This window comes from Cellulophaga sp. 20_2_10, from assembly GCF_023476645.1.
Taxonomy (GTDB): domain Bacteria; phylum Bacteroidota; class Bacteroidia; order Flavobacteriales; family Flavobacteriaceae; genus Cellulophaga.
In genome coordinates this window covers 57,672-98,081 of the sequence record NZ_JAMCOJ010000012.1, presented here as the reverse complement: position 1 = coordinate 98,081, position 40,410 = coordinate 57,672, and the positions used below count along the sequence as shown (strand labels likewise).

Annotated in this window: 37 protein-coding genes (1 of these 37 cut by a window edge); 18 read left to right on the top strand and 19 right to left on the bottom strand. The window is 32.6% G+C overall.

What is annotated here, in order from left to right:
- Nucleotides 1-502: 502 nt before the first annotated feature.
- The 3 genes from M4I21_RS16620 to thrA all read right to left on the bottom strand — a co-directional run bounded on the left by M4I21_RS16620 (nt 503) and on the right by thrA (nt 5,995).
- A complete protein-coding gene (locus M4I21_RS16620; protein WP_249560348.1) occupies nt 503-2,497 on the bottom strand; it encodes a DUF349 domain-containing protein in 1,995 nt (664 codons plus the stop codon).
- 124 nt (nt 2,498-2,621) lie between these two features.
- A complete protein-coding gene (locus tag M4I21_RS16615) occupies nt 2,622-3,548 on the bottom strand; it encodes a homoserine kinase (RefSeq protein WP_249560347.1) in 927 nt (308 codons plus the stop codon).
- 2 nt (nt 3,549-3,550) lie between these two features.
- Nucleotides 3,551-5,995 carry a bifunctional aspartate kinase/homoserine dehydrogenase I gene (gene thrA, locus M4I21_RS16610; RefSeq protein ID WP_249560346.1) on the bottom strand — a complete coding sequence of 815 codons (2,445 nt, stop codon included), beginning with the start codon at nt 5,993-5,995 and terminating at the stop codon, nt 3,551-3,553.
- 270 nt (nt 5,996-6,265) lie between these two features.
- Between thrA and M4I21_RS16605 the strand changes: the two genes are divergently transcribed.
- Complete coding sequence (locus M4I21_RS16605) at nt 6,266-7,810, top strand: NAD(P)H-hydrate dehydratase (RefSeq protein WP_249560345.1); 1,545 nt, start codon at nt 6,266-6,268, stop codon at nt 7,808-7,810.
- Nucleotides 7,811-7,839: 29 nt separating this feature from the next.
- Here M4I21_RS16605 and M4I21_RS16600 read toward each other — a convergent pair whose 3' ends face one another.
- Complete coding sequence (locus M4I21_RS16600) at nt 7,840-8,262, bottom strand: STAS/SEC14 domain-containing protein (protein ID WP_249560344.1); 423 nt, start codon at nt 8,260-8,262, stop codon at nt 7,840-7,842.
- A 206-nt stretch (nt 8,263-8,468) separates the two neighbouring features.
- Nucleotides 8,469-11,021: an ATP-dependent Clp protease ATP-binding subunit gene (locus M4I21_RS16595; protein ID WP_249560343.1), complete on the bottom strand. Its 2,553-nt coding sequence runs from the start codon at nt 11,019-11,021 to the stop codon at nt 8,469-8,471.
- 257 nt (nt 11,022-11,278) lie between these two features.
- Here M4I21_RS16595 and gyrA point away from each other — a divergent pair, with 257 nt between their 5' ends.
- Both gyrA and M4I21_RS16585 read left to right on the top strand, forming a co-directional pair.
- Complete coding sequence (gyrA, locus tag M4I21_RS16590; protein WP_249560342.1) at nt 11,279-13,852, top strand: DNA gyrase subunit A; 2,574 nt, start codon at nt 11,279-11,281, stop codon at nt 13,850-13,852.
- 33 nt (nt 13,853-13,885) lie between these two features.
- Nucleotides 13,886-15,151: a tetratricopeptide repeat protein gene (locus tag M4I21_RS16585; RefSeq protein WP_249560341.1), complete on the top strand. Its 1,266-nt coding sequence runs from the start codon at nt 13,886-13,888 to the stop codon at nt 15,149-15,151.
- 456 nt (nt 15,152-15,607) lie between these two features.
- On the opposite strand, the gene M4I21_RS16580 is transcribed toward M4I21_RS16585, so the two are convergent.
- The 3 genes from M4I21_RS16580 to M4I21_RS16570 form a co-directional block, all read right to left on the bottom strand.
- On the bottom strand, nt 15,608-16,252 hold the full coding sequence (locus M4I21_RS16580) for a DUF8845 family protein (RefSeq protein ID WP_249560340.1): 645 nt from the start codon (nt 16,250-16,252) through the stop codon (nt 15,608-15,610).
- Between the two features lie 5 nt (nt 16,253-16,257).
- A complete protein-coding gene (locus M4I21_RS16575; RefSeq protein WP_072301726.1) occupies nt 16,258-16,752 on the bottom strand; it encodes an RNA polymerase sigma factor in 495 nt (164 codons plus the stop codon).
- Nucleotides 16,753-16,818: 66 nt separating this feature from the next.
- Nucleotides 16,819-17,715 (bottom strand): site-specific tyrosine recombinase, encoded by an 897-nt coding sequence (locus M4I21_RS16570; protein WP_249560339.1) that lies wholly within the window; start codon nt 17,713-17,715, stop codon nt 16,819-16,821.
- A gap of 182 nt (nt 17,716-17,897) precedes the next feature.
- Between M4I21_RS16570 and M4I21_RS16565 the strand changes: the two genes are divergently transcribed.
- From M4I21_RS16565 to M4I21_RS16545, 5 genes are all read left to right on the top strand, one after another.
- Nucleotides 17,898-18,437, top strand: coding sequence for a hypothetical protein (locus M4I21_RS16565; protein ID WP_249560338.1), 540 nt, complete (start codon nt 17,898-17,900; stop codon nt 18,435-18,437).
- 182 nt (nt 18,438-18,619) lie between these two features.
- The gene (locus tag M4I21_RS16560) at nt 18,620-19,240 is read left to right on the top strand and encodes an outer membrane beta-barrel protein (protein ID WP_249560337.1); all 621 of its coding nucleotides are present in this window, start codon (nt 18,620-18,622) and stop codon (nt 19,238-19,240) included.
- A 190-nt stretch (nt 19,241-19,430) separates the two neighbouring features.
- Nucleotides 19,431-19,919 carry an outer membrane beta-barrel protein gene (locus M4I21_RS16555; protein ID WP_249560336.1) on the top strand — a complete coding sequence of 163 codons (489 nt, stop codon included), beginning with the start codon at nt 19,431-19,433 and terminating at the stop codon, nt 19,917-19,919.
- A 77-nt stretch (nt 19,920-19,996) separates the two neighbouring features.
- On the top strand, nt 19,997-20,419 hold the full coding sequence (gene aroQ, locus M4I21_RS16550; protein ID WP_249560335.1) for a type II 3-dehydroquinate dehydratase: 423 nt from the start codon (nt 19,997-19,999) through the stop codon (nt 20,417-20,419).
- 10 nt (nt 20,420-20,429) lie between these two features.
- Nucleotides 20,430-21,158, top strand: coding sequence for a Dph6-related ATP pyrophosphatase (locus tag M4I21_RS16545; RefSeq protein ID WP_249560334.1), 729 nt, complete (start codon nt 20,430-20,432; stop codon nt 21,156-21,158).
- Nucleotides 21,159-21,167: 9 nt separating this feature from the next.
- Here M4I21_RS16545 and M4I21_RS16540 read toward each other — a convergent pair whose 3' ends face one another.
- Nucleotides 21,168-21,458 (bottom strand): DUF3817 domain-containing protein, encoded by a 291-nt coding sequence (locus tag M4I21_RS16540; RefSeq protein ID WP_249560333.1) that lies wholly within the window; start codon nt 21,456-21,458, stop codon nt 21,168-21,170.
- Nucleotides 21,459-21,542: 84 nt separating this feature from the next.
- A complete protein-coding gene (gene lpdA, locus M4I21_RS16535; protein WP_249560332.1) occupies nt 21,543-22,934 on the bottom strand; it encodes a dihydrolipoyl dehydrogenase in 1,392 nt (463 codons plus the stop codon).
- 159 nt (nt 22,935-23,093) lie between these two features.
- On the opposite strand from lpdA, the gene M4I21_RS16530 reads away from it, so the two are divergent.
- Complete coding sequence (locus M4I21_RS16530) at nt 23,094-23,996, top strand: MBL fold metallo-hydrolase (RefSeq protein ID WP_249560331.1); 903 nt, start codon at nt 23,094-23,096, stop codon at nt 23,994-23,996.
- Here M4I21_RS16530 and M4I21_RS16525 read toward each other — a convergent pair whose 3' ends face one another.
- The 4 genes from M4I21_RS16525 to M4I21_RS16510 all read right to left on the bottom strand — a co-directional run bounded on the left by M4I21_RS16525 (nt 23,997) and on the right by M4I21_RS16510 (nt 26,086).
- The gene (locus M4I21_RS16525; RefSeq protein ID WP_249560330.1) at nt 23,997-24,524 is read right to left on the bottom strand and encodes a DUF1572 family protein; all 528 of its coding nucleotides are present in this window, start codon (nt 24,522-24,524) and stop codon (nt 23,997-23,999) included.
- Between the two features lie 10 nt (nt 24,525-24,534).
- The gene (msrB, locus tag M4I21_RS16520; protein ID WP_249560329.1) at nt 24,535-24,936 is read right to left on the bottom strand and encodes a peptide-methionine (R)-S-oxide reductase MsrB; all 402 of its coding nucleotides are present in this window, start codon (nt 24,934-24,936) and stop codon (nt 24,535-24,537) included.
- Nucleotides 24,936-25,427, bottom strand: a complete 492-nt coding sequence (gene msrB / locus M4I21_RS16515; RefSeq protein WP_249560328.1) for a peptide-methionine (R)-S-oxide reductase MsrB — start codon at nt 25,425-25,427, stop codon at nt 24,936-24,938. The genes msrB (M4I21_RS16520) and msrB (M4I21_RS16515) overlap by 1 nt, the downstream gene beginning before the upstream one ends.
- Before the next feature lie 122 nt (nt 25,428-25,549).
- Nucleotides 25,550-26,086 (bottom strand): collagen-like protein, encoded by a 537-nt coding sequence (locus tag M4I21_RS16510; protein WP_249560327.1) that lies wholly within the window; start codon nt 26,084-26,086, stop codon nt 25,550-25,552.
- Nucleotides 26,087-26,256: 170 nt separating this feature from the next.
- On the opposite strand from M4I21_RS16510, the gene M4I21_RS16505 reads away from it, so the two are divergent.
- Both M4I21_RS16505 and M4I21_RS16500 read left to right on the top strand, forming a co-directional pair.
- A complete protein-coding gene (locus tag M4I21_RS16505; protein ID WP_249560326.1) occupies nt 26,257-27,066 on the top strand; it encodes a M48 family metallopeptidase in 810 nt (269 codons plus the stop codon).
- Between the two features lie 82 nt (nt 27,067-27,148).
- Nucleotides 27,149-28,483, top strand: coding sequence for an MFS transporter (locus M4I21_RS16500; protein ID WP_249560325.1), 1,335 nt, complete (start codon nt 27,149-27,151; stop codon nt 28,481-28,483).
- 59 nt (nt 28,484-28,542) lie between these two features.
- Here M4I21_RS16500 and M4I21_RS16495 read toward each other — a convergent pair whose 3' ends face one another.
- From M4I21_RS16495 to M4I21_RS16480, 4 genes are read right to left on the bottom strand one after another with little or no spacing between them, the layout of a single operon-like run.
- Complete coding sequence (locus M4I21_RS16495) at nt 28,543-29,265, bottom strand: head GIN domain-containing protein (protein ID WP_249560324.1); 723 nt, start codon at nt 29,263-29,265, stop codon at nt 28,543-28,545.
- 11 nt (nt 29,266-29,276) lie between these two features.
- Entirely contained in the window at nt 29,277-30,356 is a 1,080-nt protein-coding gene (locus tag M4I21_RS16490) for a DUF4097 family beta strand repeat-containing protein (protein WP_349628899.1), read from the bottom strand.
- The gene (locus M4I21_RS16485) at nt 30,334-30,894 is read right to left on the bottom strand and encodes a hypothetical protein (protein ID WP_249560323.1); all 561 of its coding nucleotides are present in this window, start codon (nt 30,892-30,894) and stop codon (nt 30,334-30,336) included. Before M4I21_RS16485 ends, M4I21_RS16490 begins: the two co-directional genes overlap by 23 nt.
- Nucleotides 30,891-31,448, bottom strand: coding sequence for an RNA polymerase sigma factor (locus M4I21_RS16480; RefSeq protein WP_249560322.1), 558 nt, complete (start codon nt 31,446-31,448; stop codon nt 30,891-30,893). The genes M4I21_RS16485 and M4I21_RS16480 overlap by 4 nt, the downstream gene beginning before the upstream one ends.
- Before the next feature lie 218 nt (nt 31,449-31,666).
- Between M4I21_RS16480 and lon the strand changes: the two genes are divergently transcribed.
- Both lon and cmk read left to right on the top strand, forming a co-directional pair.
- On the top strand, nt 31,667-34,111 hold the full coding sequence (gene lon / locus M4I21_RS16475) for an endopeptidase La (protein WP_249560321.1): 2,445 nt from the start codon (nt 31,667-31,669) through the stop codon (nt 34,109-34,111).
- Nucleotides 34,112-34,166: 55 nt separating this feature from the next.
- On the top strand, nt 34,167-34,859 hold the full coding sequence (gene cmk / locus M4I21_RS16470; RefSeq protein WP_249560320.1) for a (d)CMP kinase: 693 nt from the start codon (nt 34,167-34,169) through the stop codon (nt 34,857-34,859).
- A 56-nt stretch (nt 34,860-34,915) separates the two neighbouring features.
- On the opposite strand, the gene M4I21_RS16465 is transcribed toward cmk, so the two are convergent.
- The gene (locus M4I21_RS16465) at nt 34,916-35,296 is read right to left on the bottom strand and encodes a LysM peptidoglycan-binding domain-containing protein (protein ID WP_249560319.1); all 381 of its coding nucleotides are present in this window, start codon (nt 35,294-35,296) and stop codon (nt 34,916-34,918) included.
- 269 nt (nt 35,297-35,565) lie between these two features.
- Here M4I21_RS16465 and rpsA point away from each other — a divergent pair, with 269 nt between their 5' ends.
- The 5 genes from rpsA to M4I21_RS16440 all read left to right on the top strand — a co-directional run.
- A complete protein-coding gene (gene rpsA, locus M4I21_RS16460; protein WP_249560352.1) occupies nt 35,566-37,398 on the top strand; it encodes a 30S ribosomal protein S1 in 1,833 nt (610 codons plus the stop codon).
- 221 nt (nt 37,399-37,619) lie between these two features.
- Complete coding sequence (pyrR, locus tag M4I21_RS16455) at nt 37,620-38,159, top strand: bifunctional pyr operon transcriptional regulator/uracil phosphoribosyltransferase PyrR (RefSeq protein ID WP_249560318.1); 540 nt, start codon at nt 37,620-37,622, stop codon at nt 38,157-38,159.
- A 10-nt stretch (nt 38,160-38,169) separates the two neighbouring features.
- Nucleotides 38,170-39,096 carry an aspartate carbamoyltransferase catalytic subunit gene (locus M4I21_RS16450; RefSeq protein WP_249560317.1) on the top strand — a complete coding sequence of 309 codons (927 nt, stop codon included), beginning with the start codon at nt 38,170-38,172 and terminating at the stop codon, nt 39,094-39,096.
- A 6-nt stretch (nt 39,097-39,102) separates the two neighbouring features.
- Nucleotides 39,103-39,435 (top strand): ribonuclease Z, encoded by a 333-nt coding sequence (locus tag M4I21_RS16445; protein WP_072301750.1) that lies wholly within the window; start codon nt 39,103-39,105, stop codon nt 39,433-39,435.
- A gap of 84 nt (nt 39,436-39,519) precedes the next feature.
- Nucleotides 39,520-40,410: the 5' portion of a ribonuclease Z gene (locus M4I21_RS16440; RefSeq protein WP_249560316.1), read on the top strand. 15 nt of this gene lie beyond the right edge of the window; 891 of the gene's 906 nt are visible here — the first part of the coding sequence; the start codon lies at nt 39,520-39,522; its stop codon lies beyond the right edge, outside the window.

The following is a 40,410-nucleotide window of genomic DNA, read 5'->3' as shown; positions in this document are numbered from 1 at the left end:
TACTGCCACTAGGTGGGAGAGTAGGCCGTCGCCTTTTTTCAAAAGCCCTTATCTAACGATAAGGGCTTTTTTTATACCCTAAATTTAAAGATTAGTGTAGATTTATAGGTGGTAATCTATAGAAACACTAACAGAAACACTAACAGAAACACACACACACACACACAGAAACAAAAAAAAGGCCTAGATATACTCTAGGCCTTTTTTTATTTAGAAAGGAGTATACCCGTGTATATCCAAAATTGGGCTGGTTATATTTATATAAGCAAGTATACAGCATTAGAATACCTATTTTGTAGTGGTATTAGAGGTGCTAACTTGCTTCAAAAGTAGAGTTTACTCTAAATAGAATATGGATTATCTAGTAATTAAGGTACTATTTGTTGTTATTGGTGATGTATTCATAGGGACTAGTATGTGAATATCATAGAGTTTACTACAAAGAAAAAGGGCTAGAAACATATGTTTCTAGCCCTTTTTGATATACTTTATCTAATAGAAATTACTCTTCTTCACTACTACTTAAATCATCTTCCTCCTTGTTTTTAGTATTCTCGAGTATGTTAAGCTTTTTTAATTTTGCTTTCCATGTGTTTAAAGATTCTTTTTGATTATTAATATTCTTTAAAACATTTTTAACTAAAGGATTATCTTCAGAGGCATTAGAGAAAAACTGTAAATTGTTTTCCAATTGGCGAATTTCGTTTTTAGATTCATCAATTTTTCTTCGAATAAACAACCTTTCCTTGTAAATTGCATTTTCATTATCGCTAGAAGATAATTTTTGAATCTTATCACCATACTTAAGTAATTCTGATTCTTGCTTGCTAATATCTAGTTTTCTAAATATGGCATCCAAAATAGTATTAAACTTATTATTTATGTTTTTCTTTTTAAATGGTACGTGTCCGTAACTTTTCCACTCGTTTATAAACTCTTTAATACTTGTTAAATCTTTAGATCTATCACCAGAAAGTTGAAATTCTTTTAATTTGTCTAAGCAAGCTGTTTTATGTTCTAAATTCTCTAGTTCATCTTTACTAGATTGATTTTTTAAAGCGTGAAGTCTATCAAAATAATGATTACAAGCAGCCTTGAATTCGTTCCATATCTTGTCAGAATATTTTCTAGGAACGTGGCCAATTGTTTTCCACTCTCCTTGTACGCGTTTCATTTCTTTAGTTGCAACGTCCCAATCTTCGCTATCTTTTATTTCGATAGCAGTTTCTAGTAGAGCTCTCTTTTTATCTAAATTATCTTGTTGTTCCTTTTTTAAGTTTTTATAGAAAGCATTTTTAGACTTATTAAATGTTTTTACAGCTTCTTTAAAGGTTGCCCAAGTCTGTTCGTTAGACTTTTGAGGTACTTTACCAGCATTAAAGAACTCTTCTCTTAGAGCTTCTATTTCTTTTATTTGTTTTTGTAACTCTTTGTGGTTACTAGATGTATTTTCTGAAATAGCTATTATTTTTTCTATAATAGAATTCTTTTTTTCTAAGTTAACCTCGTAAACTTTATCAAGGTCTTTGTAGTAATCTTGTCTTCTTTGGTGCAGTACTTTTGTAGCGTTACTAAATTCGTCCCAAATTAGTTCTCTATGATCTTTACCTACCGGGCCAATATCTTCTTTCCAAATTTTGTGTAAAGTTTGTAATTCTCTAAAGGCTTTGCTAAGGTCTGGTTCGTGTGTTAAGGCGTTAGCTCTAACTATTAACTTAAGCTTTTCTTCTAGGTTGTGTTTAAAATCTAAATCTCTTAACTCTCTGTTTAAATGAAGAAAGTCATAAAATATTTCTATGTGGTGGTGGTATGTTTTCCAAACATTGTTATAATCTGTTCTAGGAATTGGACCAGCATTTCTCCAATTTTCTTGAAGGTCTTTAAAATTTTTGTATGTAGTATTTATATCTTCTTCTACGTTTACAAGACCTTTTAAATCTTCAATTATTTGAAGTCGTTTTTCTAGATTTTTTTGAAGATTTTGTTCTAGATTCTTGTAGTACTCATCTCTTTTCTCTCTGTAATCAGAAAAGACTTCGTTAAACTGTCTTTTAGATACAGAGTTGTATTTAAAATCAATTTCGTTGCCACCATTAGCTATAAACTCTTCCTTTTTATGTTCAAGAAATTCTTGAAACTTTAAATCGAATTCATATTTAATACCATCAACATGTTTTTTAATGGCTTGTACTTTTTCATTTTTAACCAAACGCTGTAACTCTCCTACTAAATTTTCCATACTCATTGCATGGTAATCTAGTAACGGTATTTCGTGTCTTTTTTGATTGTCTTGATCCTCTGCATCTTCTGCATTAGTCTCTTCAATCTCATCTATAATTTCTTTGTCATCTTCAGTTTCTTCTGTAGATGATGAGTCGTCAAGATCTTCATTTTTTATTTCAGCGATTTTCTCTGATGCAATTGTTGCTTCAGTAGTTTCTGAATTTTCTTCACCCTCTACATTGTTTTGTAGTTCTTCTTTGCTGTCTTCCAACATAATCTTTAGTATTTGGATTTCTATATACTGGTAATATACTAACAACCAAACAAACGGCAAAACTTAATGCGTTTTTAGTAGCCTTAAATTGCACATTTGTTAGTGCTAATTTTCTTATTATTTGTTATTCTATTATTTTAACCCCTTCCAAATTTACGCTAGACACATGGATATCATAAGGTATGCCCACTTTGTTGTAAACATCTTGCATAGCACTGGCTACTTGCGTAGCCTTTTCTTTTCCTTTGCTTAGGGCAAATATAGAAGGCCCAGAACCTGAAATTCCGCAACCTAACGCACCAGCCTCTAAAGAAGCACTTTTTACATTGTCAAAAGCAGGTATAAGTATAGAGCGTATAGGTTCTATGATGTAATCTTGTAGTGACCTGCCAATTAAATCATAGTCTTCTGTATATAACCCAGCGATAAGTCCGCCAACATTACCCCATTGCTTAATACCGTCTGCTAAAGAAATTGTTGTTTTAAGTATTTTTCTAGAATCAGATGTTTTTATCTCTATTTGCGGATGTATAACCGTTGCGTAAAGTTCTTTAGGGGTATTTATTTTAATTATATCTAACGGATTATAGCTTCGAACTAAAGTAAAACCCCCAAATATTGCTGGAGCTACATTATCTGCATGTTGCACACCACTTGCTAATTCTTCTCCTTTCATAGAAAATTGTACAAGTTCTAGATTAGAAAAAGGCTTACCTAGTAATTGGTTCATTGCCCAAACAGCTCCAGTAGAGCTTGCAGCGCTACTTCCTATACCGCTACCAGCTTTAATTTTCTTATATATTTCTATTTCAAAACCACCAGTGTAATCTGTAGCAGCTAATAAAGCCAAGCCTGCAACACCAGCAACGTTTTTATGCGTTTCTAATGGTAGATCTTGACCTTCTAATTTTGTAATTGTTATGCCCTTCGCAGTAGTTTTTCTGACAACCATTTCGTCACCAACATTGTCTAATGCAACACCAAGAACATCAAAACCACAAGATACATTTGCTATAGTGGCTGGACAAAATACTCTAATTTCGTTTTTCATAATTAAAAGTTTCCAATTCTTATTATATCAGCAAATATGCCAGAGGCAGTAACATCTGCTCCGGCGCCAGCACCTTTTATGATCATAGGTTGATTGGGATATCTTTCTGTAAAAAATAAAACAATATTATCACTACCTTCTAAATTGTAAAAATCGTGTCCTTTTGGTATATGCTGTAAGCCAACGCTTGCTTTTCCATTTTCAAACTGAGCAACATATTTTAGTTTGCAATCTTTTTTGTCAGCTTCATTAAACATTTCCTGGAAAGAATCTTCATTCTTAATAAGAGAGGCAAAGAAGTCTTCGTTATTTGTTGTTGATAAGCTTTCCTCTGGTAAAAATGGTTTGTTCGTTATTTCATCAATATCTAATTTGTAACCACTTTCTCTTGCTAAAATTAAAATTTTACGTGCAACATCTATCCCACTCAAATCTATTTTAGGATCTGGCTCTGTGTAACCTTCTTCTTGCGCTTCTTTTACGATGTCATGAAAAGTAGTAGAACTATTAAAGTTGTTAAATACAAAGTTTAAACTACCAGATAATACGGCTTGTATTTTTAATATTTTATCTCCAGATGCAATTAAATGTTTTAACGTGTCTATAATTGGCAAACCTGCGCCTACATTGGTTTCAAACAAAAACGGAGCATTGTATTTTTGAGCTAAATATTTTAATTTACTATAGTTATCATATTCCGATGAACAAGCAATTTTATTGCACGTCACAACAGAGATACTATTGCTTAAGTAGTCAGCATAGGTTCTAGATACTACATCACTGGCTGTATTATCTATAAAAATGCTATTTCTGTAGTTTAGTTTATTTACTTTAGAAAAGAACTTTTCTTTATCAGCTTTGTCTCCGCTAGCTAATTGGGTTTCCCAATTCTTTAAAGAGATGCCGTCTTCATCAAAAAACATAGTTCTAGAATTAGATATCCCAATTACTCTAATGTTTAATTTTAAATTGTCTTTAAGGTATTTTTTTTGTTGCTTAATTTGATGTAATAATTTAGAACCAACATTACCAACACCCATAATAAACAGGTTAAGTTGCTTGGTATTCTCTTCAAAGAATTTTTCATGAAGAGCATTTAAAGCTTTTTTAACATCGCACTTATCTATTACGGCTGATATATTACGCTCAGATGATCCTTGTGCTATAACTCTAATGTTTACGTTGTTTTTTCCAAGTGTACTAAACATTTTACCACTTAACCCTTGGTGGTTTTTCATATGGTCACCGACAAGAGCAATAATAGCAAGGTCATTTTCAACCAAGACGGGTTTAATTTTTCGTAATGAAATTTCGTACTCAAATTCGGAATTAATAGCATCTTCTGCTGTAGTTACATCATCGGCAGAAATACCAACACAAATTGAATGTTCTGAAGAGGCTTGAGTAATAAGTACAATACTAATTTGCGCTAATGAAAGCACTTCAAAAAAGCGTTTAGATATACCAGGTATGCCTACCATTCCTGGGCCTTCTAAAGATAGGAGACTGATGTTTTCTATATGACTAATTCCGCGAACAGTTCTTCCGTTTTTATCTGGGTTTTTAGTTATAATTGTTCCCTGAGATTCAGGGTCAAACGTGTTTTTTATTACAATTGAGATACCTTTTGCAAGTACCGGTTGTATTGTTGGTGGATATAAAACTTTGGCTCCAAAATGAGAAAGTTCCATTGCTTCTTCATATGATATATTAGAAATTGCTTTTGCCTGTTTTACTATTCTAGGATTTGCAGTATACATACCGCTTACATCTGTCCATATTTCTAAGTTTTCTGCAGTAACTGCGGCTGCAATAATGGCTGCTGTATAATCAGACCCACCACGACCTAAGGTTGTTGAATCTCCTTTTGTTGAAGAAGCAATAAAACCGCCTAAAACAGTAATTTTGCTTTTTGTAGTGTTAAAGAAACCTTCAATTAAGTGGTTTGTTTCTATAAAATTTTGAATTGCAGCTTTACCATAATTGGCATTAGTTTTTATAAGTTCTCTGCTGTCTTTGTATGCTGCATTTAGACCTTGTGCTATAAAGTATTCACTAATAATGTAAGAAGATAATAGTTCTCCATAGCTTACTATTTTATCTGATAATTTAGGAGTTATTTCGCCAATAAAAAATGCGCCCTCTAATAATGTTTCTAATATGTTTAGTTCGGTTTTTACTTTGCTTAAAACTTTGCTTTGGTTGGTTATAGGAATTAGTTCTTTTATAGTATTTATATGTCTTTCTTCAATCTTTAAAAAAACATTTTTGTAGTTTTCTTGGTGTGTAGATGCTAATAGAGCAGCTTCTAATAGTAAATCTGTAACGCCACCAAAAGCAGAAACAACCACGGCTGTTTTAGATGTGGATTTTGAAACTATGTCTTTAACTAATTCTATATTTTTGGCATTGGCAACCGAAGTTCCGCCGAACTTTAATACTTTCATTGTAAAATAATTATAGATTTTTTATTTGTATTGAAAAAAAATCAATACGTAAAATGGACGTGTATTATATAGCAAATAACCCCATAGGGGTAATTGTTGTGTTTGTAATAACACAAGTAAAAATGGTTGTAGAAAATGTAGTTACGTTGTCCAAAATGTTTATTTAAGCTTTGCTTATTAACGAATCAAATGTAGTACTTTTGTCTTTTTAAACAAATGATTTCTAAAACTTTTACCAATTTAATAGTAAAAGGCTAATATTTTTATTGAATGAAGATTTTTACAGGTGCACAAATATACGAAGCTGATAAGTTTACAATTGAAAAGCAGCAAATTACAAGCGATGAGTTAATGGAGCGTGTTTCAACGCAAATTTTTAATTGGTTGCATTTAAGGTTACAAGGGGCACAGCCAAAAATACATTTGTTTTGTGGTATTGGTAATAATGGAGGAGATGGTTTAGCTGTGGCAAGGCATTTACAAGAACACGGTTATAATATTGAAGTGTATATTGTAAATTATAATGAAAAAAGAACAGATGAATTTTTAACAAATCTAAAGCGTCTTAAGGATAGAAATATATGGCCTAATTTTCTAACAGAAGAGAGTGAGTTGCCTGTAATAGCAAAAGAAGACATAATTTTAGATGCTATTTTTGGAATTGGTTTAAACAGAGCGCCTGTTAGTTGGGTAGCAAAATTAATGGACCATATTAATAATTCACAAGCATTTATATTAGCGGTAGATGTGCCTTCTGGCTTGTTTTTGGATAAAGTTGTAAAAGATCCAAAAGCAATAATACACGCAAACCATATCCTAACGTTTCAATCTCCTAAATTGGCTTTCTTTTTACCGGAAACAGGCATTTATTTTAATCAGTGGGAAATTTTAGATATAGGTATAGATGCGGAATATATAGCTAAGACAGAAACTGAGTTTGATTTAGTAAGTAAAAATGAAGTTTTGCAGTTGTATTTACCAAGAGAAAAATTTGCTCACAAAGGTACTTATGGTCATTCGTTAATAATTGGCGGTAGTTACGGTAAAGTAGGTGCTACAATATTGGCAGCAAAAGGAGCTTTAAATTCGGGTAGTGGTTTAGTTTCTGCCTATTTGCCTAAGTGTGGTTACATACCAATGCAAACAGCGATGCCAGAAGTTATGGTGCAAACCTCTAAATCTGATGATCATATAACTGATTTTAATTTTGATCTAAAAGCAACAGTGATAGGTGTAGGACCAGGCCTTGGTCAGGATAAAAGAACAGTTGAAGCTTTTTCTAAATTTTTAGAAACAAATACAACACCTTTGGTTGTAGATGCAGATGCATTAAACATCTTGTCCACTAATAAAAAATTATTAGAATTATTACCAGAAGATAGCGTGTTAACGCCACACCCTAAAGAGTTAGAACGTTTAGTAGGTGCGTGGAGTAATGATTTTGAAAAATTAGAAAAAGCAAAGGTTTTTTCTGAACAATACAAGTGTGTGTTAGTTTTAAAAGGGGCACATACCATAACGCTATACAAAGGAAAAGGATTTATAAATACTTCTGGGAACCCAGGAATGGCTACAGCTGGTAGTGGTGATGTTTTAACAGGGGTTATTACAGGTTTTATAGCACAAGGCTACTCGCCAGTTATTGCTGCCGTATTTAGTGTTTACTTGCACGGTAGTGCTGGTGACTTGGCAGTAGAGAGTTTAGGATATCAATCCTTAACAGCGTCTAATATTGCTAATACTCTAGGTGGGGCGTTTATAGAGTTATTTAGAAGACCTGAAGCTCCACAAGCACAAGAGCAGCAACAAGCATAATATATTAGTTATAGTAAGGCTTACAGAAACTATTCTTTAGTTTTTGTAGCCGATGCTGTAGCTAATCTTTTTTTTACCCAAGTCAATGCATTAGAATATTCTATAAAAAACTTCATTGGTTTTTTGTAGAACATTTTCTCAATTTTAAAGTTGTGCATATCTATCTCTTTTACAGAAACAATAGCAAGTGCTTTTAGGTTCTCTAATCCTCTAACAAAATTATAGACTGTTGGATCTATAGCGTACGAGTTTTTACGTAGACTTATATACCCAAAATCTCTATCCCTAAAATGTATTTCTGAAATGCCAATTATTTGAAAAGTTTTTTCTAATGTGATCGTAGTTCCTTCGTCAAAAGAAGCCACCATATAATTGTCATATATGTATATTCTTCCAGACTCTAATTGATATTCTTTAACAATTACAGCCTTTTTGGTTTGCCCCATTTTCATATTCTGTATGTAATAAATAGTGTTCGGGCGCTAAATTAAAATTATGTTAAGATAATTAGAAAAAAACTAGATAAAAGGTTAATATATCCTTTAACAGTTGGTAAAAACAGAATATTGTTTTGTTTTTCTTGCGTATAACACTATTTAATAGAAAAAGGAGCCAATGAAAATTGACTCCTTTTTGGTTTATGAACTCGTAATTAAGTTTATGCTTCAGAAGCTTTACCTTCTTTTTCAATTTTAATAGTAAGCTCGTTCTTTTCATCATTTAAATCCATAAAGATGCTATCTCCTTCTACTAGCTTAGAATTTACTATTTCTTCTGCTAACGCATCTTCTATGTATTTTTGAATAGCTCTTTTTAATGGTCTTGCTCCATATTGTTTGTCAAAACCTTTATCTGCTATATAGTCTTTAGCTTTTTCTGATAAGTTAAGGTTGTATCCTAAATCGCTAATTCTACTATATAATTTTTTAAGTTCTATATCTATGATTTTGTGAATATCTGCTCTTTCTAAAGGGTTAAAGACAATAACATCATCAATCCTATTTAAAAACTCTGGAGCAAATGCTTTTTTAAGAGCATTTTCTATAACACTTTTTTGATGAGAATCTGCTTGTGCTTTTTTAGCAGATGTACCAAAACCAACACCTTGTCCGAAGTCTTTTAATTGACGTGCACCAATGTTAGAAGTCATAATGATGATTGTATTTCTAAAATCTATTTTACGACCTAAGCTATCTGTTAAAAAGCCATCATCTAAAACCTGAAGCATCATATTAAACACATCTGGATGCGCTTTTTCTACTTCATCTAATAATACTACAGAATATGGTTTTCTACGTACTTTTTCAGTTAATTGACCGCCTTCTTCGTAACCAACGTATCCTGGAGGTGCACCAACTAATCTAGAAATTGCAAATTTTTCCATATACTCACTCATATCAATACGAATAAGAGCATCTTCAGAATCAAACAATTCTTTAGCTAGTACTTTAGCTAATTGCGTTTTACCTACACCAGTCTGACCTAAAAAGATAAACGAACCAATTGGCTTGTTAGGATCTTTAAGTCCGGCTCTGTTACGCTGTATGGCTTTAGAAACTTTAGCAACAGCATCATCTTGACCAATAACATTACTTTTAATAAGGTTAGGTAATTCTGCTAATTTGTTAATTTCTGTTTGTGCAATTCTATTTACAGGTATGCCACTCATCATAGAAACAACATCTGCAACATTGTCTTCAGATACGGTTTCTCTATGTAGCTTGCTTTCTTCTTCCCACTTTTCTTGGGCAATAGCTAAGTCCTTTTCAATTCTTTTTTCGTCGTCTCTAAGCTTTGCAGCCTCTTCATATCGTTGTTTTTTTACAACGGTATTTTTTAGTACTCTAACATCTTCTAGTTGTTTTTCTAACTCTAAAATTTGTTTAGGCACGTCCATATTAATTATATGCACTCTAGAGCCAGCTTCATCTAAGGCATCAATAGCTTTGTCTGGTAAAAAACGATCTGTCATATAACGGTTCGTTAATTTAGCACAGGCAATAATAGCCTCGTCTGTATAATTTACATTGTGGTGTTCCTCATACTTACCTTTAATATTCTGTAAAATTTCTATTGTTTCGTCTACAGTAGTTGGTTCTACAATAACCTTTTGAAAACGACGCTCTAAGGCACCATCTTTTTCTATGTATTGTCTATACTCATCTAAAGTAGTTGCTCCAATACATTGTATTTCTCCACGAGCTAAGGCTGGTTTAAACATATTAGAAGCATCTAAACTTCCTGTTGCACCACCTGCGCCAACAATAGTGTGTATTTCATCAATAAAAAGAATAATATCATCATTCTTTTCTAGTTCGTTCATAACAGCTTTCATACGCTCTTCAAACTGACCACGGTATTTTGTACCGGCAACTAAAGAAGCTAAATCTAGGGTTACAACACGTTTATTGTATAAAATTCTTGATACCTTTTTGTTTATAATACGCAAGGCTAAACCTTCTGCGATGGCACTTTTACCAACACCAGGTTCACCTATTAAAAGAGGGTTGTTCTTTTTTCTTCTACTTAAGATTTGTGAAACTCTCTCTATTTCTTTTTCTCTACCAACAACAGGATCTAATTTGTCTTCCTCTGCCATTTTAGTTAGGTCTCTACCAAAGTTGTCTAAAACTGGAGTTTTAGATTTTTTGTTAGATTTAGGACCTCCGGTCGTAGCGCCAAAGTTTTCTTTTTCGTCATTATCACTACTATCAGAATCACCAGGAAAAGACTCTGCTCTTGGTGTATCTATAAAGTCTTCATCTTTAGTGATAATAGATTTAAATTCGCTTTTAACGTTATCGTAATCTACTTTTAGCTTGTGTAAAAGTTTTGTAGTTGGGTCGTTTTCGTTTCTCAAAATACATAATAATAAGTGCGCCGTATTAATAGAAGAACTTTGAAAAAGTTTCGCTTCTAAAAAAGTTGTTTTTAACGCGCGTTCTGCTTGCCTAGTCAAGTGCAAGTTTTTTTTATCTTTTTGCAGATTATCAGAATTAGGATTTGCAGGGCTCAGTATTTCCACCTTGCGTCGCAAATGATCTAAATCTATTTCTAATGCATCTAATATGTTAATTGCTTTTCCGTTTCCGTCTCGCAACAAGCCAAGCATTAAGTGCTCGGTACCAATAAAATCGTGCCCAAGTCTTAAAGCCTCCTCTTTGCTATACGCAATTACATCCTTTACTCTAGGTGAAAAATTGTCATCCATAAATTAATCCTTAATCAATTATAAAAGTAATAAATCTATTTCTATCTAAGGCAAATACTGTTCCTATATTCGTTAAAGTTGAAATATTTGTCGAATAAAGTGGGTTGGACTATCATATTTTAAATAATTATTAACTATTTGTCTACTAAAAAGTGTTAATAAAAAATGTATTAAAGTGATGTAATTGTGCTTTTCTCGTAATGATTTTATGTATATTGGCATCAAATTTTTAATCAAATAGTATATAAGATTTTAATATGGCAGAAGGGGAAAAAATTATTCCAATAAACATAGAAGACGAAATGAAATCTGCCTACATTGATTATTCAATGTCGGTTATTGTATCACGTGCTTTACCAGATGTAAGAGATGGTTTAAAGCCTGTACACAGGAGGGTTTTATATGGTATGCATGAATTGGGTGTTCGTTCCAATAGTGCGCATAAGAAATCTGCCCGTATTGTGGGTGAGGTTTTAGGTAAGTATCACCCACACGGAGATACTTCTGTATATGACTCTATGGTGCGTATGGCTCAAGAATGGAGCTTGCGTTATATGCTTGTAGATGGTCAAGGTAACTTTGGATCTATTGATGGTGATAGTCCGGCAGCAATGCGTTATACGGAAGCACGTATGCGTAAAATTGCCGATGACATGTTGGCAGATATAGAAAAAGATACGGTAGATCATCAACTAAACTTTGATGACTCTTTAAAAGAGCCAACGGTTTTACCAGCAAGAATTCCAAATTTACTAGTAAACGGTGCCTCTGGTATTGCAGTAGGTATGGCTACAAATATGCCTCCACACAACTTAACAGAGGTTGTAGATGGTACTATTGCATATATAGAGAATAATGATATTGAAATAGATGAGTTAATAACACATATAAAAGCCCCAGATTTTCCAACAGGTGGTATTATATATGGTTATGATGGCGTTAGAGAGGCTTTTAAAACAGGTCGTGGCCGTGTAATGATGCGTGCAAAAGCTACTTTTGAGGAAGTTCAAGGTAGAGAATGTATTGTTGTTACAGAGATACCATACCAGGTGAATAAGGCTGATATGATTAAGAAAACAGCCGATCTTGTTAATGATAAAAAAATAGAAGGTATTTCTACTATTAGAGATGAATCTGATAGAAACGGTATGCGTATTGTATACATCTTAAAAAGAGATGCAATACCTAATATTGTATTGAATACCTTATTTAAATATACTGCGTTACAAACCTCTTTTAGTGTAAATAATATTGCACTTGTAAAAGGTAGACCACAATTACTTAATGTTAAAGAGATGATTCACTATTTTGTGGAGCATAGACATGAGGTTGTTGTTCGTAGAACTGAGTTTGAGCTTAAAAAAGCAGAGGATAGAGCACACATCTTAGAAGGTTTAATTATAGCATCTGATAATATAGATGAAGTAATTGCAATAATTAGAGGTTCTTCTAATGCTGATGAAGCTAGAGAAAACTTAATTGAAAGGTTTAAACTTTCTGAAATACAAGCTAAAGCAATTGTAGAAATGCGCTTGCGTCAATTAACAGGTCTGGAACAAGACAAGTTAAGAGCAGAGTATGATGAGATAGTAAAAACTATAGCAGACTTAAAAGATATTCTTGCTAATGAAGAGCGTAGAATGCAAATTATTAAGGATGAGCTTTTAGAAGTTAAAGAAAAGTACGGAGACGAAAGAAGATCTGAAATTAATTTTGCCGGTGGCGATTTAAGTATCGAAGATATGATACCAGATGAGCAAGTGGTAATTACCATTTCTCATGCAGGTTATATTAAACGTACGCCTTTAACAGAATACAAAACACAAAATAGAGGTGGTGTTGGGCAAAAAGCATCATCAACTAGAACAGAAGACTTTTTAGAGCACTTATTTGTTGGTACAAACCACCAGTATATGTTGTTCTTTACGCAAAAAGGAAAATGTTTCTGGATGCGTGTATACGAAATACCAGAAGGTAGTAAAACTTCTAAAGGTAGAGCCATACAAAACCTTATAAATATTGAGCAAGATGATGCCGTTAAAGCATTTATTTGTACACAGGATTTAAAAGATGAAGCGTATGTAAATAGTCACTATGTAATTATGGCGACTAAAAAAGGTACCGTTAAAAAGACATCTCTAGAACAATATTCTAGACCTCGTTTAAATGGTATTAATGCCATAGGTATTAAAGATGATGATGAGCTTTTAGAAGCTAAATTAACAACAGGTACGAGTCAAATATTCTTAGGTTTAAAATCTGGTAAAGCTATTAGGTTCGAAGAAGGTAAAACAAGACCAATGGGTAGAAATGCTTCAGGTGTTAGAGGTATTACACTTGCAGATGATACAGACGAAGTTGTAGGTATGGTATCTGTAAATAACTTTGAAGATGACATTTTAGTAGTATCAGAAAAAGGTTATGGTAAGCGTTCTAGTTTAGAAGACTACAGAATAACAAACAGAGGAGGTAAAGGAGTTAAAACTATTAGTGTTACCGAGAAAACAGGTGGACTAGTAGCTATTAAAAATGTTACGGATTCTGATGACTTAATGATTATTAATAAATCTGGTATTGCAATACGTATGGGTGTAGAAGATCTACGTGTTATGGGTAGAGCAACACAAGGTGTTAGATTGATAAACATAAAAGGAAAAGATTCTATCGCAGCTGTAGCTAAAGTTATGAAAGACGAAGAAGCAGCTATAGAAGAAGAACTTTTAGAAGGAGAAGAAACTGTTGAAGGTGAAGCTCTAGATGCTACAGAAGCAGAGGATGCTCCTGAAGATGGCACGGCTCTTGATAATGATACTACCGAATCGGAAGAATAAATTTTTTACACTAATTATTTAATAGAAATTGAAATGAGAACTAAATTTTTAATATTAACAGCAGCAATGTCGTTTTCGGCGATGACTTTTGCACAAAAAAACGAAGTAAAGGCTGCTGATAAAGCATTAAAATCTGATAATGCAGCTGAAGCTAAATCTGCTTTGGCAAAAGCAGAACCATTATTAGGATCTGCAGACGAGAAAACAAAAGCATTATATTACTTAGTAAAAGGTAAAACATTTTCAAAACTAGCTAAAGCTGGTGAAGAAGGTGCTTTTAAAGAATCTATAGCAGCTTTTAATGACTTAATTGCTTACGAAGAAGAAGTAGGTAAAAAGAAATATACTGTAGAGGCTAAACAGGCTATGTCTGGTATGACTGGTGATATTGTTAACGCAGCAATAAAAGACAATAATGAGAAAAAGTTTGATGCTGGTGCAGATAAATTATATTTAGCTTATAACTTAAGTAAACAAGATACTGTATACTTATTTTATGCAGCTAACAGTGCTGTAAATGGTCAGAATATGGAAAAAGCTCTTAAGTATTACAACGAGCTTAAAGACATAAACTACGATGGTAGTGAAGTAAAATATTCTGCTGTAAACATTGCAACTGGTGAAAGAGAAGAAATGGCTAAAGCTCAAAGAGATTTAATGGTTAAATCTAAACAATACAAAGAACCAAAAGAAGAAAAGATGCCTTCTAGAAAAGCTGAAATTGTTAAGAACATAGCACTTATCTACACGCAATTAGGGCAAGATGAAAAAGCATTAGAAGCTTACCAAGATGCAAGAGCAAATAATCCTGGTGATGTTAATTTAATTTTAAACGAAGCTAACCTACAATATAAATTAGGACACAAAGACAAGTTTAAAGAGTTAATGGCAGAAGCAACTAGAGTAGATCCTAATAATCCAGATTTATTTTACAACATTGGTGTAATTAATATGGAGCAAGAAAATATAGCTGAAGCTAGATCTGCATACGAAAAAGCAATTGAATTAAACCCAGGGTATGTAAATGCTCAGTTAAATTTATCTACAACATATGTAAATGAAGGTAACGGATTAATTGATTCTATGAATGCATTAGGAAGCACAAGAGCTGATATTGCTAAGTATGATGAGTTAAAGGCTAAAAAAGATAGTATGTTTAAAGAAGGAGCACAGATTTTAGAAGATGCTTTAAAACAAACTCCAGGTAACCAGGCATTATTATCTCAGTTAAAAAACATATACGGTGCATTAGGTGATAACGAAAACTTTATGCGTCTTAAGAAGTTGTTAGGAGAGTAATCTTTTAATACTTTCTAATTCTAGAATAATCAATATAGAGATTATTAAAGAATTAAATATTTTACTTAAAGCTGAACAATGATATCATTGTTCAGCTTTTTTTTGTTTACTATTTTAGGTGTTGTTATCTATGTTAGTTCTTGTTTAATAGGGATACTCTTTTATTCTTGTAAATAACTGTTGTATTCTAAAGGGATCTTAAAATTTAGCGCAGCTACAAGTGCATTTTTACAAGTACTATACTTATTTGTTACATTAGATTTTAGTTCATCATCTATGCTTTTTTTTGATAGTCATTAGTTAGTAAGCCATTACTCTGGGAGAATTACAAAGCATAGGTTTTACTTTGTGAGCTCCAGAAATAGAAACTATATGAATTCTCTAGCAACTCTTTTAAACCAAAAAACATCTGCATTTTGCAGATGTTTTTTCCTTGTATAGATAATGTTTTTTTGTTTAAATCTCCATTTTCTTTAACTCGTGGTAGTTTCTATTTAGCTTTTTAAGTAATAAACCATATAATAAAAAGTATATTAGAGCTAATAATGCGGTTGTAAGTAGAGCTACTACAATAAAACTAATTGCCATTATAGTTCTTAACTTTTCTTCTGTTAGCCCCTCAGGAATCTCATTTGGGTAAACAGCGGCAAGCATATTAGGATCAAAATAAAAACTAGCAGCAAACAAACTCATTGTTAGTAGTATCATAGATAAACTAAAAATTACGTAATGTTTTACGGTTCTTCTAGTTTTTATAATGTTTTTCATTAAAGTTCTAGCATCGTCTAAAACAGAAATTTCTTTATACCTTTTATAGAATTGAAAAATAAAATAAAAAATAACTAAGTATTGTATTCCAGATAAAACTATAAAAAACGTAGAGCTGTCATTAGTATAATATATACTCATACGCTCTCTGGTACTAGGTAATAGGTATAATAGGTTTGGTAATACAAACTCTAGAATACTAATAATAAATATCCACTTAACAATAGAGGAAGACTTCTTCCATATCATTTTATAAATATCGTTATAAGACAGTTTAGGGTGTTCATCACCTCTTTTCTGCCAATCTTTTTTTAAGATGTCCAATTCATCCATAGATATTAAGGATTTAAAATGGTTTTTAATTTTTTCTTTATTCTGTTCATCTTTACTCTAGCGTTTACTTCAGAAATACCAAGTGTTTCAGATATTTCTGTGTAATTTTTATCTTCTAGATAAAGAAAAACCAGTGCTTTTTCTATGTCTCCTAACTGTTTTACAGCCTTGTACATTAACTTAAGTTGTAATTCTTCCGTCTCATCATATTCATCTGCCTTAATTTTAAAAATTACAGACTCGTAGTCTTGTGTGTTTACCCTTCTTTTAGATTTTCGATAAAGTGTTATTGCAGTGTTTAGTGCAACTCTATACATCCAGGTACTAAATTTAGCGTCTCCCCTAAACTTTGGGTACGCTTTCCATAGTTGTATTGTTATTTCTTGAAACAAGTCGTTATGCGCATCCCTATCATTAGTATATAAGGTGCAGACTTTGTGAACAATGTTCTGATTGTTCTCTAGTTCTGTTACAAATGCATGCTCTAAGTCTTTGCTCACTTTTAGTTGGTGGTTGTATTAGTTAGTAGTTGTAAGGTGTTATTTGTTACACTAGAATTGAAAAAATTATTTTCTTGGATGATAATTAGCAATTACCTCTGCTAAATGTGTTCTGTCTAAATGTAAGTATACTTCTGTTGTTGTAATACTTTCGTGTCCCAACATTTGTTGTATAGCTCTTAAATCTGCTCCATTTTCTAGTAAATGTGTTGCAAATGAGTGTCTTAGTGTGTGCGGACTAATTGTTTTTTTTAGACCAATCTGTTCCGCTAACTGTTTAATAATAGTAAATATCATGGCACGGGTTAATTGTCTACCTCTTCTGTTTAAAAACAAAATATCTTCAAATCCTTTTTTTATGTCTAGGTGATTTCTTATTTGGTCCTTATATATACTAATGTACTTTTTATTAATATCACTAATAGGTACAAAACGTTGTTTATCTCCTTTACCAGTAACTCTAATAAAGTCTTCTTTAAAAAAAAGATCAGAAAGTTTTAGGTTGGTAAGTTCAGATACACGCAAGCCACAGCCATATAAGGTTTCTAGCATTGCTCTGTTGCGCTCGCCTTCTGGTTTACTTAAGTCTATGGCGTTAATTAAATCGTTAATTTCTTCTAAATTGAGTGTATCTGGGAGTTTACGACCGGTTTTTGGAGACTCTATTAAGTCCATAGGGTTGTCTATCCTATAATCTTCAAAGATTAGATAGTTAAAAAAACTCTTTAATCCAGATATAATTCTTGCTTGTGATCTAGGGTTAATGCTGGCAGATATCTCGTATATAAATTGCTGAGTAGTTTGTTTAGAGATGGAAATAGGTGTTTCTGTTATGTTTTTTTGTTCTAAAAACAGAATTAGCTTTTCCACATCTAAAACGTAATTTGTAATAGAATTGTCCATTAATCCTCTTTCTATTTTCAGAAAGTGCTGATAATCAGTTAGTCCCTGTCTCCATTTCATGTAGGTTAAAATTAAGTTAATAATTTGGTTAAAAAAAGAGTTTTTTACTGGTCTTTTTTCTTGACATCTGGTTATTGTTGGTTTACAACAAATACCTACATTTACACAACAAATGTTGTAAGTAAACAAAATTAACAATCTATGTTTACTGCATAATTATAAACTAAAAATTAAAATTTTTTATGAAAAAGTTATTTATTGTAGCTATCACAGCTCTAGGATTTACTTTTGCTGCACAAGCACAAGATGCTGCAGCTTCTACTAACGGCGGACAAACTGCTCAAGGTAAATGGTTAATTGAAGCTAACACAGGTTTTGGTGCTGTTAGTGCTGCAAATACTGGATTTGGTTTACAATCTGTAGATGGTGAAACTACTTGGTCTTTAGGTGCTGAAGGTGGTTATTTTGTTGCTGATGATTTAGCAATAAAAGTTGGTTTAGGTTACCAAGATCAAGGTAATGATTTATCTGCTTTTACTTATAAAGTTGGAGCTAAATATTACATCGCTAGTATGATTCCTGTACAAGTTGATTATGCTGGTGCAAGTGTTAAAGATGCAGACGAAAACCCAAGCTTTTTAGGTTTACAAGGTGGTTATGCTATTTTCTTAGGTGAAAACGTTAGTATTGAGCCAGGTCTACGCTACAACATTACTATGAATGATGATGCATTTTCTGAAGATGTTTTTCAATTCCAAATTGGTTTTGCTTTACATTTCTAAGTAAAACTTACCTAATAGTATTAAGGCTGTCTAATTTTAGGCAGCCTTTTTTTTATCCTTTTTTGAGTTGATACTGTTAATTAAATATTAAATTAATGTTTATACTACAGTGTTTGTAAGTAGATTGAAATATTTGTTTAAGTTTGCCGCATAATTATAAACTAAAAATTAAAAATTTTTTTATGAAAAAGTTATTTATTGTAGCTATTACAGCTCTAGGATTTACTTTCGCTGCACAAGCACAAGAAGATGGTACTATCGGTGGTTTTGAACAAGGTGACGTATTTATTGAAGGAACCTTAGGTTTTGGTAGCACTAATGATAAAAATACTGACGAAAAATCTAATGGATTTAACTTTACACCAAAAGTTGGATTTTTATTAAATGATGATTTTGCACTTGGTGCTCAATTAGACTTTCGTAGTTCTAAAACAGAAGTAGGCGGAACAGATACTTCGGAAATCTCTGGTTTTGGTGCAGGTGTTTTTGGTCGTTATTACTTTTTAGATTTAGGACAACGTTTTAAAACTTACACAGAGTTAGGTTTTGCTTATAATAGCGCAGAAGACAAACTTGCAGACGTAAAAGCTAATGGTTTTGGAGCAGGTTTAGATTTAGGTCTTAACTATTTTGTTAAAGAAAACATTGCACTTACTTTTACTTTAGATAACCTTGTAGGTTACTCTTCTACTAAGTTGGATGTTTCTGGAGCTAAGGCTTCAAGCGAATTCAATTTTGGTATTGGTGAAGTAAACAATCCTTTTGGAGGAACTGCTAATTTTGGTATTTTATTTGTATTCTAATAAAATTACAAAAAGCAATATTATGTAAAAGGCTATCTAATTTAGGTAGCCTTTTTTTTTGTTTATTTTTTGAGTTGATATTGTTAATTAAATATTAAATTAATGTTTATACTACAGTGTTTGTAAGTAGATTAAAATATTTGTTTAAGTTTACGGTATAATTATAAACTAAAAATTAAAATTATTATTTATGAAAAAGTTATTTATTGTAGCTATTGCGGCTCTAGGATTTGCTTTTAGTGCTCAGGCTCAAGAAGGTTTTGGTGCAGGTGTTAATTTAGGTATTCCTATGGGGGATATTGATGATTTTTACGGTTTTAATATAGGTGTAGACGCACAGTATTTAGGAGCTGTTTCAGAAACTTTTTATGCTGGTGGTACTGTTGGCTATTCTCGTTATTTTGGGAAAAGTGAGGAAGGTTATGAAGCAGAAGATATTTCTTTTTTACCAATTGCTGCTGTAGCTAAATTTATGGTTACTGAAGATTTTTCTATTGGTACAGATTTAGGGTATGCTGTTAGTCTTAAAGATGAATTAGATGGAGGTTTTTATTACCGTCCTAAATTAGGATACAGAATTGCAGATGCAATAGAACTTAATTTGTCGTATGCAGGTATTAGCTTAGAAGAAGATATAAATGCTGCTACTTTTAACATAGGAGTTATGTTTCAGTTGTAAAAGCAGCTAAAATAAAATTTAAAAAGGAAGCCCAAAGGCTTCCTTTTTTTATGCATAATAATTAGTATTTTTACAGTATGAAATTACTAATAATCAATGGTCCTAACCTTAACCTTTTAGGTAAAAGAGAGCCGGCTATATATGGCAATACTACATTTGTAGACTATTTTTCAAGCCTACAAATAACCTATAAAAATATAGAGTTAAGCTATTATCAATCTAACATAGAAGGTGAACTTATAGATAAAATACAAGAAGTTGGTTTTTCTTATGATGGCATTATTTTAAATGCAGCTGCTTATACACATACTTCTATTGGTATAGGAGATGCAATAAAAGCAATAGAAACACCTGTTGTAGAGGTACATATTTCTAATACATTTGGTCGTGAAGAGTTTCGTCATCAATCTTATATATCTCCTAACGCTAAAGGTGTAATACTTGGTTTTGGCTTACAGAGTTACGACTTGGCTATACAGAGCTTTTTGGCATCAAAATAAAACATATTTAATGCATAAAACATATTTTAACTGGAGTAGTGGTAAAGACTCTGCCTTCGCATTGTATAAAATGCAACAGTCTAAAACGTATAAAGTAGATAGACTTGTAACTTCTGTAAATTCTACATTTAATAGAGTGTCTATGCACGGTTTACGTTTGCCTTTATTAGAGTTACAAGCAAAAGCAATTGGTTTGCCTTTACAGACCATTATGTTAAATGCAGATGTGTCTATGTCTAGCTACAATGAAGTTATGAAAACTACAATGCAAGGTTTAGTGGCAGAAGAATACACACACGCTATTTTTGGAGATATTTTTTTAGAAGATTTAAAAAAGTATAGAGAAGATAAATTACAAGAAGTTGGAGTAACAGGTGTTTTTCCGCTGTGGAAGCAAGATACAAAGCAGTTGCTTAAAGAGTTTTTGCAATTGGGTTTTAAAGCAATTACAGTTTGTGTTAATGCTAAGGTATTAGATGACTCTTTTGTTGGTAGAGAGGTAGATGAAAGTTTTTTTAACGATTTACCAGAGAATGTAGATCCTTGTGGAGAAAATGGAGAGTTTCATACGTTTGTGTACGATGGTCCTAATTTTGCGCAAGCAGTAGCGTTTACTAAAGGAGAAAAAGTACAGAAAAGTTACGCTCCAACTAGTAAGGATGATGACAATTGTTTTAAAAAAGATGAAGATACTACTTGGGATACGTCTTTTTGGTACTGTGATCTTCTTCCAAAATAAAAAAAAGTCCTAAGCTTTTAAAGCTTTAGGACTTAAGTATTTTTCTTCTATATAAAATGTTCCAAAGGGTAGTAGTGATGCAATAAAGAGTATTGCATATCTTTTTATGCCCCAATTTTGTTGTCTGCATACTAGAACTGCTATAATAGCATACGCTATAAATAAAACTCCGTGTGCATTACCAATGTAAATATTAGGTTCTTTAATACCTGCCATATATTTTAAAGGCATACCAACACCAAATAAAAGTAAATAAGAAATTCCTTCTAATATTGCAATAAGTCTAAATGTTTTAAGCATATTTTTTAATTTAAAAAAAGCCTAAAATCTAAGAGTTGACACGCTTAGACTTTAGGCAATTTATATTGTATAAGTTTTTAACTATTACAAGTGTATCACCTCATCATAAGCATCTGCTACGGCTTCCATAACAGCTTCACTCATTGTTGGGTGTGGGTGTATCGCTTTTAGTATTTCATGACCAGTAGTTTCTAGTTTACGTGCAACAACAGCTTCAGCTATCATATCTGTAACACCAACACCAATCATATGACAACCTAACCACTCACCATATTTAGCATCAAAAATAACTTTTACAAAACCATCTGGAGTACCAGAAGCTTTTGCTTTACCACTTGCAGAGAATGGGAATTTACCAACCTTAAGTTCAAATCCTTTTTCTTTAGCTTGCTTTTCTGTTAAACCAACAGAAGCTATTTCTGGAATACAGTATGTACAACCTGGTATATTACCATAGTCAATAGGCTCTACGTGTAAACCAGCTATTTTCTCTACACAAAGTATACCTTCTGCAGAAGCAACGTGTGCTAAAGCTGGGCCAGGAGTAACATCTCCAATAGCATAGTAACCTGGTATGTTTGTTTGGTAATAATCATTTACCATTATTTTATCTCTATCTGTAGCAATACCAACATTTTCTAAACCAATGTTTTCTATGTTCGTTTTAATACCTACAGCAGATAAAACAACATCAGCCTGTATAATTTCTTCTCCTTTACTAGTTTTAACGTAAACGCTAACACCATTACCAGATGTATCTACTTTAGTAACCTCAGAAGATGTTTTAATTGTAACACCTGCTTTTTTAAAGCTACGCTCTAATTGCTTAGAAATATCTTGGTCTTCTACAGGTACAATGTTTGGTAAGTATTCTACAACAGTTACTTCTGTACCAATAGAGTTGTAAAAGTATGCAAACTCCATTCCTATAGCTCCACTACCAACAACAACCATTTTTTTAGGTTGCTCTTTTAAAGACATTGCTTCTCTGTAGCCAATAATTTTTTTACCATCTTGTGGTAAACTAGGCAACTCTCTACTACGAGCGCCAGTTGCAACTATAACATGGTCTGCACTGTATTCAGTTTCTTTACCATCTTCATCTTTAACAGATACTTTTTTACCCGCTTTTAATGTACCGTAACCTTTAATGACTTCAATTTTATTTTTTTTCATTAAAAATTGAACTCCTTTACTCATTCCATCGGCAACATTACGACTACGGTTAACAATAGCGCCAAAATCCTTATCAACATTTTCAGCATTTAAACCGTAATCCGAAGCGTGTTTTAAGTATTCAAAAACTTGAGCAGATTTTATTAATGCTTTGGTAGGGATACAACCCCAATTTAGACATACTCCGCCTAAACTTTCTTTTTCTACTATAGCTGTTTTTAAACCTAATTGTGAAGCTCTAATAGCAGTTACATAACCACCTGGTCCACTGCCTAAAACAATAACATCAAAATTGCTCATATATATACTTTTATTTGTCTAAAATTTTAAAGTAACAAATGTACAAAACCAATTAGCAATTAGCAATTACCAAAATCTATAAATATCAATAATAACAGAATGCTAACGTTTTAGTACTTATCTTTATATTTTACTCACTAAAACAAACATTATATAGAGATGAAAGCAGTTAAATTTCAATTTTTAATACTATTTCTTTTTGTTGGTGCATCTGTTACGGCACAATCTAAAGATGTAATTATACAAGTGCAAAAGGTAACTCCACAAGTATATATGCTAGTTGGGCAAGGTGGAAATATTGGTGTTTTTGTAGGAGAAGATAATGTGCTAATGATAGACGATCAGTTTAGTAGGTTAAGCCCTAAGATTAAAGCAGCAATAGAAACAATAACCACAAAACCAATTGCATATTTAATAAATACACATATGCACGGTGACCATACAGGTGGTAATGCAAATTTTAATTCTAAAAGCACTACTGTTATTGCTCACCATAAAGTTAGAGAGCGTTTAATTAAAGAGAATAATGAAGCCCTTTCTGCTAAAAAAATAGATTCTATTACTGCAAAAAAGTCGCTTCCAGAAATTACATTTTCTGATACTATGTTATTGTATGATGGTGATGAGACTATAATGACAATACACGTACACAATGCACATACAGATGGCGATGCACAAATTTACTTTAGTGACAACAATGTATTGCATATGGGAGATACCTATTTCGCGGGTAAATACCCGTACATAGATTTAAGTCGTGGCGGTAGCGTAGACGGCTATATTACTGCCTTAAAAAATGGCGCTATGCTTGCCAATGCTGATACTAAAATTATACCTGGACACGGAGAACTGTCTAATAAAAAGGAGTTATTAGAGTATATAAAAACACTAGAAACTATCTATACTAGTGTGATGAAAGAAATTGAAGCTGGTAAAAGTCTAGAAGATGTAGTTGCAAACAAAGCAATAACAGCTCCGTTTGATGCTACTTATGATTGGAGTTTTATATCAGCAGAAAAAATTAGAGAAACATTTTATAAAAGCTTGAAGAATAAGCACTAATTACTTTCCAAACATTTTTTTGTTAAACTCATCAGATTTTCCAGAAGGTATAGAGAGCGATTGCCACTCTGTACCTTTTATCATTCTGCCTACATATGCAATTTGTGCTATGTGCCCAGCGTAATGTGCAAGTTGCCTGCTTACTGCTGCCATAACCGAATGCTCTACAGCGCGTATTTTAATTTTTGAAGTAATATTATTTTCATTAATGTTGTCAATTGCAGCAAATAAGCAATCCCAGCCTTTGTTCCAATGCACAAGCATTTCTTCTTTTGTTTTATATGGCGCAACAAATTCAGATTCTCTATTACGCCATTCTTTTTCGCCATCTTCCGTAAAAAAGTTTGTCCACCTACTTAGCATATTGCCAACCATATGTTTTACAATTATGGCAATACTGTTATCGGCCTCGCCATATGTCCAATGTAAATCTTCATTTGTGAGTTGGTCAAATGTTTTTTCAGCCATTGTTTTATTTCGGTTAAACTCAAACAGCATACTTTCTTTATAGTCATCAACAAAACTCATAATTATTTTTTTAAGACGGATTAAAATTTAAGCTAGCAGAATTAATACAGTAACGCTGGCCTGTTGTTTCTTGTGGTCCATCATCAAAAACGTGACCTAAATGTCCGCCACAATTAGCGCAAACAGTTTCAACTCTTGTCATTCCGTGCGTTGTATCTTTAATATATTCTATAGAACCCTCTATAGCTTTATCAAAAGAAGGCCAGCCACAGCCACTTTCAAATTTGTGATTGCCATTAAAAAGTGTAGCGTTACAACCTTTGCAATTGTAGCTACCATCTTTAAAATGAAGATTAAATTCGCCTGTATGCGGGTATTCTGTTCCTTTGTTTCTTAAAACGTTGTAAGACTGTTCTGGAAGCTCAGCTTTCCATTGTTCTTCTGTTTTTTCTATGGTATATTTTTTATTCATTATTTTGTAGGTGTAAATTTTAAGGCAGCGCCATTTATACAATGTCTTTCTCCTGTTGTGTTTTTAGGTCCGTCGTTAAAAACGTGTCCTAAATGTCCGTTACAAACGGCACAATGTTCCTCGGTGCGTTTGGTTCCAATTTTGTAATCTACATCAAAAGCAACGTTACCATCTATTGTTCTATCAAAACTAGGCCAGCCAGTACCAGACTTAAACTTGTGTTCGCTCTTAAATAAAGGAGTATCGCAAGCGGCGCAACTATAAATTCCTTTTTCTTTAATTTCTAAAAGGTTGCTAGAAAAAGCGCGCTCTGTACCAGCTTTACGTAAAACATTGTATTCTAAAGGTGTTAACTGAGCTTTCCATTGCGCATCTGTTTTTTCAACCTTTGCTATGTCTTGCTTTGTTGTAGTTTCTTTTGTTTTTTGTGAGTTTCCCTTGCAGCTTATAAATAGTGCTACTATGCTAAAAATTAGTAATTTTTTATACATCAATTTTATATTTTAAGGTTATTCAAATTTAGTCGATTTTAAATGCAATTCCTATCAAACTAAAGACATAAAAAAAGCCTCTACTTGTAACAAGTAGAGGCTAGTAATACTATAAAATATTCTTATTTTAACGAAACCTGTATAACATCTTCTTCTGTAGTATCTAAAATACCCATAACATCGTTAATATTGCTCGTATCTAATTTACCATTAACAGCTTCTGCAGGTAAAATAACTACTCTAAAAGTTTGGTTATCTGTATCAGCAGTTGCTAAAGTGCCTAAATCAAAATCTGACTCTAAAAACAAGTTAACATCTAAAAATGTGTGGTCGTAGTTGTATAATAAAGTACCTTGATCTAATAATCTTGTTTGCGGTAATAAACGCCAGATGTCTACAGAATCCCCGTTACTGTCTGTTGTTTGGTCCCATAATATATAAGCTAATACAACATCAGATTCAAAAACCTCTACGGTTGTAGGGAATTCAAAATATAAAGAATAGTCATTAGCAGGAGTAAAGCTACCTGTAATTTCATATACACTTCCGGTGATGTTCACGCCATCTACGCCGTCAACTCCATCTCTGCCGTCAGAACTACTACAAGCTGTTAATACTAATGCAAATACTGCTGCTATGGTCAAGGTAATTTTTTTCATAATGTGTAATTTTTTCGTTTTCTATTTTAAGTGTTTCAAAAAGCGTTCCAATTTTAAAATTAAAGAATTTATTTTGCATATCACCTAAAGAAATAAGATTATATCTATGATATTATAACAACATAGAATATTTTTGTATTTTTAAAAAACACACTAAACACATTACTATTATGAAAAAGATATTATTAGTATTAACCATTTTTATTGCGGTTTCGGCTTGTAAGGTGAATCCTTTTACAGGTAAAAAAACGTTGAATATGTATCCAAACAGTTCAATTTTTCCGACAGCTTTTGCTCAATACGATCAGTTTTTAACAGATAACAAAACAATTACAGGCACAGCAGACGCAAAAATGATTGCTTCTGTGGGGCAACGTATAGCTTCTGCAGCAGAACGTTGGTTAACGGCAAACGGTTATCCAGGCTATTTAAAAGATTACAAATGGGAATATAATTTAGTTGATGATAACACTGTAAATGCATGGTGTATGCCAGGAGGTAAAATTGTTTTTTACACAGGTATATTACCAATTTGTAAAGGGGAAACGGGAGTTGCTGTTGTTATGGGGCACGAGGTTGCACACGCATTAGCAGATCACGGAGCGCAACGTATGTCTGCAGGACAGTTACAACAAATAGGAGCTGTTGCAGGTAATGTTTTAATTCAGGACGATAAAACAAAAGGAATGTTTAATCAGGCTTATGGTGTAGGTTCTCAAGTAGGTGTTATGCTACCTTTTAGTAGAGGTCACGAGACTGAAGCAGACCGTATTGGTTTACAAATTATGGCTATAGCTGGTTACAATCCGGATGAAGCAGCAGAACTTTGGAAAAGAATGAAAGCAAATAGTGGAGGACAAGCGCAACCAGAATTTATGAGTACGCACCCATCTAACGATACTAGAATTAATAATTTAACAGCTTGGGCTCCTGCAGCAAGAGAAGAAGCAAAGAAATTTGGAGTAACTACTTTTAAGTAATAGTAGTATAAAAGTAAAATTCATTTATAATTGTATATTAGAGCTGTTCAAAACAAAACTTGAACAGCTCTAATTTTTTTATATGACTAGTATTGCATTAGTAAAAGGAAGTAAAAAACTATTAAATGCCTGGGCCTTTTACGATTGGGCAAACTCAGTTTATAGTTTGGTAATAGCATCTGCTATATTTCCTATTTTTTATGGCGCACTATTTAGATCAGCGAACATAGAAAAAGTAACTATTTTTGGCGGAGAAATTGCCAGAGCTCCTTTAATTAGTTACACCACATCTTTAGCATTTGTTTTTATAGCAATTATAACGCCCTTAATTTCTGGAGTTGCAGATTATTTAGGAAATAAAAGAATGTTTATGAAATTCTTTTGCTACTTGGGAGGTATCTCTTGTATTGGCTTATATTGGTTTTCATTAGAAAATATATATTTTGGACTGCTTTGTTTTTTTATGGGCTTGGTTGGTTTTTGGGTGAGTTTTGCTATAAATAATTCTTATTTACCAGATGTTGCACATCCAGAGCAGATGGATGCTATTAGCGCCAAAGGCTTTTCTATGGGGTATGCAGGTAGTGTGTTATTGTTGCTTCTTAATTTAGCAATGGTAATGAAACCAAAGTTTTTTGGAATAGAATCTGATATTGACGGAGTTGCTGAACTTAAGGCAATGAAGTATTCTTTTGTTACCGTAGGTATTTGGTGGATAATTTTTAGTCAGTATACATTTTATTACTTGCCAAAAGGAAACAAGCAAGAAGGGAAGCGTAGCAATGTAATTTTAAATGGTTTTAAGGAGTTAAAAGGAGTTTGGCATCAACTAGGAGATCAAATAAAATTAAAACGTTATTTAGTTGCTTTTTTTGTGTACAGTATGGCTGTACAAACAGTAATGCTAATTGCTACTTATTTTGGAGAAGAAGAAATTGGTTGGGGGTCTGATAGTGAGCGTACAACAGGTTTAATAATAAGTATCTTGGTAATACAGTTAGTTGCTATTTTAGGTGCTGTAATTACGGCAAATGCATCTAAAAAGTTCGGTAATGTTAAAACATTAGTTGTTGTAAATTTACTTTGGATTGTTATCTGTATATATGCCTTTTTTATGCTAACACCAATAGATTTTTATATAGGAGCAGGTTGTGTTGGCTTAGTTATGGGAGGTATACAGGCATTGTCTAGATCTACGTATTCTAAGTTTATACCAGAGACCAAAGACACTACATCTTTCTTTAGTTTTTACGATGTTGCAGAAAAAATAGGTATTGTAATAGGAACCTTTTTATATGGCTTTGTAGCCCAGGTAACGGGTAGTATGCGTAATGCTATTGTGTTTTTAGCAGTATTTTTTATTGCAGGCGTAATACTATTATTGCAAGTAGATAAAAAAATAAAACCAAAACAATAAAAGCAAAAAGGCAGATTATAATTTTTATAATCTGCCTTTTTTAATATGTGATGTTTTTCTTATCCTTTAGAAATACCACCAGAACCAGAAGTCTTACTTTCAATTTTTTTAGGATTTCCTCTGTATCTAATATCTCCAGAGCCAGATACTCTTGCATCTAAAGTTTCTTTAGCTGTAACTTTAATATCAGCAGAACCAGAAACCAAAGCTTTTACATAGTCTGCCTGTAAGTCATACGCAGAAATGTCTCCAGAACCAGATACTCTAATTGTAAAATCTGTAGCAGAGCCACTTAAATTAATATCTCCAGAGCCAGACATTGACGCCTTTAATTCTTTAGCTTCAACCTTTAAATTAATGTCACCAGAACCAGAAATACTTGTTTCAAAAGAATTACTAACTAAAGTTGTTTTACCTACTATATCACCAGAACCAGATACTGTAACTTCATTAATGTGTTCTACAGGTACAGTAATTAATAATTTACTATTTCTAGAAGGAGTTAAGTTCATCCCTTTTTCAGCTTTAATTACAAGCTTTCCGTTTTTAACTTCGGTTTTAATGTGTTCAAGAATATTTTCATCACCCTTAAGTGTAATACTTCCTTCCTTGCCATTAACTAATTCTACATCAAAAAAACCAGCTAAAGAGATTGCTTCGTAATCGCCAACACTTCTAGTCGTTGTCGTAATAGTACCATTTCCTTTTACACGCTTTCCCCATTGTGCGTTTGCCGTAATAGCTAGGGTTAGAGCTAAGCTAAGAGTTATTATTTTTTTCATTTTATTGTGTTTTAATTTTTACGTATTGATATGCTTCCGTATTCGGTTTTAACAGCTACAAAGTTATTACTGTTTTCTGATCCGCAATTGCCTTTATAATATTTTTTAGAGTTTTTAACTTCTTTAACATTTAGGTTACAGTTATCTAATCCGCTTATTCCTCCGTAAGAAGAATGTAACTCAAAATTAAAGTTGTAAGTAGGGCTGTAGCCAATTTTAATTCCTGTGTAATCTGCGCTAATATCTACATCGCCTGCATTTTTTGTTAGTTCATTAATTTTTATAGACCCATAATCTGCATGAATAGAAACATTGCCGTTTATGTTTCCTAGTTTAACACTTATGTAATCTCCATTACCTTCTATATTAGAAACATCGTCAACTGTTATGCTACCGTAATCACTATTGTAATTAAGGTTTTTCATCTTGTTAATAGTTGCGTTTGTATAATCTGTAATTAAAGTTAAATCTCCTGCCTTTGCAATTGTAAAACCAGAATAGTCTGCATTAATTTTACCGCTGTTTATATAACCTATTTCAGATTTTGAAGTGTAATCAAAATTTAAATTGTTGTTTCTTCCTCTAAGTTCACCAATAGCTAATTTGCCGTAATCGCAATTAATTGTTGCGTGGCCATCAATCCTATCTATAGTGATAGAACCATAATCATTAGTTAGGTCTATGTTATTTTTCACGGGCAGTTTAATGGTATAGTTAATTTCCATGGTCACATTATTATTGTTGCCCCAGCCCCAGTTACTACTTTTTTCTATGTTTGTTTTTGCCGAAACCAAACTGCTAGAACCATCAAAATTAATGGTAATATTATCTAACTTGCGTTGTACTTTTTCTTCGTTATTACCACTTGTTTTAATGTGTACAATTATCTCTACTCTATTTTGATCCCAAGAAATAATATTTAAATTGCCATACTTATTAGCTACTCTTAATAGCGCATTGGCATTTACCGTATAGTCTTTTTTTATTGTTTTTTCTTTGGTGTATTTGCCATTATCGTTGTGAGCAATACCAAGTAGAGGTATGGCAAGTAAGAGTAAGGTTATTACCTTATAATGTAAAGTTTTCATCATTGTATTTCTTTAAGTTTTTAATAGTATCAATTTGTTTCATAACATCTTTTACAAGATCTATTCTGGTTTGGTAATTGGTTATTATAGTGCTTAATATTAATTTGGTATTACCTCCATTTATTAGGTTTTGTTCTAAAATGCTATAATCTTTTTCTAGTTTCTGTAATTGTAAAAGAGTATCGGCTATAATTTTTTTGGTAGTGGGCGAATTCTCTTTTTTTAAATTATTAATTTGATCGTTAATTAAACTAGCAAAGTAATTTTTTGTTTCTGTAACCTCAGGAGCTATTTCTGTAATTTGCTCTGTTGTAGAGGGGTTTGTATTAAAAAATGCAATACCAATTGTACATAAAAATGCAATGGATGCAGCAATAGCAAAAGGTTTCCAAAAAGAGTTTTTATTGTTTTTTGGTTCACTATTATTTATGGTATTCAATTTTTTTAAAAACCGATCTTTATGTCCAACACTAGGTTCTTGGGTGTCAAAATTACCTTCAAGATTTTTAAAAAGATCTTCTATGTTATTGTTATCGATCATATGCAATCGTGTATTAATTTTTTACGCAAACTGTCTTTAGCTCTTGAAATTGTAGTTCTACAATTGGCATTGCTAATATTCATTATTTCACTTATTTCTTCATAGTCGTACCCTTCTATTAAATGTAAGGTCAAAGAAATTCTGTAATTGTCTTTCAATTGTGTCATGGCAGCCATCACTTTTTGAGCCTTCAATTGTGTTTCACCATTATCTATTGCACTACTATCAGTATCTTTGACCTTGTACATTATGTCATCTATAGCAACTTCGTTATTCTTTTGTTGCTTTCTGTATTGGTAAATACTATTGTTAATTACTATGCGTTTTAACCAAGCCCCAAAAGCTACTTCACCTTTATAGGTATGTAATTTTGTAAAGGCACTTAAAAACGATTCCTGCATTATATCCTCTGCTTCAGCGCTGTGTTTTACAATTCGGTACGCAGTATTGTGCATTGCTTTATAGTACCGGTTATAGATCTCTAGCTGTGCACTTTGCTTACCTTCTTTGCATTGTAGCAATAAAGTATTGATATGTTCTTTTTGTTGGCTCAAAAAAATGTGTGGTTTGTTTTATAGATGATAGATTGATTTAATTGTTACAATTTTTTTAAAATCTATTTGGTATTGGCATAAGAATTGACCTAATATAGCAGATTAAACTATGGTAGAAGCCAAGTAATAAGGGGTTTTGCTTAGATTTTATAAAAATAACTAAATTTAAATAATAGATTTCTGTTTTTATTTTATGACAGAATGACTGAAATATAATTATGCGAGATTCAGAATTTGACAATTTGGCGCTGCAAGGTATTAATGAAGAAGCAGAGCTTATACCATTATTAACGCCAGAAGACGAGGAGGAGATGAGTAATGAGCAGCTGCCAGAAACATTACCAATATTACCTTTGCGTAATACGGTATTATTTCCAGGTGTTGTTGTGCCTATTACAGCAGGGAGAGACGCCTCTATACATTTAATTAAAGATGCTAATAATGGTTCTAAAGTTATTGGTGTTGTAGCCCAAAAAGATGAAGAAACAGAAAACCCGGGTATAGGAGATATACATACTATGGGTACTGTTGCAAGAATATTACGTGTTTTAAAAATGCCAGATGGTAATACAACCGTAATTATACAAGGTAAAAAAAGATTCGAAGTAGCTGAGGTTTTAACAGAGAAGCCTTATATGACGGCAACTGTACGCGAAGCTAAAGAGGTTAGGGAAGAAGAAGATACGCCAGAATTTAAAGCTATAATAGAGTCTATTAAAGAGATGGCTTTAAAAGTGATTTCTGAAAGCCCAAACATCCCTAGTGAAGCTTCTTTTGCTATAAAGAATATAGAAAGCAACTCGTTTTTAATAAACTTTGTATCATCTAACTTAAGATTGCCTGTAAAAGATAAACAAGCGTTATTAGAGATTGAAAACTTAAAAGAAAGAGCTTTAGCGACATTAAAGTTTATGAATGTTGAGATGCAGAAATTGCAATTGAAAAACGACATTCAGTCTCGTGTACGTACAGATATGGATCGCCAGCAAAGAGAATACTTTTTGCACCAGCAAATGAGAACCATACAAGAAGAACTGGGAGGCGGAGCTACGGCAGAAGATGAGTTGGTTGAGCTTAGAGAAAAAGCCAAAGATAAAAAGTTTACTAAAAAAGAAAGAGAGTACTTTAATAAGGAGCTAAGTAAAATGCAACGTATGAATCCGCAAGTGGCGGAATATGCTATACAGCGTAATTACCTAGACTTTTTTGTAGACCTGCCTTGGGGAGATTATTCTACAGATAAGTTCGACTTAAAAGAGGCTCAAAGAATATTAGATAGAGACCATTACGGTTTAGAGGATGTAAAAAAGAGAATTATAGAATATCTAGCGGTTTTAAAATTGCGTAATGATATGAAATCTCCTATTTTATGTTTGTACGGACCTCCAGGAACAGGAAAAACATCTTTAGGTAAATCTATAGCAGAGGCTTTAGGTAGAAGTTATGTTAGAATGTCTTTGGGAGGGTTGCGAGATGAGTCTGAAATTAGAGGGCACCGTAAAACCTACATCGGTGCAATGCCAGGTAGAGTTTTAAAAAATATTAAAAAAGCAGAACATTCTAATCCGGTTTTTGTTTTAGATGAAATAGATAAACTATCTAACAGTCATCAAGGAGATCCTTCTTCTGCAATGTTAGAAGTTTTAGATCCTGAGCAAAACAATGAGTTCTATGATAATTTCTTAGAGCTTGGGTACGATTTATCTAAGGTAATGTTTATTGCTACAGCAAATAACCTAGGAGCTATACAACCAGCACTTAGGGATCGTATGGAGATTATAAATGTATCTGGTTATACTATTGAAGAAAAGGTAGAAATAGCTAAAAGGCATTTGTTGCCAAAACAATTAAAAGAGCACGGATTAAAGCCTAAAGATTTAAAAATTGGAAAGGCACAATTAGAGAAAATTGTAGAGGGTTATACAAGAGAATCTGGTGTGCGTTCTTTAGATAAACAAATAGCTAAAATGGTGCGTTATGCAGCAAAATCTATAGCAACAGAAGAAGAATACGAGGTAAAAGTTACCAATGAAATTATAGAAAAAGTTTTAGGTCCTGCAAGGTTAGAAAGAGATAAATACGAGAATAACGATGTTGCAGGTGTAGTAACAGGTTTAGCTTGGACTAGTGTTGGCGGGGATATTTTATTTATAGAATCTATTTTATCTAAGGGTAAAGGAACTATGAATATTACAGGTAACCTTGGTAAGGTAATGAAAGAGTCTGCTACCATAGCGTTAGAATATATAAAGTCTAATGCAGAAAATTTTGGTATTAAAGATGAGGTTTTTGAGAAGTACAATGTGCATATACACGTACCAGAAGGAGCAACGCCAAAAGATGGTCCTAGTGCAGGTGTAACTATGCTAACATCTTTAGTGTCTTTGTTTACGCAACGTAAAATTAAAAAGAGCTTGGCAATGACAGGTGAAATTACATTACGTGGTAAGGTATTGCCAGTTGGCGGTATCAAAGAAAAGATATTGGCTGCTAAGCGTGCTAGAATTAAAGAGATAATTTTGTGCGAAGAAAACAGAAAAGATATTTTAGAAATTAAAGAAGATTATCTAAAAGGTCTTACTTTTCATTATGTAACAGAAATGAGTGAGGTTATAGACATCGCTATAACAGATCAAAAAGTAAAAAATGCAAAAAAAATCTAAAATTGTAGAGGCTATTTAATTAAATTTAGGTAGCCTTTATTTTAAGAATATAAATATGAAAAAAATCACCATAGCTATAGATGGTTATTCATCTACCGGAAAAAGTACCATTGCAAAGCAACTAGCAAAAGCTCTAGGTTATGTATATGTAGATACAGGAGCAATGTATAGAGCGGTAACTTTATATGCTATAAGAAAAGGTTTTGTTTCTGAAACTAGTGATAATTTTACTGCGTTAGTAGAAGCTTTACCAAGCATAAATGTAAAATTTGTGCATAATGAAGAATTGGGTTTTTCAGAAATGTTTTTAAATGATGAAAACGTAGAGAAAGAAATAAGAACATTGGCAGTTTCTAAACTAGTAAGTAAAGTGGCAGCTGTAAAAGAGGTGCGCACAAAGCTTGTAGAAATGCAAAAAGAAATGGGTAAGGATAAAGGTATTGTAATGGACGGTAGAGATATTGGTTCAGTCGTTTTTCCTGACGCAGAATTTAAAGTATTTATGACTGCTTCTCCGGAGACAAGAGCTCACAGACGCTATAAAGAGCTATTAGATAGAGGAGATGATGTAACTTTTGAGGAAGTTCTAAAAAATGTAAGAAGCAGAGATTATATAGACTCTAACCGTAAAGAATCACCATTAATATTAGCAAAAGATGCTATTGAGTTTGATAATAGTGATATGGGGCTGGTAGAACAATTTGAGCGAATGCATAATTACGCATTACGCATTATAGAAAAAGAATAAAATAAAAAAACGGCAATCTAAAATTTAGATTGCCGTTTTCTTTTAACCGCTGTATTTTATAAATTTGGTATTACCAAAACTTGGTCAGGGTGTATAACGTCAGGATTTTTTAAGACTCCAGTGTTAGCCTCAAAAATTTGCTTATATTTCATTGGGTCTCCGTAATAATGCTTCGCAATTTTACTTAAAGAATCACCACCTTTTACGGTATGTCTGTGATAAACAGATTCATCTTCAATAGAAATGTTAGCTGTAACATCTGCAGGACTATCGCCACCAACTTCTTTAATCTTATCCCAAATTAGGTTTTTTTCGTACTGCGTAGCAGCTTGTCCTTTTATCTTTAAAACGCCACCTTCTTCAGTTACGTTACCATCTTTAATTGCTAATTTTTCACCAAGATCTAAAACAGATTGGTATTTTGCTTTTACGCTCATAATGTTTATTATTTATAGTTAATTAATAAGCTCAATATACTAAATATTACATCAATCTTAAAGCAAAAATTCTAAAAAATTAGAACAGCTAGCTAATAGCTTGAAAATTAGTTAAAAGCAGTACTTGTTTTAGTAAGTATTTAGTTGTATTTTTGCACCCCTTTTTAACGGTAGTGTAAGAGGAAAAGGGATAATAAAATTTATATAACATCTTTTGTAGTGGAAGTTTAACTCTTGTAACATTGCAAAATACAAATTTTAATCAGCAAATGGCTGAAGACAAAAACAACGCTCAAGTAGAGGAATCTACAACGGCACCAGAAGTAAAAGCAGTAACACCTAAGCAAGATCCAAAAGAATTTTTGGCTGAATTTGATTGGGATAAGTACGAAGAAGGAATTGAGCGTGTAGACGATTCTAAATTAGAAGAGTTTGAAGCGATGGTTGCTGAAAACTTCGTAGATACTGCAGATGAAGAAGTAGTTACAGGTACAGTTGTTCATTTAACTGAGCGTGAAGCTATTATTGATATTAACGCTAAGTCTGAAGGTGTTATATCATTAAACGAATTTCGTTACAATCCAGATCTTAAGGTTGGAGACAGCGTTGAGGTTTTAATTGATATTCGTGAAGACAGAAGTGGTCAATTAGTATTATCTCACAGAAAAGCTAGAACAATCAAGGCTTGGGACAGAGTTAATAACGCTTGTGAAAAAGAAGAAATCGTTAATGGTCATGTTAAGTGTAGAACTAAAGGTGGTATGATCGTAGATGTATTTGGAATTGAGGCATTCTTGCCAGGTTCTCAAATAGACGTTAAGCCAATTAGAGATTACGATCAATATGTTGGTAAAAACATGGAATTCAAGGTTGTTAAGATTAACCAAGAATTTAAGAACGTAGTTGTTTCTCATAAAGCATTAATTGAAGCTGATATTGAAGAACAGAAGAAAGAAATCATTGGTCAATTAGAAAAAGGACAAGTATTAGAAGGTGTTGTTAAAAACATTACTTCTTACGGTGTGTTTATTGATCTTGGTGGTGTAGATGGTTTAATCCATATTACAGATCTTTCTTGGTCTAGAATTAACCATCCAAATGAGGTTGTTGAATTAGATCAGAAAATGAACGTTGTAATTTTAGATTTTGATGATAACAAATCTAGAATTCAATTAGGTCTTAAGCAATTAGAGAAGCACCCATGGGAAGCGTTAAGCGAAGACATGAAAGTTGGTGACAAAGTTAAAGGTAAAGTAGTTGTTATAGCAGATTACGGTGCATTTATTGAAGTTGCTGAAGGTGTTGAAGGTTTAGTACACGTTTCTGAAATGTCTTGGTCTACGCACTTGCGTTCGGCTCAGGATTTCGTAAAAGTTGGTGATGAGATTGAAGCTCAAATCTTAACTTTAGATCGTGACGATCGTAAAATGTCTCTAGGTATTAAGCAATTAACTCCAGATCCATGGACTGATATTGTAACTAAATACCCAGTTAACTCTAAGCATAAAGGTATTGTACGTAACTTTACTAACTTTGGTGTGTTTGTAGAAATGGAAGAAGGTATAGATGGTTTAATCTATATTTCTGATCTTTCTTGGACTAAGAAAATTAAGCACCCATCTGAGTTTGTTACTGTTGGTGAAACTTTAGAAGTAGAGGTATTAGAATTAGATGTAGATGCACGTAAACTTAGTTTAGGTCATAAACAAACTACTGATAACCCTTGGGATAAATACGAAACTGAATTTGCTTTAGATACAGTACATAAAGGTACTATAGATGAAATGGTAGATAAAGGAGCAATTGTTAACTTTAACGAAGACATTGCAGCATTTGTACCAACTCGCCACTTAGAGAAAGAAGATGGTAAGAAAATTGAAAAAGGTGAAGAAGCAGACTTTAAAATAATTGAATTCAATAAAGAATTTAAGAGAGTTGTTGCTAGTCATACTGCAATTTTTAGAGAAGAAGAACAACGTAATGTAAAAGCAGCTGTTAAGAGACAATCAGCAGCAGCAGACGAAGCTAAGCCAACTTTAGGTGATGCTAACGAAGCTTTACAAGCGTTAAAAGATAAAATGGACGCAGCTAACAAAAAGTAAGCTCACATTTTAATAAATTTTAAAAGCCTAAACGAAAGTTTAGGCTTTTTTTTATGCCTAAAAACGAATAGCTAAATTGCTGTTTTGTAGTTAATTTTAGAACTTAGACAATGCTCTAAGTTTTAAAAAATAGAAACATATAAATAAAGAGTTTAGTTTATTTAACTACTTTACGTATAAATTGCTATTTTTGTATAGCAAAAGTCTTGGTATCCTAACCTATGAGTAAAAAAGTACTACTTTCCTCTAAAGAAATCCAAATCATATTACATAGATTGGCTTGTCAGTTATTAGAAAATCATTCAGATTTTAAAGACACCGTCTTAATAGGATTGCAGCCACGTGGCACATTTTTAGCTAAAAGACTTACAGATCTTTTAACACAAGAATATGGAGTTAAAGAAATAAATTTAGGTTCTTTAGATATCACATTTTATAGAGATGACTTTAGAAGAGGAGATAAAACTTTAGAAGCAAGTAAAACCCATATAGATTTTTTAGTTGAAGATAAAAAAGTGGTTTTTATAGACGACGTACTCTATACAGGGCGAAGCATTAGATCTGCATTAACCGCAGTACAATCTTTTGGTAGACCTGCAGAAATAGAATTACTAACCTTAATAGACCGCAGATTTAGTAGACATTTGCCAATACAACCTAATTATAGAGGTAGGCAAGTAGATGCAATTAATGGGGAAAAGGTACAAGTCCTTTGGGATGAGAATGAAGGACAAGATATTGTCTATTTAATAAATGAATAAAACAACGAAAATGAGCGAATTGAGTGTAAAGCACTTATTAGGAATAAAATATCTTAACAAAAACGATATTAATCTCATTTTTGAAACCGCTGATCATTTTAAAGAAGTTATTAATAGGTCTATTAAAAAAGTGCCTTCTTTAAGGGATGTTACAATAGCTAACGTTTTTTTTGAAAACAGTACAAGAACAAAACTCTCTTTTGAATTGGCAGAAAAAAGACTTTCTGCAGATGTTATTAATTTTTCAGCATCTCAATCATCTGTAAAAAAAGGAGAGACTTTAATAGATACAGTAAACAACATATTATCTATGAAAGTAGATATGGTTGTTATGCGTCATCCAAACCCTGGAGCAGGTGTATTTTTGTCTAAGCACGTAAATGCATCAATTATAAATGCAGGTGACGGTGCGCACGAGCATCCCACACAAGCTTTGTTAGATTCTTATTCTATAAGAGAAAAGCTAGGAGAAGTTGCCGGTAAAAATGTAGTTATTGTGGGTGATATTTTGCACTCAAGAGTAGCATTGTCTAATATTTTAGCTTTAAAATTACAGGGAGCAAATGTTAAGGTTTGTGGACCAAAAACATTAATTCCAAAACATATTGAGTCTTTAGGGGTAACAGTAGAAACAGATCTACGTAAAGCACTTAATTGGTGCGATGTTGCTAACATGTTACGCGTACAAAACGAACGTATGGATATTAGTTATTTTCCAACAACTAGAGAATATACTCAACAGTTTGGCGTAAATAAAACATTACTAGAAAGTCTAGATAAGGAAATAGTGATAATGCACCCAGGACCAATAAACAGGGGTGTAGAGATTACTAGTGATGTTGCAGACTCTAATCAATCTATAATCCTAGATCAGGTAGAAAATGGCGTAGCCGTACGTATGGCTGTTATTTATTTACTGGCATCTAAAATAAAATAATACATTATGGTTTTTGAAAAAGATGGTACAACAACAATTGTGGATCAAGAGAACATCTCTTTAGCAAAATTTTTAGAAAATTTAAACAACGCTTACGATAAAATAAAGAACGATCATATTATTGTAAATCTTTTTTCGTTTTCTGCGTTAACCACTTCAGACGTGTTAGAGTTTTTAGACTTGTCTAATACGCATAGAGCTTCTAATAAATCTTTTGTTTTGGTTACTAACAAAGTTTCTTATGATGATGTGCCAGAAGAGATTTCTGTAGTTCCTACCATAAAAGAAGCAAGAGATATTGTAGAAATGGAAGAAATTGAACGTGATTTAGGCATTTAATTTTAGAGATATTATTTTTTTATAGTAAATAAGTTAATTCTGTTTGCTGTTTTTTATCATATTAACTTATCAATTACAACTATTTTGCAATTAACAGTATTAGGTTGTCACGCAGCTACGCCACGTACACTGGCGAACCCTACATCTCAGACATTAGATATAAGAGGACATTTATTTTTAATAGATTGTGGGGAAGGTACGCAAGTGCAACTTAGAAAGAGCAAGCTTAAGTTTTCTAGAATAAAACATATATTTATATCTCACTTACACGGCGATCATTTTTTTGGTTTACCAGGACTAGTATCTACTTTTAGATTATTAGGTAGAGAAAACGAATTACATATTTACGGACCAAAAGGTATAAAAGAGGCAATAACGATGCTGTTAAAACTTGGAGATTCATGGACCAATTATCCACTTTATTTTCATGAGTTAACCAGTAAAGAATCTACCGTAGTTTTTGAAGATGATAAAATAAAAGTATCTACTATACCGCTAAATCATAGAATTTACACAAACGGTTTTTTGTTTCAGGAAAAGGAGGTGGATCGTAAATTAAATATCGAGGCCGTTACTGCTTATGGTATTGATAAATGTTATTATCAAAAAATAAAAAACGGAAAAGGCATTACTTTAGATAATGGTAGTGTGGTTTCTAATGCAGCGTTAACTTTTGATCCGCCTAAACCAAAAAGTTATGCCTTTTGTAGTGATACTGTTTTTGAGCCAAGTATAGTTCCTATTATTAAAGATGTAGATGTCTTATATCATGAAGCTACATTTTTAGACTCAGAAGCCGAGTTAGCAACAAAAACAAAGCATTCTACAGCAAAACAAGCAGCTACAATAGCTAAAGAGGCAAATGTTGGTGCTTTAGTATTAGGACACTATTCTACCCGTTACAAGTCTACCGACTTATTTAAGGAAGAAGCAGAAGAGGTTTTTAAACCCGTGTTTTTAGGGGAAGATGGTAAA

Coding starts and splice junctions, on each gene's coding strand:
- M4I21_RS16620 (WP_249560348.1), bottom strand. CDS start 2,497: ATGTTGGAAGACAGCAAAGAAGAACTACAAAACAATGTAGAGGGTGAA.
- M4I21_RS16615 (WP_249560347.1), bottom strand. CDS start 3,548: ATGAAAAACGAAATTAGAGTATTTTGTCCAGCCACTATAGCAAATGTA.
- thrA (WP_249560346.1), bottom strand. CDS start 5,995: ATGAAAGTATTAAAGTTCGGCGGAACTTCGGTTGCCAATGCCAAAAAT.
- M4I21_RS16605 (WP_249560345.1), top strand. CDS start 6,266: ATGAAGATTTTTACAGGTGCACAAATATACGAAGCTGATAAGTTTACA.
- M4I21_RS16600 (WP_249560344.1), bottom strand. CDS start 8,262: ATGAAAATGGGGCAAACCAAAAAGGCTGTAATTGTTAAAGAATATCAA.
- M4I21_RS16595 (WP_249560343.1), bottom strand. CDS start 11,021: ATGGATGACAATTTTTCACCTAGAGTAAAGGATGTAATTGCGTATAGC.
- gyrA (WP_249560342.1), top strand. CDS start 11,279: ATGGCAGAAGGGGAAAAAATTATTCCAATAAACATAGAAGACGAAATG.
- M4I21_RS16585 (WP_249560341.1), top strand. CDS start 13,886: ATGAGAACTAAATTTTTAATATTAACAGCAGCAATGTCGTTTTCGGCG.
- M4I21_RS16580 (WP_249560340.1), bottom strand. CDS start 16,252: ATGGATGAATTGGACATCTTAAAAAAAGATTGGCAGAAAAGAGGTGAT.
- M4I21_RS16570 (WP_249560339.1), bottom strand. CDS start 17,715: ATGAAATGGAGACAGGGACTAACTGATTATCAGCACTTTCTGAAAATA.
- M4I21_RS16565 (WP_249560338.1), top strand. CDS start 17,898: ATGAAAAAGTTATTTATTGTAGCTATCACAGCTCTAGGATTTACTTTT.
- M4I21_RS16560 (WP_249560337.1), top strand. CDS start 18,620: ATGAAAAAGTTATTTATTGTAGCTATTACAGCTCTAGGATTTACTTTC.
- M4I21_RS16555 (WP_249560336.1), top strand. CDS start 19,431: ATGAAAAAGTTATTTATTGTAGCTATTGCGGCTCTAGGATTTGCTTTT.
- aroQ (WP_249560335.1), top strand. CDS start 19,997: ATGAAATTACTAATAATCAATGGTCCTAACCTTAACCTTTTAGGTAAA.
- M4I21_RS16545 (WP_249560334.1), top strand. CDS start 20,430: ATGCATAAAACATATTTTAACTGGAGTAGTGGTAAAGACTCTGCCTTC.
- M4I21_RS16540 (WP_249560333.1), bottom strand. CDS start 21,458: ATGCTTAAAACATTTAGACTTATTGCAATATTAGAAGGAATTTCTTAT.
- lpdA (WP_249560332.1), bottom strand. CDS start 22,934: ATGAGCAATTTTGATGTTATTGTTTTAGGCAGTGGACCAGGTGGTTAT.
- M4I21_RS16530 (WP_249560331.1), top strand. CDS start 23,094: ATGAAAGCAGTTAAATTTCAATTTTTAATACTATTTCTTTTTGTTGGT.
- M4I21_RS16525 (WP_249560330.1), bottom strand. CDS start 24,524: ATGAGTTTTGTTGATGACTATAAAGAAAGTATGCTGTTTGAGTTTAAC.
- msrB (WP_249560329.1), bottom strand. CDS start 24,936: ATGAATAAAAAATATACCATAGAAAAAACAGAAGAACAATGGAAAGCT.
- msrB (WP_249560328.1), bottom strand. CDS start 25,427: ATGTATAAAAAATTACTAATTTTTAGCATAGTAGCACTATTTATAAGC.
- M4I21_RS16510 (WP_249560327.1), bottom strand. CDS start 26,086: ATGAAAAAAATTACCTTGACCATAGCAGCAGTATTTGCATTAGTATTA.
- M4I21_RS16505 (WP_249560326.1), top strand. CDS start 26,257: ATGAAAAAGATATTATTAGTATTAACCATTTTTATTGCGGTTTCGGCT.
- M4I21_RS16500 (WP_249560325.1), top strand. CDS start 27,149: ATGACTAGTATTGCATTAGTAAAAGGAAGTAAAAAACTATTAAATGCC.
- M4I21_RS16495 (WP_249560324.1), bottom strand. CDS start 29,265: ATGAAAAAAATAATAACTCTTAGCTTAGCTCTAACCCTAGCTATTACG.
- M4I21_RS16490 (WP_349628899.1), bottom strand. CDS start 30,356: ATGATGAAAACTTTACATTATAAGGTAATAACCTTACTCTTACTTGCC.
- M4I21_RS16485 (WP_249560323.1), bottom strand. CDS start 30,894: ATGATCGATAACAATAACATAGAAGATCTTTTTAAAAATCTTGAAGGT.
- lon (WP_249560321.1), top strand. CDS start 31,667: ATGCGAGATTCAGAATTTGACAATTTGGCGCTGCAAGGTATTAATGAA.
- cmk (WP_249560320.1), top strand. CDS start 34,167: ATGAAAAAAATCACCATAGCTATAGATGGTTATTCATCTACCGGAAAA.
- M4I21_RS16465 (WP_249560319.1), bottom strand. CDS start 35,296: ATGAGCGTAAAAGCAAAATACCAATCTGTTTTAGATCTTGGTGAAAAA.
- rpsA (WP_249560352.1), top strand. CDS start 35,566: ATGGCTGAAGACAAAAACAACGCTCAAGTAGAGGAATCTACAACGGCA.
- pyrR (WP_249560318.1), top strand. CDS start 37,620: ATGAGTAAAAAAGTACTACTTTCCTCTAAAGAAATCCAAATCATATTA.
- M4I21_RS16450 (WP_249560317.1), top strand. CDS start 38,170: ATGAGCGAATTGAGTGTAAAGCACTTATTAGGAATAAAATATCTTAAC.
- M4I21_RS16445 (WP_072301750.1), top strand. CDS start 39,103: ATGGTTTTTGAAAAAGATGGTACAACAACAATTGTGGATCAAGAGAAC.